We start from the raw sequence: 57,671 nt of genomic DNA, 5'->3' as shown, positions 1-57,671 counted from the left end.
GTATGTTAAATCTTCGCGGATTGCACAGCATCCTTGGTGAGATGTTCCAGAGTCAAACCAAACGTCCATGATGTCCATTTCTTTAGTGAATTCACCGTTTGGACTTCCTGGGTGAGTATATCCTTCTGGTAATAATTCCTTAGTATCTTTGTAGAACCAAACGTTTGATCCCTCTTCTTCGAAGATTTTCGCTACGTGTTCGATTAATTCGATATCAAGGATAGCTTCTCCGTTTTCAGCATAGAATACAGGAATTGGCACACCCCAAACACGTTGACGACTGATTACCCAGTCACCACGGTCACGAATCATGTTATATAATCTTGGTTTACCCCACTCACTGTAGAATTTAGTGTTATCTACAGCTTCTAATAATTCAGAACGGAATGCATCTACAGAACAGAACCATTGTGGTGTAGCTCTGAAGATAATTGGTTTTTTACTTCTCCAGTCATGTGGATATGAGTGAGTAATATCTTCTTGTTTTAATAACGCTCCAGTTTCAGCTAAGTGAGCAATAATGTCTTTATTCGCGTCGAATACGAATTTACCAGCAAATTGTCCAGCTTCTTCTGTAAGAACACCTTGGTTATCAACTGGTGATAATACTCCAAGTTTGTATTGTAATTGACCTACAAGATAGTCATCAACCCCGTGTCCAGGCGCTGTATGTACTAAACCAGTCCCTGAATCAAGTGTTACATAATCAGCTAAGATTAATGTAGATGTTCTATCTAAGAATGGGTGTTGACATAGTAAGTACTCTAAATCTTTACCTACTAATACTTCACCAGTTTCATAGTTTTCCCAACCGAATTTTTCAGCTAAGAACGCTACTCTTTCTTTAGCAACTAAGTAGCTTTCACCATTGTATTTAACAACTTGGTATTCAAAGTCTGGGTGAACAGCGATACCTAAGTTCGCAGGTAATGTCCAAGGAGTAGTTGTCCAGATAACAAACTTAGTTCCTTTTTCAACTGCACCATTTTCACTAACTAGGTCAAATGCAACATAGATAGATGGTGAAGTGTGATCGTGATACTCGATTTCAGCCTCAGCTAGCGCAGATTCTGAAGATGGTGACCAGTAAATAGGTTTTAATCCTTTGTAGATATATCCTTTGTCTACCATTTTACCGAATACACGGATTTGTTCAGCTTCAAATTTTGGATCAAGAGTTAAGTATGGGTTATCCCAATCTCCTAGTACTCCAAGTTTTTTGAAGTCAGCACGTTGTTTATCAACTTGTTTTAAAGCATAATCTTTACATTTGTTTCTGAATTTGTTAGCTGGCATAGATTTTCTATCAACACCATTGTTTACTAACACTTGCTCGATTGGAAGACCGTGAGTATCCCAACCTGGAACGTATGGTGAAACAAAACCATTCATGTTTTTATATTTAACGATAAAGTCTTTTAAGATTTTGTTTAATGCGTGTCCAATGTGGATGTTACCATTCGCATATGGAGGTCCATCGTGAAGTACATATGAAGGTTTCCCAGCATTTTTTTCTAAAATTTTATTGTATAAGTCCATTTCTTCCCAGCGTTGTAGGAACCCCGGTTCTTTATTTGGAAGATTTCCACGCATTGGAAACTTCGTATTTGGCATTAATAATGTATCTTTTAATTCTACCATTTTATCTCCTTTCAAAATAAAAAACTCTCAGTAAAAGTTATAGAGGGCGAAATGTATCCACGGTACCACCTCTTTTAACTCCTACCAAGAGCACTTGTTTGTTCTATATTAAAATTATTACACAATAAAGTGATAACTCCTATGCTTCTATAAAACTTTTCACCAACCAGTTTCTCTCTAAAACTCCACATAGATGTCTTGTCTTTATTTACGATATGTTTATTATATTACATTAAGAATAAAGTTTCAAGCATTTTATGTGAATTTAACATAAAATTTTCTGAAAACATTTTTAAATTTATAAAAAGACTTTAGTAAAACAATATGTGAATGAGACATGAATAATCTTCTCGTCCTTCTATAGAGTTTTTCCAAAGTCTTAATATATTTTTTATCCTCTAAAATAATTTTTTATAGCTTCAGAGCCATATTGTAAGATTTGTTTTTGTGTTAGTGAGGCAGTCACATTAACATTTCCACCTGAGACTTCCACATTGTCGATCATAACCGGAACATCTAGTGATTTAATCTTAATTATGTTACCACTCACCCCAACGCCAGTCCCTGTTAGTGCTTCTTTTAAATATTTTTCCAAAGCAAAATCAGGTATAGGCACTTTACCGATTTTAGCATCTTCTAGAACTAAGTCCACAGTATTATTTGCACCTACTACTTTAACATTAGTATTTATCATAGTATCCCAAAGTCCTAGTTTAACCGGTAACTTCGCTTCAATATGATTTCCAACTAATTTATAACTTCCGTTTAATAATTCTGAATCTTTTTCAACTGCTTTTTTAAAGATTGATAAAAATGTACCATTATCAATTTTTAGTGACGTAGACACTTTTGAATTAGCATAACTAATGTTAGAAAGGAAGTCTCCATTCAAATCTTCTAATGTAGTTGAGGCTTGAACATTTGCTAGTTTTTCTGAATTTTTAATGTTATTATCTGGTGTTAATGCGTATGTTATACCACCACCAAAAAGAGCTAATACTATTAATAACGATAGTAATTTTCTTAAAGCTTTCATTTGAATCTCCTTTGTTATAACTTTCCTTATAATATAATTATACACTATACAGAAAAAAGTTAAAACAAAGTTAAACCTCCTATAGTGAATTACTCTTAAACTCTGTAGTTTTTTCATATACAAACAATATATTTTACGTTATAATAATTAGTAACCTTTTTAGGTTGCGAATACATAAAGGAGATGATGTATATGAAAGAAAATATTACTATTAAAAAGTTCACCATGAACGTTCTAAACGGTATCGCCTTAGGAACTGTACTTTGTTTAGTACCTGGTGCGTTACTTGGTGAACTACTTAAATATATAGGAAAGCTATATCCATCACTTGCGTTTTTATCATTATCAATAACTATTTCCAATGCCATGATAGGATTAGCTTCAGGAATAATAATCGGATTATTCTTTAAATTCACACCCGTACAGAGTGTTTCAATCGGATTAGCTACATTATTTGCTGGTGGATCAATAATACCAACACCAGATAAGACAGGACTTATGCTAAAAGGTTCTGGAGATATCGTAACGATGATTTTCACAGCTGCACTGGCTACAGCTTTTATACTTCTAATCGGAGATAAAGCTAAAAACTATGCAGTAATTATACTACCACCACTTACATTAGTAATTATCGGAGGTATCGGTAGATTCACACTTCCATTTTTCTCAGGTGTTACGAAATTACTTGGGGATGGAATTAAACATTTACTTACTTTACAACCGATTATCCTAACTATTCTAATCGCGATGATTTTCGCTTGTCTAGTAGTCTCTCCTATTACATCAGTTGGAGTTGCTCTTGCGATTAATATAGAAGGTATTGCCTCAGGTGCTGCAAATCTTGGAATTTGTGCATGTGGATTTACACTTGCAATTGCAGGTTGGGCTGTTAACTCTAAAGGAGTTTGCTTCGCACACTTTATCGGTTCACCGAAAATTTCTATGGCAAATATTTTTGCAAAGCCAAAAATCATGCTACCAGTTCTTTGTAGCGCAGCTGTCTCTGGAGTTTTCGCTACCATATTAAATATCCAAGGAACACCAATGAGTGCTGGATTTGGATTCAGTGGTTTAGTTGGACCATTAGCTCACCTTTCGACTACTGACGGAAGTACTTTAGAAATATTAAAAGCAGCTATCGTCTTCGTAGTAATTCCTGTAGTTTCTGGTTTCTTCTTTGTAAAATTATTCACGAAAATTGTACCAATTATTAAACCAGAAGATTACAAACTTAACTTATAATATACACAGATGTGACTCGACAAAATTGATTTCTTAAAATCACGATGTTCGAGTCATTTTTTTATAATATGTAATTCATTAAAGCCTTGCATAAATTAGTCGCATAACTTATAATTATAAAGTATTAATTTTTAAGCTATAAAATATTATCGACATGTTAAAGGAGTAGCTATGCTAGATCTTATTCGAAATAGAAAATTCAATGTTTATAAAACTTTAAATATTGTGAATCCCTTAATCCCTATTGCTACTGATGAAATGTTCTTACGCACAGTATCTAATAGTGATGATTGTATATTACATTTATATACATTACCAAACTCTGCAATAATCGGTGCACCGGATACACGCGTACCATACTTTGAACAAGCATTATTTGCATTTTATAGAAATAATATAATTCCAGCAGTAAGAAATATCGGGGGGCTTGGTATTATTTCAGACAAAGGAATTCTAAACTTATCAATCGTTATGAATAAACCAAAAGATAACTTTTCTATTAATGAAGGTTATGAGCTTATGACATCATTTATAAAAGCAATTTTCCCAGAAGGTGCTAACAAAATCGAAGCGATAGAAATAGCAAATTCATACTGTCCAGGGGATTACGACCTAAGCATAAATGGAAAGAAATTTGCAGGGATCGCTCAAAGAAAAATTAAAGAAGCGGTAGTAGTTTCAATTTACATAAGTATCTTCGGTGATCAACAAAAACGTGCAAACATTATGAAAGATTTCTATGAGATTGGAATTGACGATCAAGAAGTAAGATACAAATATCCAAAAGTTGATCCAGAATGTATGGAAACACTAGAAAATTTACTAAATAAAAAATTCACTCTTGAAGATGTTTTTGAAAGAGTGGAAAAAGTACTTTATGGTTTAGACTGTGACTTAGAAAAAGGTGAATACACAGAAGCAATGGTAGAAGAATACAACGAAATCTTCGAACAAGCAAAAGAAAGAAACGAAAGTTACTTAGAAGGAAAATAAAATAAAAAAGTGGAATATACTCATAGCATAATTTTTATAGATTATGTTGGAGGTATTCCACTTTTTATTATTCCTTAATTTAAATCAATTTATCCTTATTTTTTAAACTCTCTATCATAAAGACACCGACATCTATAATATGAAGGTTAGTTATTTTCTCAAGTTCTTGTTTGATATAAGGAAAATGAGTACATCCAAGAACAACAGCTTCTACATTCGTTAATTCAAAATAATTAAACAATGTCTTGAAGTTGAAATCTTCCAATATCTGTTCAGGTTTATTACCCTCTTCAATAGCTTTAACAAGCTCCAACATCGATAATCCAAGTACACGTAGACGCGGATTCGAGACATAAAGATTGTTCTCAACACCTGTAAGACCATGAGAGTTTGCAGCCATAACAGCTAGATACTTATACTCAAAACCAAGATTTCTATACATCTGCATAGGAGTAATAATAGAAATATTCATTTTTTCTGCCAATCTATCGAAATCGACAACCGAACTAAGTGAGTTACAGTATACAAAAATTGCATAACAATCTTTCTCCTTTAGTTCATCAATAATTTTTACAATAATATTTTCACGTTCTTCGTCTTCTAATGCTTGAAACGTAGTTTGCTCTACTGGATTATTAGAAATTGGCACTAAAACTACATCATCATAACCATATAAATTTAGTAGCTCCGCACCTAATTTCGAATCAATTGGTGTTCCAGCCATAACCGCTATTTTCATTAAAATTCCTCCTACAACTTAACCATTTTTCTCAAAATCACACTTAACTATAAACTTCTCTTCGATGTTTAAAATTAATAGCGATTATAATAAGTCTATCATCTTCTATTCTTGTTATTAACCGATAATCCCCTATTCTATATCTCCAATAACCTTTTTTATTGCCTACTAGAGCTTTTCCCATACCGCGTGGATCATCCGTATTACTCAAATTTTTTTCAATCCAACTAAATAAAATCTTTAAAGTTTGTTTATCTAATTTCTTTAAATCCTTTTTTATCGCTTCATCAAAAACAATTTTGTACATTATAAATCAAACTCTTTCTTTAAATCATCAAACTCTATTAGAGTTACTTCACCTTTCTCCTCACGACTTTCGAAATCTTTTATAAGTTGAAGATCATACTCATCCTCAATCTTCTCAAGTGCAAGTTGCTTAATAGTAGTAGATAGTTTACCACCGTATAAGCCAGAAATAGAATTAAAAATCTGTTCTTCCTCTTTATTTAGTCTTAATGTTAAAGTAGTCATTCTTTCCACCCTCTTAATGTGTTACTTTTGTAATACAATTATACACCTAAAACTTACAGTAATCAACAATAATCACTTATAATTTAATACAAAAAAAGACCCCAGGATTTCTCCTGAGGTCTATAGTTATTTGAGAGTGACTCAAAACTTACGATTTAAGATAAATCGAATTCATCAAATCATTCTCTGTATGGGGCTAAATAAATATATTATTTTATATCTATTTTCAATTGATCATCTACATAGTCTAGGTGAATTTCCATTCCATCTTCGATACCGTGACGGATTAATTCAACTGAAAGTTTGTTTTCGATTTGACTTTGGATGAATCGTTTAAGTGGACGAGCACCAAATTTCATATCGAATCCTGCAGTTGCAACCCAGCTAGAAATATTATCAGTATAAGTTAAAGTAATATTTCTATTAGCTATACGCGCAACAAGTTCGTTAAGAAGTTTATTAGCGATTCCTTTAATATTATCTTGTGTTAATGGTTTGAAAATAATTATATCATCCATACGGTTAAGAATTTCTGGTTTGAAGTATCCGTAAAGTTGGTTAGTAACATTTTTACGAGTTTCTTCAGTAATCACACCGTCTTTAACTTCTTCTAATAGTTCTAATGAACCGATGTTAGAAGTCATGATAATAATTGTATTTTTGAAGTCAACTACTACACCTTTAGAGTCTGTAAGTGTACCTTCATCTAATAATTGTAATAAGATGTTGAATACATCAGGGTGTGCTTTTTCGATTTCATCCATTAAGATAATGCTATATGGATTACGTCTTACACTCTCAGTAAGTTGACCACCTTCTTCATATCCGATGTATCCTGGAGGGGCTCCGATTAAACGGCTAACTGAGTGTTTTTCCATGTATTCACTCATGTCAATACGCACGATGTTACGTTCATCATCGAACAAGTTAAGAGCTAGTGCTTTAGCAAGCTCAGTTTTACCTACCCCAGTAGGACCTAAGAATAGGAAGCTACCAATCGGTCTGTTAGGATCTGCGATACCAGCACGAGAACGTAAGATTGCGTTAGTTACACTCTCTACAGCTTCATCTTGACCTATTACTTTTTCATGAATAGTATCAGCTAGATGTAATAATTTTTCTTTTTCAGTTTCTACTAGACGAGTTACTGGAATACCAGTCATTTGACTTACGATAAATCCAATCTCATCTTCAGTAACTTCTTGTTTTAGAAGTTTATATTCTTCGTGTTTAGATTTTTCTTCTAATTCTTCTAACTCTTGAGTTAATTTTGGTAAAGTAGAATATTGTAGCTCAGATGCTTTTTCTAAATCATAGCTATTTTGAGCTTGTTCTAATTCTAATTTAACTCTGTCGATTTTTTCACGTAGATTTTTAACAGCTGATAATTTTTCTTTTTCACTATCAACTTGTAATTGAAGTTTATTTTGTTCTTCTTTTAGATTAGCCAACTCTTCTTTTAAGTTTTCTAAACGTCTTTTAGACACATCATCATCTTCACCACTTAAGGCTTTTTCTTCTATCTCAAGTTGCATAACTTTACGATTAATTGTATCTAATTCAGCTGGGTTAGAAGAGTTCTCAGTTTTAATAGTTGCACAAGCTTGGTCGATTAAATCGATAGCTTTGTCCGGTAAGAATCTATCAGTAATATATCTATTAGATAATTCCGCAGCTTCTACAATCGCACGGTCAGAGATTTTCACACCGTGATAAACTTCGAATCTTTCTTTAAGACCACGTAAAATTGAAATTGTATCTTCTACAGTAGGCTCATTAACAAGAACTTTTTGGAAACGACGTTCTAATGCAGAGTCTTTTTCGATATATTGGCGATATTCATTAAGAGTTGTAGCACCGATACAGTGTAGTTCACCACGAGCAAGCATTGGTTTTAAGATGTTACCAGCATCCATTGCTCCATCTGTTTTACCAGCACCAACAAGCATATGAATTTCATCGATGAATAGAATGATTTTTCCATCTTTTTCTTTAACTTCTTTTAATACAGCTTTTAGTCGTTCTTCGAACTCACCACGATATTTAGCTCCTGCGACTAAACTAGTAAGGTCAAGTTCGAATACAGTTTTGTCTTTAAGACTTTCAGGTACATCACCGCGTACAATACGTTGAGCCAGTGCCTCAACAATCGCAGTTTTACCTACCCCAGGTTCCCCTATCAACACTGGATTATTTTTTGTTTTTCTTGATAAAATTCTAATTACATTTCTTATTTCTTCATCACGTCCTATTACAGGATCAATTTTACCACTGCGTGCAGCTTCTACAAGATCACGACCATATTTCTCTAAAACTTCGTAGTTGTTTTCTGGATTTTCGTTCATAACTTTTTTACCTCCTCTGATATTATCGATAACAGCTACTAAATCTTTTAATGTAGTCACCTTATCGATATATTTTTTTACTATACTATTTTTTAAATAACTCGCAAGAACAATATGTTCACACGAAATAAATTTATCTTCATATTTCTCTTTATATTTATTAGCTTCTATTAATAAAGCATTCAAATCATTGCTTAAATAACTAGCGTAGTTGATATTATCTCCTTCTACACTATTTACCTTCGCAATCTCATTATCTAACTCATGAGTTAAATTCACCTTATCAACATTTACTCTTCCTAATATATCACTATATAAATTACTACCAGTAAGAGCCGCTTTTAAGAACATCTCACTCGTAATACTTTGACTTTTTTTCTCAGTTGCAAATTCGGAAGATTTCGCTAAGATTTCTTTCACACTATTTGTAAAACTATTAATATCCATTGTAAATCTCCTTTGATTAAATTATTAGATCAAAAGGTACTTTTATTCGTTAACCAGTATCTCTATTATAATAAAGATACTGATCTCATAAGATACACCTAAATATTTAACAAACTAAAAGGTTTTATGGAATATATTTAACTTTTATCTTTTTGACCTTCTTTGACCTTAAATAAATTATAACATGTTTGACCTTTTTTGACAATAGTTTTTTTGAAAAAAATAAAAATACACTTTTTATTTGATAACAGTAGATATTTTAGTATATAATTTTATATGAATGTGACTTAAATAAATTATAAAATTAAATAATATAGTAACTCTCTAAAAATAAGTTATTTGGAAATATAATAAATATAAAAAAGAATATCGGAGGATTTAAAAATGGGAACTCAATTAACGAATAATCAAATATTACTAAAAGAATGTATTAATCAAGAATTTAATGAAAGCAATGGATACAAAGATGTCAATAATTACTTTGAACATTTTGCAGCTTCACAAGTACTAAAAGATTTCAATCTTAGTGATGAAGAGATTGATAATGGTAATACTGGTGGAGGAAATGATGGCGGTTGTGATAATTTATACGTTTTCTTAAATAGTGAATTAGTTACTATCGATCAAATAGAAGGACTGAATGCTACGAAAGGATCATACTTAGATTTTTTTATTTTACAGTCTAAAAATACAACCTCCTTTAATGAACAAACTATAACAAATTGGAAGAATGTATCAAATAATCTTCTAAATATGTCAAATAAATTGAATAATTATTCAAAAAGATATAATGAATTAACCATTGAAGTGTTTGGTCTTTTTAGGGACGCAATAGCTAAATTAATTAGAAGTCAAGTAAAAATAAGATTTTACTATTATTATATTACATTAGGAACACAGGTTCATCAAAACGTTGAGATGCAAGCAAATGAATTAAAGGAATTAGTCAAGCGTTATTATCCATCATCAGAAGTCCACGTGTTATTTATTAATGCAGATCAATTAATGGATATGTATAATACAGATAGCGAAATAAGAGTAAATTTAGAATTGTTAGACCAACCAATATCACGAAGTGAAAATGAATACATTAGTCTAGTTAAACTAGGAACATATTTTAAATTTATTACAGATGATAATCTATTTTTACGAAAATCATTTTTCGAATCGAATGTTAGAGATTATCAAGGACATAATAGTGTAAATTCAAGTATTGCTGATACTTTAGAAGGAAAAGGAAAAGAAGATTTTTGGTGGTTAAATAACGGGGTAACAATTCTTTCTACAGATATTAAATTAATTACAAATAAGTCATTACAAGTTGTTAATCCTCAAATAGTTAACGGATTGCAAACATCAAGAGAAATATACAACTATTTTTCTGAAAGATCACAGAAGTGTGATAAAGATACTAGAACCATTTTAGTAAGAGTAATAAAACCTGAAAGTGAAGAATCTAGAGATAATATAATTTTTTCTACAAATAATCAAACAAGTATACCTAAGTCATCTTTAAGAGTAACGGATACAATACATTTACAGATTGAAATGTATTTTAAAAATAGAGGCCTATATTACGACAGAAGAAAGAATTACTATAAAAATCAAAAGAAAAAAGCAGTAGATATAATCAGCGTCTCTTTTCTTGCTCAATGCTTAATTTCTCTAATTTTAAGAAAACCTGACTTCGCAAGAGCAAGACCTTCAACTTTATTGACAGACGAGGGCACATATAAAGACTTGTACGAAAAAAACTTGGACTTAGAAGTGTATTATAAGGCAGCACGAATAGGGAGATATGTACAGAATACTTTAAAAAAGTGTACACATATGAAAAATACAGAAGTTAATGATATACTATTTTATGTTATATATGCAGTTGTTGCTGATGAGTTAAAAAAGAAAGAACTAAGTTTTCTTGATTTAAAAGAATTTGATTTAAATAAAATTACAGAAAATATAATAATTCAAGTTGCAAACAAAATATATAATAAGTATAAAGCTCTCGGAGGAAATAGTAGCATTGCCAAAAGTAAAATATTTATTGAAGATATATATTCATTATTTAATTTAAATTAATTTACTTTAATCCGAAACACAATACTTCCTACTGTTTGTTAAGTGAGCAAGATAATAAAACTCTATAGATTTTTTATACTAATCAAAATATACTCGTTTATAAAAGCTCAATTCCATTTAAATCACTAAAATTTTTTGAAATTTCAAGGTATTATTTGTCATGAAGAAATGCTTCACATTGACAAATAATACCTTGAAATCTACTTACAGAAATAGAATTATAGCTATACTTAATCCTTAACTCTATATATAATACCTTCAAATTCTTATAATTCTCCCCCATTTTTTGTGATAACCCCTTTAATTTAATAATGGCCAAAATTAATCTTTTATAGAATATTAATTTTACACTTCACAAAATTTTAGTTCTATAAAAAATATAGTTTGCAATAAATAACAGCTATATTTATTTTTGTTTAAAATGAAAATTCCTTTATAACATTATCTCTGATTTATATTTTTTCACTTTAATACACCACATATATATTATTAAAATATACATGTGGTGATTACTTTATTTATTATTCCTTCTCACTCACAAAACCATTTTTCTCTAATAGTTCTTTCGTTACTTTTTCTATTCCTGAAGGTTGTGCATAGAAGTCAGCGAATTTTTTAGTCCATGTTTTTGTCTCACGTCCTTCAGCAAAGTCTACCATTGTTTGACGGTATTCTTTTAATACTTCTACATTTGATTTAGGGAATTCATTATATCCTACATTAGCTGCTTCTGGTAATCTAGGTTTAACTTTTTCTGTTGATAACTCTTCATCTATAACTCCAATACTTAAACCACATACAAATAAAGCAGTCTCAGGAATATTCAATAATTCTGAAATACTATCGCCAAAATATCTTAAACCACCACAATACACGATTCCATATCCTAAAGACTCAGCAGCTAAAGCGGCATTTTGCATCGCTATACCAACATCTAAAGTACCGATAAGTAAAGGCTCGTATTGATTAGAAATATCAAACTCTCCACCTTCAATATCAAATGATAATTTAATATTAGTATAATCTAAGCAATACAGTAAAAGCGCCACAGAATTTTCGATATGAACCGCATTACCAGGTGATTTTTCACGGATTAAATCAGCAATTTGTTGTTTAGTTTCACCTGTTGTTACGATAATACTATAGTGTTGACCATTCATCCAGCTAGATCCTTGTTTAGAACTAGCGATGATTTGCTCAAGATGTTCTTTAGGTAGTTCTTTTCCTTTTACAAAACTACGAGTCGTACGATGATCTAGCATCGTTCTAATTACTTCATTCATATGTTACCTCCGAAATTTTCTAGTAATAGTAACTTAATTATAACGTGAAAAAGAATAGAATGAAAGGAAATAGGTTGATAAGATACAAGATTTTTAATCTTTTATTAGATACACTATATCCATTCCATCTTTAATATTCTCTATCTCACCTGTTCTCTTATAACCCAACTTCTCATATAAATAAATATTACCTTGTTCTTGTAATATTGTATCTAATTGCCAATGATGTGAACCATATATTTTTTCCACTTCTCTCATAGCAAGTTGAGCAAGTCCTTGATTTCTATATGTAGGCATAATCCAAATAGGAGCTATACGTTTCCTACTTCCATCTTTTCTATCCATTACTCTAACCGCTCCAACTTTTTCATTATTTCTAACAATAAAATAGTAACTAGTCCAAGGTTGTTTATATTTATTCAAAATATTCTCATAACTTTCTGTCGCTGGGCTCATATCATAATCCTGATATTTTTCTAATAAACTCTCAAATGCCTTTACTTGCATTTCCCATATTTCTATCATATCGGATTCTGTTGCTTTTACTAATGTAATACTCATTTATTATTCCCTCAATTCTCTATTCACCAACTATAACACTATTCGAAACTTGAACAAAAAAATACATTTTTTTTAGATAATTATAATCCTCTTTTTTCCCATTCTTTTATAATTCTCTCTACCTCTTCTTCAGTCCAACCATCAACAAATCTTGTTGCTCGTAATTCCTTATCTGAAAGATTTTCAATATCAGTTGGTTTATATTTATCTCCAAAAATTATCTCACTAAGTTTTTTACCTTTATTTTTCTCTTTTTCTGTCATAACACTGACCTTCTTATTCATAAATTTTTAAACTAATATATTTATATGTTGGAATTTTACTGCTATACTCAAGTTACACTTTAATCTACTCAAAACTCAAAGTAATTCTAACACAAATTTTCAATACACCATACAAATGCTTTAGCTACACGTAAATCTGAATCGCTAAAATGACCACCTTTATTCCACTCTAATATTGTATTTATCTTATCATTTTTTAATAGTTCTTCCAGTTTTCTAATATTATCTCCTACTTTTGACATTACTTTGTTTTTCGTTTTCTCTTCAGTATAACCTAAACTTAGATAAATAGTGTTACTTAATGGCGTATTATTATTCATAAATTCTTCCCATCCATTAAACCAAACAGACGGAGAAGCTGCAGCAATACCAGAAAATATATCTGACTTATATGCGCTCCAAAGACTGAATAAACCTGCCAAAGAATACCCACCTAGTATAAATTTAATATCATTATCTAGATTATATTTTTCTTTAACCGTTGGTATTAATCTACTTTCAATAAATTCTAAAGTTTCTGTAGCACCTGAACCAAAAGATTTATTTCTAAATGCTGGAGGTGCTTCCCAAGGAGAAAGTTCACTATTCCAATCCTCTATTTTAAAAGCAATAAGCGAGAATTGTTTGTCTGTATTTTTTTGAATTTCTACTACTTCATTATCCAATACTTCAATATCATGTTCATCAACAGGTTGAATCAATAAGTATTTTGTAGTATCAGTTATATATCCAATACACATCTTATTATCTATTACAAAATTCTCTTTTCTTTGTTTCATTAATTTCTCCTATAATGTTTATTATTTTATATTCTCATATATAACCAACAATAAAATAATATATTCTTCTCTTAAGACATATTTTCCAATATAATCTCTTTAACAATTTTCAAATGTGCTTCAATTTTCTTAACATCCGTTTTTATATAATCAATTAACTCTTTACTAGATACATGTTTTTTTATAAGTGCATAATCATAAAAATCTCGTTTATCATATGTCTTCCATTTCTTTCTTGAAGATGATTTTTGTAAAATTGGATTATCCTCTAGATTAAAATGATATAAACAAGTCTTCTCTTTTATACTATCGCATATACTTTCTAAATCACCTAATTTAGCTTTATCTTCAAGAGAAAAATTAACCTTATGCCTATACTGATTCCATTGTATCTGAATATCAAAAGATGACGTAGTACCTTCGATAGGAAGATCAATCCCAAAATGGTGGCCTCCCCTTATTCTACCAGAGTATGTTTTATACCCTAAATCAGAAATCTTATTCTGTAAATTCGCATAGTGAATCTTCTCAATAACCGACCTCAATCTCATACCATCAAGTACCTTATTGCTAGATTCTTCTAAAAAGTATGATTCACCATAACTTATCTTTTCAATAAATTTTTCTACATTTTTCATATAATCAATATAATCTATTAAGAATAATCTAAAAGTCTCATCTACTTTTTCAAGTAAATCATTATAATAATCAATTAGCTCACGATAACTTCTTCTAAACCAACTTTTAGGAAGCTCAAATCCAGGTTCAACTAAACTAAGAAGTATCCCTTTAGCATTAGAATCTTTTTCAGAATAACGAATTAATTGATTCTCATCAGGTAAAGACTTAACCTTATTTTCTATAAAAATTACATGAGTCTTTCTATCCTCATCAATAACCTCGATAGTTAAATCAATCGAGTTTTTTTCTCTGTATACCTTCAAGTCTATATATTTTTTATTAATATCAATAACATCATTAAAAAACTTATGATTAATAAATTCAGACTTCTCCAAAACAACAGCAAATAGATTGCTGTGATATAATTCTAAATTACTTAGTGAAAGTTGATAATTTAGTGTATTTTCTATTTTATTCCTAAGAGTTAATAACTCATTATAATTTCCCATTTAACAATTCCTTTACTTTGATAATTAATATAATCTACTTGTTCTCATTATATCATACATATAATAAATAATTTATAAATTTTTAAATTGCATATCTTAGCAACATCTTTTAAATAAAAAAATCTAAGATTGATATTCTACTATCATCTCAGATTTTACTTATTATGTGATTTATTACAAAAGAATAAGTACTGATACATATATAATTATACCAATTCTATTCACTTTAAGAAATTTATTTTACTTTCCTCTTAAATTTCCTATATAATAATAACCCTTTGTCTTGACCATATTGTTTAACAAACTCCCTATACTTTTTATGAAGTTCCTCTCCACTTAGTTTAACTTTTTGGTTTATGTCCCCTGCTACTATTTCAATCTTATCTACTTTTTTATTATTTTTCACTTCAATCTTTATAGGTATACGTTCTATATTAATACTTCTTTCATTCCAAAATTTAATCGCATAATCAAATCCAGAATCTTTACTAATTATAACAAAATTATCATTCGGGTATCTTTTTATTACACTACCTAAATATGTTGACAATTGAAAATCAAGAGCGTTTTTTCCTCTCGAATCTATTTTATAAAAATAGTACTTATTCTTCTTATCCTTCAATATCATTTTTACCAATTCTAATGACATTTTTCCATTATTATGAGAATAAAAAATATTAATGTTCAACGGCTTAGGTAACTCTTTTATGAATTCGAAAAAATTCCCCTGTACATTCTCATAGTCAACAAAAACAAAATATCTCTTTTTTCTAAATTTAATTCTTATCATTATTTTTTTCCCCTATAAATTATTCATATACTCCTCGATAGTACCTATATACTTCATTGTACAGCTAATTTTTTACTAATTCAATGCATAATAATAGTAAATAACCCGTTTCTAGAAAATCTCTCAATCTGGCATACTAAATACAAAACAATCCCCCTTTATTTGACTATCATCAAATAAAGAGGGATATTATTTACTTTTCATATTTTATTTCACAGCAAATTCTTGACTACCTAATTCGATACCACCAATACCTTTATAAGCTGTAAGTTTTACAGGTGTAGTTAAGTCAGTTAGTCTATAAGCTATAGCACCAGAAAGTGTACCATCTTTTTTAATTTTTGACATTTGATCTTTTACTAAGTTTTTATCTGGATGCATTGCTACTTCTAATTTATTCACTTTATTTTTATCATTATCTTGAATTGCTCCTTCGGGGAATGAAGCAAACCAAGCAGACATTGGATTAATTATATCTTTCCCACTTTTGCCAGTAGTATCTATATATTGCTTTCTTTGATACCATTAAACTTTTCCTTTAAACTCTGAAACTTTTTATTTTGGATATAGAAAAAGACGGTATTGCTACCGTCCTAAATTTATATGATATAGCAAAATGAATATATAACTGACTTTAATTTATCGTCATTGCCAACTATCTACCCACTCTTTTACTTCATTTTCTGAAAAGTTTGTTCCAAATCTTTTAATAGGATTTCATATCACATTAGACTTACAAACAGAATGCACTCTCTTTTCAACTCCATTTGGTTCACTACTGTGTGATGTACAAACTGGAATGAGTATTTTGCCTGTAAAGTCATATGATTCAAGGAAAGTACAAATAATACGCGACGCATCTGACCACCAAAGCGGAGTAGCAACAACGATTGTATCATACTGGCTGATATCTAGTTTTTCCCCTTCAATTTCAGGTCTTGCATTATCATCATTTTGTTCTTATATTACCCTACTATTACTGTTGTTGTAATTCAAATCCTCATTAGTATACGGAATCTTCGGAGTAATTTCAAATAAATCTCCATCAACTTCTGTAGCAACTTTTTTCCATATTCTTTGTTGTTCCAGTCGCACTGAAATATGCTACTAATTTCATAGTTTCCGCTCTATTTTCTGGACTTATTACAGACTGATAATTGAGATAAGTTTAGGATTAGTAATAATTAATTAACTATTTCTGTCCTAGTTTTTCCCTGTTGGCTTGAACTTTTCCACCATATATAGGGAAAGATCCAAATTCACCATAGTTTTCAATTCTTTCCATATTTTTTAGTGTATTCATATCTTCATCACTAATCACAAAGTCTATTGCCATATTTTCTTTTTGATGATCTGGATTAGCAGTTTTTGGTAATACAATCATACCAAGTTGCCAATCATAACGAATACAAAGTTGAGGAATGCTTACACCATATTTTTTTGCAATTTTAGCTATTTTTTCGTTTTGAAGTGCAAGACCATGGGCAATAGGAGAGTATGCTTCTATTTCAATGCCTACTGATTTGCAGTAATCAATAAGTTCAAATGGTGTATTTGTGATGTGTGAAAGGATTTGATTTACCATTGGTTTAACTTCACAACTAGCCAAGATATTTTCAATGTCCACTTTAAGAAAATTAGATAGTCCGATGGCTTTTACCTTGCCCGCTTTATAAGCGTCCTCAAGAGCTTTCCATACTTGTATATTTTCTTCAAAGTATCTATTTTCAGATTGATTTACTTCAACCCAAGGCTGTGGGCTGTGAATAATCATCATGTCAATATAATCAAGCCCCATTACACTTAAACTCTCATCAATAGATTCCATTGCTGATTCATAAGATTTATTCTTTGCAGCAATTTTTGATGTTACAAATAGTTCTTCCCGAGGTACTCCACAATTTCTGACAGCAGCACCAACACCAGCTTCGTTTTTATATGCTTGCGCAGTATCAATATGACGGTAACCCATAGCAATTGCAGATTTAACTGCGGCTTCTGTTTCTTCTTCTGGAATCATCCATACACCAAGGCCAAGTTTTGGAACTTCCACACCGTTTTCTAATTTAATCGCTTCATTTGTAATCATATATTTAATCCTCCATTTATTTTAAGTTCAGCACACTATATTGTTCCTCAGATAGTGGTTCTAACCATTCATTTAATCCATTTTCTCCCGAAACTTCAATTGCAAGATGAGAAAACCAGCTATCCGGCGCTGCACCATGCCAGTACTTAACACCAGCAGGAATATTAATACAGTCTCCAGGATTCATTTCTATAATATCCTTACCCCATTCTTGGTAGTATCCTCTTCCTGCTGTTTGTACTATTTTTTTCTGTCAATTTTTTCTTCTTTACTTTCCTTTAAAGATTCAGCTATTTTGTTTAGCATAGAAGCAACCTGTTTTTCATTAGCATCAAGCATGTCATAAACTTTGGCTTCTATTTCATATAATTCGGAAAGGACATCTTCAGCATATGCCTTTCCTAGATTTGTCAGGACTATATTCATTTCACGCTTTTTTCCTTTAATTGGAATCAAGTCAATATATCCATTTTTTTCTATTTCTTTTACTACAGTATTAACCGTAGTTCGTGGTAGCTCCCAGTCCTTACAAATTTCAATTTGAGTGTGAGCATTTCCGTCATTTAAGACATACAGCACCCATAACAAGGTAGTAGAGATGCTACTTTGTTTTGCAAAATCATCATAAAATGAATCTACATGGTACATAGCTTTTCCAAAATTATAAAAAAATTGCTTTGAATTCATCTATCCTCCTTCTAATATCCTAATTCGTATTTTATTATAATACGAAACAGGATTTTAATCAATACTTTTTTTACAAAATAAATACATCACCAATTTTAGTGGGGAGGATAATAAATTCAAAAAAAATTCGGACTGACATAATATCAATCCGAATAAAATTTATTTTATTTAACTGTAAATTCTTGACTACCTAGTTCAGCTCCACCTACACCTTTGTAAGCAGTTAGTTTTACCGGTGTAGTTAGATCTGTAAGTTCATAAGCTACAGCACCAGAAACTGTTCCATCTTTTTTAATAGTTGCTGATTGATCACGTACTAATGTTTTATCTGGATGCATAGCAACTTGAAGTTTATTAACTTTGTTCTTATCATTATCCTGAATCGCTCCTTCAGGGAATGCTGCAAACCATGCACTCATTGGATTAATTATATCTTTCCCACTTTTGTTAGTAGTATCATACCAAAAGGCTATGACTGGAGAATCTCCGTATTCATTACCTTCAGCTCCTACTGGTATAACTTTATATTTAGTGATTTTTAAATCAATATCTTCCATTGATACTTTTCCATCTTTAAATGTATACTGACCATCTCTGCTAGAAGAATTCACTTTATCTTTATCAGTTTCATTTTTTACTGGATTTTCTTTCTTCTCTTCCTTCATTGTTGAACATCCACTTATTAATAAGCTGGATGCCATTAATGCTGTTAATAATTTTTTTGATTTCATAATATTACACTCCTCTACTTTTCAAAAATATCATTAATTTTTATATATTTTATTTCCCCTTCTAATTCTTCTACACAGAAGCACAAATCTTCACAACTTTTAAGCTTACTTTTATTTTCATGATAAAATTCCGCTACCCATTTAAGATCCACTTTATATATTTCAATAAATTCTGCTGGCATAATTTTAATTTTTTTATTCTTATCTATATCTAAATCCGTAGACCATATAGAATATTCTTCTACGACTTTATAACATTTATTAAATAAATATCGCTTTCTTCTTACTACTTTATTTACTTCAATGAATACTGGTAATTTTCCATTATTATAACAACTAATAACTATTATTTTATTCCCACCTATAATTTCCACACCATTTTCAAGAATAATTCTTTTTAATTCAACTATTTTTGTACAACTTCCATATTTTTTTGTTATCTTTTCTGTAATATCGTACAGTAAAAAATGAAGCAACAAGTATTCCTAAGAATGATATTACATTTCCTATCCAATCTGCTAAAGTTCCTGGCTCTAAATTCATCACTTTCACACCACCCAAACAACTATTATTTTAAATTACTCTTATATACCTTATTACAGTTTCTTTATCCCACTCTGCGGTATCAATACTTACATCCGCATCTCTACACAACTCTAACAAAAAAACATATAAATTTTCATCTGTACGTTCATTTATTAGTTTTCTATATGCACTTAAAACACTTTTATTATCACTAAACATTATTGGAACTTGTCCCAACAAAAAATTTATTTCCCATTCAGTAGATTGTTCTTTCCTATCACTCCCTAATTGATATCTATATCCATATACTTTTCTCACAAATTCTCGTTTCGTTTCTTTTTTTAAACCTTTTCTTTGTACTTTATTTGTAATTAAAATAGTTATAATACTCGTTATTATTCCAGTAACTAAAACTTTTAAAACATCATAAAACATATTTAATTCTCCTTTCTTTTATAATTATACTTTTTATACAAATTATATGATTCTTCAAATTCTCCCATTATCTCTTTAACTTTATCTTCTGTATTAGCTAATCTCATTTTTTTTGAAAATTCATTATCAAAATAAATATATTTCTTATGTACTACACCACATGTCATTAATAATTTTCTTCTTTTAAATTTATTTATGTATTTTATATCAATTTCATTTTCCCAGACAAAATTGTCTTGTATCTTACAACATATTTTTTCATAATCATTTAAAATTATAAAAATATAATATAGAGGGCAACATAGAATTGAATATATAAATGGAATTAAAAATTTAAACCCAGTTTCCTGTGTCAATAGAAGATTAAAACTTCTGTATAATTCTCTTAAGATATAGACAAGAAATATCAAGTTTAACAATGAAAGAATTTTCTTTAATACATTTTCCGTAGCTTTATATTCTAATTTAGTTTGTGAAACTAAAAATAGAAAATTAATCGGTAAAAAAATCCCAATTAAAAATAATTCTAAATAATAGCTTAACGTTAATTCACTTAAAATAAATTCTACTAATGCAGACATTGTAATATTAGTTAATATTAATTTCTTAAAAGAAAATATTTTATTTTTATCGAAAACACTTATTGTAGAAGTAACACAAGAAAACACAACCCAAAATACTATGTCTTTTATATAAATATTATTCCAATACCTACTATATGAAAGTATTATCGTTAGAAAAAGATTATATAAAAGTATTGATATCCACAGTATATTCAGCTTCTTATTAAAGAAACTTTTAAATACATCAGTAAAATTAACTTTCAATATAAAAATAGTAAAACCTAGATAAATAATAATCCAAGTTACAATTGCCCATTCTCTAGATGAAAGTATATCCATCCAATCACCTCTACTATATATTTTTAATTATCATCTATTCTACAATTATACCATTGTATATTACAAATACTCAATGTTATGGCAGAAAATGACCTATTAAAAATTGATTACAAACTGTGTTTTAATGAATTATTTGACCTCTTGTATTTTTAAATACATTAAAACCGCCGGTAATAAATTACTGACGGTTTAAAACGATTGTTTAAGTACATAGAATATTTATTTAATAATAATATAAATAAATAAGTTTTTTATTATAAATTCAACAAGTTTATATCAAACTTTGTTTTCTTTAAATATTTACTATATATAACTTCAGCAGGAAGTAGTCTTACTTGAATTTTTTCTAACCCTAGCGTTGTTAACATCTCCATACTTACACTACCAAATTCTTCAACTTCTGAATTTTCCGTTGGCAGCAAGAAACAATTTCGTATATTATTCTTTTCAAATCCATGTTCTTCTAAAAATTTCTTATATGCTAACTGATATAAATATTGTTTAGTTACTGATTCTATGCCTGGTTGCCCTATTATAGATTTTCCATTTATTTTAATTGTATAATATTTTGCATCAAAAATAATAAATTTATGTTCTTGATTATTGTCTTTATATATACTTATTAAATCTGGTATAAGTGTATCCGATTCAAACTCTCCATGTCTATTATTCCAATTTGGTTTTTCAATTATAGAAATTAACTTGTGATTTCCATTATATTCTCGTTTTAATTTTAAAGGTAATCTCAATTCACTTAGTTTTTTGTTCAGCATATTATTAAACACTTCTGAGCAAACATTTTCCCAAATAACATGGAAACTATTTGTACCATATAAGCTAAAATCACTATTAGTTCCTAAGTCAGATTCACAAGATATATACGCATACATTGTTTTCAATAATAATTGTTTTCTTGTATTAAATTGAACATTTAATTCTTTTAATATTTTGTTTAAAATATAATCTTTATCACCTAAATCATCAATTTTCTTTTCTACAAGATTTAATTCTTCAAACTCAAATAATTCTAATAGACCTGTTTTTTTCAATTGTTTAGAACATTGTGTTAAAATTACCTCATGAAGTATTTTAAAATAGTCATTATCATCATCGATTTTCTTTCTTGTTATTAATTCAGGATAAAATGGTTTATTATTACTAATCAAAGTAAACGTCTCATTAATAGTTTTATCCCAATTTATTTCACCATTTCCATTCACTTCGAATATATTTTGCGTTGTTGTATAGATTCCATATTCATTATAATCATTATATAAATATAGAATTGTCGCAAGAAGATTATACGATGTATTTTCTAAACTCTCATTATGGAATTTTATAAATTGTTCCTTTTTATTTTGTTTTTCTATCACTTTTAAAATTTGTTTTAATTGTAATATAGGTGTATCACTTTTAAATATATATTTCGGATAAATTTTCAAAACTATTCCAGATACTATCATAATACCAACAAAAGTAAAAATATAGTAATATACATTTTCACTATCTGAATCAATGTCTGATATTTCATCATCAACGTCTACAATATCGCTTAATTCTTTTTTATCTTTGGATTTAGATACAATTTTCAACACACCATAACTTCTTAGAAGTTTTAAGAAATCTTTAGTTTTCCTCTCATTAACATTAAACAATTTACTTAACTCTGAAAGAAGATATCTTTTTTGTTCTTTTATGTATACAGACTTCATTAAATTTTCAGACATAATTAGTCCTCATCTTTAAAATTAGTTTCTGCTACTTTTTCATATCCAAAATTCCCATTATTTTCTTGATATTTCATATTTTCAACCTCATCTATTACAATAGGTTTGTTTGGAAATTTTTCTTGAACTCTTTCTGAGAATATAAATATACCTTTTTCATCAAACTCCTTACAGATTTCAGAATATATATTATTAGTATCACAACCGCTAAAAATCATAGAACGCTTATGTTTTGCTGCATCATCAAATAAATACATTATTATCTTATTTTTAAAAACTTTTACAAATTCCTCATTATTTTCTAGATAATTTTTAGTTACAAAATATGGTCCTAATAGTTTATCTTCATTTACTTTACATTCTTCTAATAATTCAATATTAATAGCTTTTCTTAATTCATTCCACTCAACTCGTCTCTCATATATTCCTTTACCTAAACATACTTCTTTCCCATAAAACAAAAAATAACCATCTTTACTTTGACCAGGAAAGATGATTATTCTTTATAAATAAATTTATCTGGATCACCGTTATAAAATCGATAGCCTCAGTTTTATATTAATATTTAATGTTTTATTTTTCAATGATTCAATCACTGTTTTTTTCTATCTTCTTAAAACTATTCAATACTTTAAGTATTAAAGTAGAAATTTTAATATTATCACAAAGAAAAGAATTATTTCTACTTTAATTCTAAAATAGCTACTATCTCATCTCCATCTTTTTCATCAGTTTCTACAAAACCAACTGATTTATAGAGCTCGCGTGCTACATTATTATCACTTTCATAAGATAACCAGCAATATTTTGCTGTTCCACAAGGAAATGTATTAATAAATTCTAAAGCTAAATTCATGGCTTTTTTACCAAATCCTTGCCCTTGGAATTTCTTATCTACCATAAGTCGCCATATATTATAATTCCCTTTAGCTATTTTTGGAGCACCTTCATCATCTAAATTCACATCAAAACCTATCATTAGAAAACCAATAGGTGTATCATCTTTATAAATACCAAATGTAAATACATCATTATTATCAGTAATTGCTATATACGCTTCTATGATACTACTATTATTTGTAGCTACAAAACTTTTCTGATTATCAAAAACCTCTAATTTCAGAATCTCCCCTATATTATTTCTATTAATCTTTTTCAATTTAAGCATAATCTATTCCCCATTGATTTTTTGATTTTAAATATGAAGTTTGTTTTTATGATTATATAATAATATCTTAATTTTAATATCCTATTTTTTATATTCCCACCAAACTTCCTACTTAATAAACTTCGTTATTTTACCTTCTTTTTTGTATGTCTCCACTGCTTTTTGTAATAATTCTAAGTTAATAAAGATTCTCTTGATACTATTATACTGAGTATTATTATACCATACTTTATATAAATTTTTCTGATACTATATATATTTCTTTTAAATTTAATTGTTATTTCTATTTTCTTAATCTTTTTATTTAATATCCCTTGTAAAATAAACTATTCTACGATAAAATAAACTTAAAAACATGAGATATTTATATAAGTAAATCCAAAATCGTTTTAACTATTTAATATAATACTTACGAATTGTTCTTTTTAAATTAATAAAATTTGACAGGTTTGAAATATAAAATTATAGGGAGGAAAATTATGGAATTACAATTAACTGATTCTGAAGCAGAAAAGCTTTTAAATATGTTAAAAATCATAATAGAAAATCATAAAAATACTATTAAAGAGAATGAAAATACTCAAGGTGATATATTAATAGGTTCATCATCTAAAGAGAAATTCATTTTATCATATAAGTATTCTTTAAGAAGTAAGGTTTTTAATTTGCGTGAAACCAATTACAATCATACTTTAGTAAGAATAAATTTAAACTCCAATTTCCACAAAAATGCCGATGGTAGTAAGGTATACGGGAATAGGATAAATATCTTCTCCGAACAAGAGTTTTATGACAAAAACGATGGACAAACTCACTGTAAAACATATCCACTACCTTTTAAAAATATAGAAAATACCGATGATTTTTTGAGAACATTAGATAATTTACTAATTTTTTCTAATATAGATAAAAATAATAATCTATCTATACATATACAAGGAAATCTTATATAATAAAAAAAGGAGGTATCCCCTGCTATGAATGGCCAACAACTTAAAGAAGAATATGTAAATTACGTAAGAGAAAATACACACTTTAATTTATTAGCAGGTGAAAGTTACGAGGTAGTAACACCATACACTAATACATATGGTGATGGAATTTCTTTTACTATAAAATATGAAGGTTCTCATTACATAGTGACAGACGATGGCTTTACTATTTGGGAACTACAATTAAATGGAATAAATTTAACCAATAAAACTAAAAGGCAACAACTACTAAACTCCATACTTAATTATAATGGATTTGAATTGTCAGGAAATGAAATTATAAAAAAAGCTAAACGTACCACATTAGGTCAAACTATTCATGATATGACCCAAGTTTTACTTAATATCTATGATTTATCTGCATTACATCCTCAAAATATCCAATCGCACTTTTTAGAAGATGTAAAAATGTATTTTGATAAAAGTACAGAGTATAATGTTTTTCCTGACTTATCAATAACTGGACGTTCTAAATTAGAACATAAATTTAACTATTTAATGATGTCAAAAGGGAAATATAAATTAGTTCAAGTACATAATAAAATTAACAAAGAAAAGATGGATTTCATTCTTGCTAGTTGGCTAGATACCACAGAAAATCGAGCTAAAACATACTCTCGTCAAGAAGATTTATATATAATTATTAGTCCAGAAGGCTATAAAGATTTAAAAGAAGAATATAAAGCTGCCTTCAAGCAATATGATATAAATATCATAAATTTTGAAAACAAAAGAAAATTAGTATCTAAACTAGGTGCTTAAACGTTAGAGTTTATAGTGTTTAATCAAAATAAAAATGTTTATATTTACAAGATAAATAATAAAATGAGGTACTATTATTATATCCATATTAATTTTTAGATACTAACTTAAAAATAAAATCGTCCACATAATTAATTAAAATTTTAGTGGGCGACTTTTTGATTTATATAATATTAACAAATACAGATAACTTATAAAATTAATTAAAGGGGCGTACCCAAAAATCCTAAATTTTAACAAAGTATATATGATAACTCATAGACGTAGAGGTCTATTGACATCTATATTCGCTTTTTAAAAGCTTTTTAGAGATCTAATAAACTCTTCTGATTATCAAAAACCTCTAATTTCAGGATTTCCCCTATATTGTTTCTATTAATTTTTTTCAATTCAAGCATAATTTATTCCCCATTGATTTTTATATTATAAAGTTTTTTTATGATTATTAAATAATTTCATAATATTTATTTCTCATTTCTTAATATCTCTACCGAACTCCCTACTTAATAAACTTCGTTATTTTTCCTTCTTTTTTGTATGTTTCTACTGCTTTTGCTACTCTCTCGAAGTCACGTCTTAAGCTATAAGAATAGATATCTCTAAATAGTCTATAACCTAGTTTTTCATTTACTTCAAATGCTAATGTGTACAGTTCATATGTTTCCATCGAGTCGAAGTTTTCGTGGGCTTTTACTACATCTACTAATATATCGTCACAATGTTCGACTAATGCTTTTTCTAGTCTATCATTTAAGAATTTTGATTTATCTAGAGTATATTTATACATTTCTCTTGATGTAGTTGAGAAGTCTGCTACTAAACTTTCTTTATCTAGTTTATCGTATAGTTCATATCCTAACTGTTCATTTACATCTTTTGCAATTTCTACTAATCTTTCATCTGATACAGGTTCTAAACTATATGCTGCGTTATTAACTTCAGATAATGCATTGTAGTTTTCTTCTATCGCTTTTTTTAATAATTCTAATTTCATAAAGGTCCTCTCAATCCTAATTTCCTTACATTCTTCTATATAATATCTTAAATAATTTATTTTATCAAAACATATATTTCTTATAGATTAATAAAAACTTCTTTTATCGACTTAAAATATTTTTAGATGACATTTGACATCTATCTTTTTTTAAAAATCCAATATAAATTATTTACTCCTCTCATCATGGAAAAAATAATGTTTAAAATCATAAAAATTTCCAAAAAAAGTCCTACAAAAGATATTGACTTGCTATAAAATAGGCCTCGTATGTATTGATTGAATAGTAATATTAATAACAGAATCAACTCATTTAAAAGTGCGTACGTAAATAAGGTGTGTAGCAAATCAAATAGAGTTACTTTTTTTCCGTATAAAACTTTCTCTGTCTCTTTTTCTCTTAAAGACTTTATATTTTTATTTTCAGTTGTTAAAAATAATGTCACAAGTATCCCAGTAAAACCTATTAATACTGAAGTAATATTTAATAATTGTTCAGTAAAAATCTTCAGTGTACTTACTACATCTTTATATATATAATACGATACTGAAGCAACAATAGAAATTATTATTGGAAATATAATTTCCATATTTTTTTCCTTCTTATTAGAAACTGATAAGTAGTCAATTATAATCCTTATCCATTCAATATTCATATTATTTCAGACACTTTCTCAAAATAAGAAGTCGAATCCACTATGCCTTTTTCATCCAGTTCTACATATATTTGTTCAAACTTACTTTGATTTAATGAATCCAAAAGTACATTAATATTATCAGAATCTCGTCCTCTAACTCTTATTCTCTTTGTTACTTGACCATTTGTTCCAATCTTATTAAAAATGTTCTTAATATTCTCAATAGCAAGTGTTTTTTTCCTCTCAGCTTTCACTGTAACAATGACTTCCTCCTGAGTGTTTTCAGTAGGCTCAATTAAATTCATGTATTCAGAACCAATAATTTCATTTTTTACATATAATTGAATATTTTGAATCGTTTTTAATGAGTTTAAATTATTCAGAAAATCTTGTTTTAATTCTTTGACAACTTTAATTTTATCTAGCTGTATTTTTTCATCTCTAATAAATTTATTAACATACCTTACAAAAGCAGCAGAAGATACTCCACTTTTTCTATATTCAATAATTAAAGTTGATTCTTTAACATTAATAACAACATGAGTTTTTTCACATTCTCCTTCATCAAGATTCTTATCAGATACTCTTTCAACTCCATCTAATCTTGATATATAATTAGGAGAATGGTTGTATTTACCAGATTTAAAAATCAAATAAAAAAGGTCGTTTTTCCTGTTTACACTATCCAGTCTCCAAAATTTGTTCGATTTAGCATCATCAAATATAAAATTTTTATCAAAAGATTCAATCAAACGGATTAGATTATCTGTATCTTCATATTCACTCTCCTTATTATAAAAATAAATTCCGTAAAATTCAATTTTTCTTAAACTTAAACTCAAATTTTTTCTCCTCTCTAAAATAATTTTTTTGTATAAAAATCTAACTTAAACTTTACATCTTAATTTTTCATAATTTTTCTAAGATTATTACATTTTTTACTTAACACCCTCCATTCTTATACGATATTTATCTTCATTTTAACTAAATTAACTACCGTTTTGATATTATTTTACCATAACTATTCGTCAATTAGTAGTATACTTTAAATTTTAGTAAATCATACTCTTCTTCTATCGCTTTTTGTAATAATTCTAATTCCATAAAGATCCTCTCAATCCTAATTTTCTTTCATTCTATTATAACATATTTACTAGTAATTCTTATATCTCTTTACAACTTTTCTTCATTCTTGTATATATCCTTGAATTTAACTTTTTCGTATAAAGTTCTCTTGAAAAATTAACCATTCTACGATAAAATTAATGTATTAACTAAGGAGAGTTTTAAAAATGAGTGAATCGAAAATTGTTTTAACCATTGATGATGAATTAAAAAATGATGCTGAAGATTTATTCTTTAATCTTGGATTAAATCTGGAAACTGCTATTAGCATGTTCCTTACAAAAGCTGTTAATGAAGGTGGAATACCTTTTGAAGTGAAACAAACAAAATATGTTGAAAGTCCTGATTTTATCTCTAGTCACTTCACTATTAAATCAGCTGTATATGAGATTAATGAATACATAAAAGATAGATTCAATGAAGAACCTTCATTTTATTTAGCATGTGAAAATAGAGGTCTTACAGATGATGAAGCTAGTAAATTATTCATTCTATTTTCTAATAATACTGAAGAGATTGATCAAGAAGAGTTCACAGAAAAAAATATTGATAACCTAGTAGAATTGTCTACAATCGCCTTCCCAGCATTAAGACGACTATCTGATGAACAACTGCGCGATATCGTGAATGCATATATCACAAACTACTATTTAATTAGATAGAATAACTAAATAACCAGCTTCAGGAGTACCTTAATAGATTTGAATTTAAGGTGCTCTTTTTTTATTTATTGGAAGTAGGCTTCCAACTTTCTCTATTTTACCTATAATTGGAAGTAGACTTCCAACTTTCTTTTTTCCTTATTCCTTTTCTTCAGATTTTTATTTTTACAATCACTTTATTTTCTGATAAACTATATTTGTAAATAAATAAAATACTTACATTTATGTAAATAAGAGGAGATTAAAATGGGAAAATTTAATAAAAAAGTTGTTTCAGTAGCTTCAATTGCCGCAACATTACCTGCATTAATAGGTAGCTATGCAGGGTATCAGAAATTACGTTATAAACGTAGTGCAAAAGCTGGTTTAATCGAGTTATACCTTGGTAATAAATATAAGAAACTAAGAGATATCGATGAAACTAAGAGACTAGAAAAACAAAAAGAAGACAAAAACGAAGAAACTGTAAATGTATATGAATTTGATACTAAATCTAAATTCTATACTAGAATTGTTTCTGATAGACAGGTTTGGCATTTAAATAGTGTAAATGACTCTAATTCTACTATTTTCTATATTCATGGTGGTTCTTACGTTCATGAATTCGTAGATATTCAATGGGCGATGGCTGATAAAATTGCTCAAGAAGCTGATGCTGAGGTTATTATTCCTGATTACGGATTAGCTCCATTCTATACTTATAAAGATAGCTATGAACTACTAACAAAATTATATACAGACTACGTTACTGAGAATCCAGATAAAGATGTCTATATTATGGGAGATAGTGCTGGTGGTGGCTTAGCTCTAGGATTAGTTCAAGATTTTGTTCAAAATAATATTAAACTACCTAAAGGTCTTATTCTTCTAAGTCCATGGGTTGATTTAACAATGTCAAACCCTGATATTCAAAAATATATCAAAAAAGATCCTCTACTACATGTAGATACTCTACTAGCTGATGCTAAATCTTGGGCTGGTGATGCTGACTTATCAGATTGGAAAGTTTCTCCATTATATGGTGAGATGAAAAATCTACCAGAAGTATTGTTATTCTCAGGAACTCGTGAATTATTATATCCTGACATAGCATTATTATCTGAAAAACTTCGTGAAGCAAATGTTAAGACTGAATTCGAAATCGGTAAAAACTTAAACCACGTATACCCTGCCTTCCCAATACCAGAAGCAACAAAGGCTATTTCAAAAATAGTAGAGTTTGTGAAGAGTAAATAATTAATATTAAATATAAAAAAGATGTACTCAAAATTTTGATAAAAAAAATCTATTTTTGGGTACGTCTTTATTTAGTAATATAATTTACTACGCACGTATCAAAGTCCACTTTTATTCCTCATTATCCACTTTTTCAACCATGAAAGTCCAGTTATACTCCCCATTGTCCACTATTTTCATCTGTGAATGTCCAGTTTCATTCCTCAATGTCCACTTTTTAATAACGAATGTCCAGTTTCATAAATTAATATAAAAACTCAAAACAAAGATTTCCCCTTGTTTCGAGTTCGTATATTTTTATCATTTTGTGAGTTCTATAAATTTAGCTCTATTCTAAATTTATATTTTCCTTTTCCATACCCTTCTACTTTTTCAATAAGTTCGTGTACTAGCATCTCTTTTATTATTTCTGATGCTCTTGATTTTTTTAGTTTTGTAACTTCCATCACTTCTTTTCTTCCAAATACAGAATCAAAATTGAATTTATCATAAAGGTTCTTAATATATTCCTTATTTTTATCAGAGAAGTTTTCTAGTTTATCGTTATAATTATATGTTGAAATCTCTCTATCTTCTTTTATCCAATTGATATGTAATTCTCTATTTTTTAATGGTGTACTTTCATCTAGTAGTAAATTTCTTAAAAATAACTCTACAAATTCAAATGTTGAATAGATTTCTTTCTTTAAATTTCTGTAGTTTGCTCTAACTAATGAATTTCTAAAATACCAAGAGTTAGCAGCGAATATATCATTTGTTACATCAAAACCTAATGTTCTTAGATATTTGATAAAAAATACAGCTGTTGTTCTTGTATTCCCTTCTTCAAAAACATGGATTTGCCATAGTCTTGAGATGAATTCTGATAAGTGTTCTATTATTTCATTCGTTGATAAACCATTATACTTGAATTTTTTCTCTTGCTCAAAGTTATACTCTAGAGTTCTAACTAATTCACTTGCACTTCCGTATATTACTGTTTCTCCGTCTAAGACCCATTCTTTTTTTGTAATATTATAAGTTCTGATTGTCCCTGCATGTTTATATATTCCTTCAAATAACTTCCTATGAATAGCTAAATATTCCGTTGGGGAAAAGGTAAAAGCTTCTTCGGATAAGATTCTAGCTATTCGAACAGACACTTTATCAGCTTCTTCTACACGACTTTCTTTATTTAGTTCTGGATTTTCTTCATAATATGAATGAAGCAGTATGTCGGCTTCTTCTAGTGTTATTTCACCTTCTATGTTTCTCAATGCTGTATTAATTAAATATTGAGATGGAGTTAAACCATCAACTTCCTGCAAACCTATTGCTGTCTGCCATGCATAACCTTTTTCTCTCTTAGAAGGTTCTGATTGTATTAAATATTCTTTAAACGGATCTTCAGTCATTTCATTTTCCTCCCATAAGTTATTTTTCAATAATTACACATTAACAGATTTGATTTTAACATTATATAGTAAATGTATATTGTTTAACTCAAAAAATTATATTTCTTGTTTTATTTCCGTAATATTTATTATATATAACAATTATATTCTTTGCAATACATAAGAGACTTTTCTACGTTTTAAACACTAAAAAACTCGAAACAAAGATTTCTCCTTGCTTCGAGTTCGTTTATTATTTTCGTTATTATCGTTTTGCGATTTCTTCTAATAACATTTTGTTGATCATTTGTGGGTTGGCTTGTCCTTTTGAGGCTTTCATGATTTGACCTACTAAGAAACCAATCGCACGGTCACGACCATTTTTGTAGTCTTCGATAGATTTTGGATTGTTATCTAATGCTTCGTTTACCCAAGCTAATAATTGTCCACTATCTGATACTTGTACAAGACCTTTTTCTTTAACGATTTGTGCAGCATCTCCACCGTGTTCGATAAGTTCTGCAAATACTTTTTTAGCGATTTTACTTGAGATTGTTCCGTCAGTGATTAATTTAATCATTCCTGCTAAACCTTCTGCAGTTAATGCTGTGTCTTTAAGTTCTTGTTGAACTTTGTTTAAGTATGCATTTACATCTACCATTAAGTAGTTAGATGCTAATTTTGGATCTGCTCCTAAAGCTACAGTTTCTTCGAACATGTCTGACATTTCTTTAGTTAATGTAAGAACGTGTGCATCGTATGCTGGTAAACCAAGTTCTTCTTGGTATCTTCTTTGACGAGCATCTGGAAGTTCTGGAATAGTTTTTCTTACTTCTTCCATCCATTCATCAGAGATGATCATAGGTACGATATCTGGCTCTGGGAAGTAACGGTAATCGTCTGAACCTTCTTTAACACGCATAAGTTTAGTTGTTCCTGTTGTTTCATCGAAACGACGAGTTTCTTGATTGATTACTCCACCTGAAAGAATAACTTGTTCTTGACGTTTTTCTTCGTACTCTAAACCTTTTTTAACGAAAGTGAATGAGTTTAAGTTTTTTAGCTCAGTTTTTGTACCGAATTCATCTTGACCGTAAGGACGGATAGATATGTTCGCGTCACAACGCATTGATCCTTCTTCCATCTTAACGTCAGATACTTCGATATATTGAATGATTGAACGTAATTTTTCTAAGTAAGCATATGCTTCTTCTGGAGTTCTGATATCTGGCTCAGATACGATCTCAATAAGTGGTGTACCTTGACGGTTAAGGTCAACTAGTGAGTAACCATTTTTGTGAGTTAATTTACCAGCATCTTCTTCAAGGTGAGCACGTGTAATACCGATACGTTTAGTTTCTCCGTTTACTTCGATATCAATCCATCCGTTTTCCCCGATAGGTTGATCAAATTGTGAGATTTGGTATGCTTTCGGATTATCTGGATAGAAGTAGTTTTTTCTATCGAATTTTGACTCGCGAGCTACTGTCATGTTAAGCGCCATTGCTGCTTTCATTCCCCATTCTACCGCTCTTTTGTTTACTACTGGAAGTACCCCTGGGTATCCTAAGTCGATAACGTTTGTGTTAGTGTTTGGTTCTGCACCAAAGTGAGCTGGAGATGGTGAGAATATTTTTGAATCTGTTTTTAATTCTACATGGACTTCTAGTCCAATTACTGTTTCAAAATGCATCTTGTTTCTCCTATTATAATTCTATTTTTTTATCGTGTAAGTTGTAGTGTTGTTCGAAGTTATACGCTACATCGTATAGTGTAGATTCTGCGAATGGTTTAGCAATAATTTGCATACCGATTGGACGGTTACCTTTGAATCCACATGGAATACTGATACCTGGTAATCCAGCCATGTTTACTGGGATTGTTAAGATATCGTTAGCGTAGATTTTAATTGGATCTCCTACTTCTTCTCCAATGTTGAATGCTACTGTTGGAGCAGTCGGTCCAATGATTACATCGTATTCTTCGAATACTCTATCAAAGTCTTGTTTAATTAATGTACGTACTTGTTGTGCTTTTTTGTAGTATGCATCGTAGTATCCTGAAGATAATACGTATGTTCCTAACATAATACGGCGTTTAACCTCAGCCCCAAATCCTTCTCCACGTGTTTTTTTGTAGATTTCTTCAAGGTTTGTTGCGTTTGGACTTCTGTATCCATAACGAATACCATCGAAACGAGAAAGGTTTGAACTTGCTTCTGCAGAAGCGATAATGTAGTAAGTTGAAATAGCGTAGTCTGTATTTGGAAGACTTACTTCTTCTACAATAGCTCCTTGGCTTTCTAAGTATTTAACACCTTCAAGTACTGCTTGTTTAACTTCTTCGTCAATTCCTGCACCGAAGTATTCTTTAGGAAGAGCGATTTTCTTACCTTTGATGTCTCCAGTAATGATTTTGCTGAATTCTGGTACTTCCACAGGTGCACTAGTCATGTCGTTAGCATCTAATCCAGAGATGATTTCTAATACACGAGCGTTATCTTTAACTGTACGAGTCATTGGTCCGATTTGGTCTAATGATGAAGCGAATGCTACTAATCCAAAACGAGATACACGTCCATAAGTTGGTTTTAATCCAACTACACCACAGTAAGAAGCTGGTTGACGTACAGAACCACCTGTGTCACTTCCTAGAGTGAAGCTAACTTGTCCTGCTGCTACCGCTGTAGCTGAACCACCACTTGAACCTCCTGGTACTGCATCTAAGTCGTGAGGGTTACGAGTAAGTTTATAGTAAGATGTTTCTGTAGAACCACCCATTGCAAACTCGTCCATGTTTAATTTCCCTAAAAGAATTGGGTTTTCTTTGTTAAGTTTGTTCATTACTGTTGCATCGTAAATTGGATTAAATCCTTCTAAGATTTTTGATGCACAAGTTGTTTGAATGTCTTTTGTAACAATGTTATCTTTGATTCCCATTGGGATACCGAATAATTTACCTTCAACGCGACCTTCTTCTTGAGCACAGTCTAAAGCTTCAGCTTGTTTTAATGCTACTTCTTCAGTTACTGTAATGAATGAACCTACTTTATCATCAGTAGCTTTAATTCTGTCTAGTGATTCTTTTACTAAATCACTTGGTTTAATTTCTTTATTTTTAAGTTTAAGTTCTAAACTTTCAATTGATTCATGTAATAAACTCATTAAATTATCTCCTTATTTTATTCAATAATAGTAGGTACTTTGAATTGTCCTGCTTCAGTTTCTTTAGAGTTTTTAAGAACTTCTTCTCTATCCATTCCATCATGAGCTACGTCTTCTCTAAATACATTAACTAAGTCTAGAACGTGATAAGTTGGTTTTACATTTTCTGTTGGTGCGCTGTTGATTGTATTGAATAAATCTACAACTTTTTCTAATTTTTCGATGTACCCATCTACTTCACTTTCTTGGATTTCTAATCTAGAAAGATGAGCGATGTGAGCTACTTGTTCTTTCGTAATTGTTGTCATAAGTGCCTCCATATTTTTATCAATTTTAACTTCTAATATTAGCAAACCTCGTATAATTTGAAATAAAAAAACGCCCCATATAGTCATTTAACTACATGGGACGATTACTAGTTTCGTGGTGCCACCCGAATTCATATCAGTTTCCTGATACCTTTCAATTCATATTCGGTTTTATAAAGAGTGTTGCTTATTTCAATCATTATTATTTAATCTTTCAGCCTCTGGATTAAACTCTCTTCTAAAAAAACATGAAATAAAAGTCTCTTTACTAATATTTTATATTACGGTTTACTTAGTCTATATTATACTAAACGACCGTTATTGTCAAGGATTTTGTAAAAAATGTTAGAGTGAGTGAAAAATCATTAATTTCTATAATTGTTTTTTTCAAATTGCTCTATGCTGGATATATATTTACTTTTTTATATTAGTTGGGCAAACTCGACAAAATCGACTTTTGAATCACTCGCTCTTTAAAATGCTACTTTGTTCTTCTAGGTTTTAAGGCTGATAAACCATGTGTCTTAAGTATAATTATTTTCTAACAAGCTACTTTTAATTAGTTTGGCTTCTTATTCTCCTAAAAATTCTATTAACTCTTTTGAAAATTCATCTGCGTATTGGAATAATGATCCGTGTGCTGCGTTTGGATAAATTATTAATTTACTATTTTCTATTTTTTGATGCATATTATATGAGTTAACTGTAGGAACCATTAAGTCTTTATCACCATTTGCGATTAGTGTAGGTTGGGTAATAAATTTTAAGTCATCAAATCCTACAGTACTCCAACGTTTGATTGCTTTTAATTGTCTTAAAAAGCCTGGTACTTTCATATCGTCATCTGCATTTTCTTTGCTACGACTTGCTAATCTTTCTAGTACTTTATTCGCTTCAATTTTTCCTTTTTCATCGTGGTTATAGAAGATAAATCTCTTAGGATCTACCCTATTTAATCCTGCTTTTAGCATGAATTTGAAAGTAGTACTAGTTACAGATCCGATTCCTTCGCCGTCTCTCGGTCCTGTTCCTACTAGGATTAATTTTTCTACTAAGTCATTATTTAATCTTGTTACTTCTTGAGCTATCATTCCACCCATTGACAATCCAAGTAGGTTTATTTTGTTATAACCTAATGCTTTAATAATGTCGATAGCTTGTTGTGCCATCCCTGGAATTGTTGTAGCTACTTTTCCTTCACTTCCTCCAACTCCTGGTAAATCTAATAAGATAATATGATGTTTTTCTGCTACTAGGTCAATAAATTTCGGATCCCAATTATCCATTGTCGCCGCTAAGTGTACTAACATCACTAATGGTCTTTCTGATTTACCTTTATTAATTTCTCTATATGCTATTTTTAATCCATTAACATTAATGTATTCATTTCTTTTATTTATATATAACATAATTGTCTCCTAACTTTATTGTGTTTGTTGATATTTTGAGATAATTTGAGCGACTTAAAAAATTGATTACTAAGAAATCATAATTTTCTAGCCGCTCCCTTCTCTAGTTATTTCTATATTTTTATATTATTATATTATTTAAAACTTAAAACTGTTTTACCTCTTGAACGTCCATTCGCTACTTTATCTAATGCTTTATTTACATCTTTAAAGTCAAATACCGTGTCTACTGATGGTTTAATTTCTAATTTTGTGAAAATGTCAGCTACTTCTTGAAGTTGTTTACCATTTGATTCTACGAAAATGAAGTCATATGATACTCCATATTTATTTGCCATTTTATCGAATTTTCTACCAGCTAATCCTAAGACAAATTGTTTCCACCAAGCTAAGTTCATACGTTTAGCGAAATTTCCATTTGGCATAGCTCTTAGCGACACTAATTTACCACCTGACTTCATAATAGTCATTTGTTTTTCTGTTTCTGCTCCACCTAAAGTATCAAGCACATAATCAACATCTTTTAATACTTTAGTGTAATCTGTTGTTTTATAGTCGATGAATTGATCAACACCTAATTTTTCAACACGTTCTTTATTTTCTAAACTACCATTAGTGATTACTGTTAATCCTTTTGCTTTGGCGACAGGAATAGCCATACCACCTACTCCACCTGTTCCACCTGAGACGAAGATTGTTTTTCCTGATTCTGCTCCCATAAGTTCTAAAGCTTGCATAATTGTTAATGCTGTTAATGGAACGGCTGCAGCTTCTTCATCAGTTAGATAATCTGGTACTTTAGCTATTGCATCTTGATTAATAGCTACATATTCAGCAAAAGCCCCGATTTTATCTAATGGTAATCTAGAGAATACTCTATCTCCAATCTCAAAATTAGCTACATTACTTCCTTTTTGTTCAATAATCCCCACTACCTCATTACCTGCAACTTGTGGAAGTGTATAAGGTACGATAATCTTTACTTCACCACGTGAAATCATATTATCTAGTGGATTTACTCCAGCTGCTGTAACTTTTACCAACACTTCATTTTCATTTATTGTAGGTACTGCTACTTCTCTAATTTCAAGTTCTATATTATTTTTATTATATTTTGTGTGTACTGCTGCTTTCATTGTTTATTTTTCTCCTATTATGTATAATTCTTTAATTAATTTTTCTAATGTTTTACCTTCAAGTTTTTTATAAAAAGCTTCTTGTGCTTCATTAAATACTGGCTGTAATAAGTTTTCGATATTTAAACCAACTGGGCATTCTTTATTAGCACCTTCATGGATATTTACTAAGTATTTATCAGGATAAATGATTTGATAAATTTCTGATAATGTAATGTCTTTAGGCTCTTTTGCCAATGTTATTCCAGTTTTTCCTTGTTGACTTTCTATTAGTTCACCTTTTTTCAACACTACAAGAATCTTTCTTATGTGACTACTATTTGTGTTAACACTTTTAGCTAGTATCTCCGAAGAAACTACTTTATCTGTTTCTGAAATATATATTAGTATGTGTAATGCTACTGAAAATTTTGTATCCATATTTTTCTCCTTTAACTGTCTTTTCTAAAATTATCCTAATTCAATTTTTCAACTTGTTCTCGTATCTGATACAAGTATAAGTTTAACATCGAATTTTTTATATGTCAACTACTCTTTCAATTTTTTTAAGAAATATTTAAAATAGCTACTTTATATCTCAACAATAGAGATGAACCACTACGCCCTTACCATAAATATTTTCTAATTTCATGTCTCGCTACAATTTTTAGAATATTTTACTGGATAATTATTTCCTCGTGTATTCTACACTCGAAATATTGACGACTACCCCACCTTATCAGTTGCTTAAATATTGAAAATAGTATAATATGTGTAGGTATGTAGATTACTAGAATACTCTAGTTAATATGTAAAATTAAAATATTTGTGAGGTATAAAATGGAAAATTGGGTTGAAATTACAATTCATACTACTAATGAAGCTAGTGAAATAGTTGAGTCTATTCTTCTTGATTATGGTTCAACTGGGGTTGCTATCGAAGATCCTACTACTCTTGAGGAGAACTTACATGATGATTTCGGTACTATCGTTGAGCTTAGTCCTGCTGATTATCCTGAAGTCGGAGTTATCGTTAAAGGATACATCAATGAGCTAAATTTTGATGAAGAAACTTTCAAACGTTTTGAAGCTGAGCTTCTTGCTTTAGGTGAAAATATCAATATTGGAGATTTCTTCAAAATTGAAACTACTATTATTCAAGATAGTGACTGGGAAAATTCTTGGAAAGATTATTTCGATATTCTTAATATCGGTGAAAAATTCGTTATTGTACCTACATGGCGCGAACATGAAAATACTGAAGATAAATATATTATAAACATCGATCCAGGTATGGCTTTTGGTACTGGTGGACATGAGACTACTTCTCTATGTATTAAAAACCTTGAGAAATATGTTCAAAGAACTGACAATGTTATCGATGTTGGTTGCGGTAGTGGTATTTTAAGTATCGCGGCTAGTTATTTAACTGACGGTAATATAAAAGCTGTTGACTTAGATAAGCTTGCTGTTGATGTTTCTTACGAGAACTTCGCATTAAATAATCTTGAGAAAAGAATCGAAGTTGATCAAGCTAGTCTTCTTACAAAAGAAACTAAAAAATATAACATTATCGTATCGAACATTCTTGCTCACATTATCGAGCTTATGATTGATGATGCGTATAACTTATTAGAAGATGGTGGTTACTATATCACTTCTGGTATTATCGAAGAGAAGAAAGATGAACTTCTTGAAAAAATGTTAGAACGTGGTTTCAAACTTGTTGAAGAAACTTCTGATAACGGATGGTATTCATTCGTAGTTACAAAATAAAATAATATAAAACTCTTGATTCCTTATAGTCATAAGGGGTTAAGAGTTTTTATTTTTCTTTAAAATTATCAAGTTTTATTTTATAATATTTATGAAAGATAATTTTAGGAGAGTTTTATGAATAACAATAATAATCAAAATAATCGTAATTCAGATAATCAACATTATTCAAATTACGAAAATACTAACAATCAACAAAATCTCAATCAGCAATATTCTAATAATAGTTCGCAAAACTATAATCAACAGTATCAAAACTACAATAATGCTGGAAATCAAGGATATTACAATCAAAATTATAATAATCAAGGATATTATCAAAATAATACTCAAGGATATAATATAAATAATATTCCACCTAAGAAAAAACGTTCAAAATTAATACCAATAATTGCAAGTGTTCTTGGTATTATCTTTCTATCTGGTGGTGGATTCTATTTTTACAATTCTAATAGTAAAATTTCTAAAGATGATGAATTGTATTCACCTATAATAAAAAAATATAAAGAAGCAATGGATACTGGTGAAACGAAGTTTGATTACGAACTTAATAACTATGCTATTGAACGTTATAATTCTTCAGGTAAAAATAAAGATTATCTAAAATTTACGTACTTTGATATGGATAAAGATGGTCAAGACGAAATGTTAATTTTCGAAAATAGTAATTTAGTGAGTCCTATAGCTATCTACAATATTGATAAACAGAATAAGCTTAACGTACTATACAAAACTAATTCAAGGAGTAGTCAACCTGTAGCGACTTTTTATAAAGATAAGACTATGGTTGTTAATGAGAATGAAAATTTTACTGATAGAATTACTACATATAAAATCAAAGATAATGAAATCAGATATGAAATAACTCATGATATTGACTTTGGAAAATATAGTAATCTTAATGGGAAATATAAAGATATAGTTACTAAAGAGGATTTCACTTCTAAAGAAGAGTTCTTTAACAAGTATCCCCTATCTAATGATAAAATAGACTTATCAAAAATTGAGCTTAAGTCACTTTATAATTATAATAATAAAGTGAACACACAAAATGAAGAGAAAAAAGATAGTGAAAAAGCCACTGAAACACCTGAATATAACAACTTACAGCTTGCTTTAATAGGACGTGCTATTATAGCTGGTGGCACTGATCCTCAAGTAGGAACATTAAAATATGATACTAAATTCTCTATACGTGGTGATGACGATACTATTACTTCTGATTTCGGTAGTAAAGCAACTGTTGTTATTGTAGATAGAAAATCTGACAGTATCGAAATTAAAATACCAGATTATTCTTCAACTAATCACAAACTAAAAGTTATAAAAACTTTAACCTATAAAGAAATCCAAGAAACATTCAAAAAAGACGATATGGATAAAATTAACAGGATAATAGAAGAATATAAAAAAACTAGAAACTACGAAGAACATAAATATAGAGTATAACACTCCTTCCCTAGCTCCAACATTCTGGAGTTAGGGATTTTCATAACTTTTTGAAAAAATATGTAATTTAGTCTATAATATAAGCAAAGTATATATAATGTAAAATAAATAGAGGAGAAAATTTATGAATAAAAAATATAGTCAAGGGAAAAATCAAAATTACCCTAGTCAGAATTATAATAACTATAATCAAGATGATTTAACTAACCAGCAGAATTACAGCAATCAAAATTATGAAAAATATGAGAGTCAGCAAGGATTAAATCAACAATATCAAAACTACAATAATTATAATGAACAGCAAAATTACAATGGTAATTTTGAAAATCAACAATATACTGGACAGCCATATCAAAATTATAATAATCAACAGTACTATAATCAAGAAAATCAGAATTATGCTAATGCGAATCAGCAAGTATATAACCAACAATATCAAAATTATAATAACCCTAATCAGCAATATCAAAACTATGAAAATTTAAATCAACAGGGTTTAAATCAAAAATATCAAAATTATAATAATTCTAGTGAACAAGAATTTAATCAGCAATACCAGAATTATAGAGATGCAAATCAGCAAGGTACTAATCCTCATATTCAAAACTACGAAAATACGAATCAACAAGGGTTTAATCATCAGTATCAAAACTACAATAATATAAATCAACAAGGGTTTAACCAACAGCAACCAAACTTCAATAATACGAACCAAAACCCTAACATGAACTCTAATACTCAAGGTGCTGAAATTAGTAATTTTGAACCAAATAAGAAAAAACAATCAAAACTTATTCCAATAATCTCAACTGTTCTTGGTCTGGTACTAATTAGTGGTGGTGGCTTGTATTATTATTCAAATTATACGAATAAATCTATCTCTAGCATATTCTCTTTCAGTAAAAACAAATCTGATAAAGAAGCTTACGCTCAGGTTCTTGAAAAATATAAAGAAGCGATGGATAAAGGTTATTCAGATAATGATTCTGAAGTAAATAAATATGCTATTAAAAATTATAATGATAATGGAAAAGATAAGAATTTCCTACAATTTAATTATTATGATATCGATGGAAATGGTACAAACGAATTATTTATTACTGAAGAAAATAAACCTAATAGTCCTGTTGCAGTTTATTCATATGACTCTAACAATATTAGGGTACTTTATCAAGCTCAATCTGATAGTGATATTCCACGTGCTGTATTCTATAAAAACCAAACTATTTGGATTCACACTCAAGAAAAAGATACTGACAGATATGTCGTTTATAAATTAAATGATAAAAAAGACAAGTATGATAAGATTCATGATGTAAACCTATCTGACAAAGAAAAGAAAGATGGGAAGTTCAAAGATACCGTGTCGAATACTCAGTACGGTTCTAAAGAAGAATTTTTAAAAAATCGTCCACAGTCAAACGAAAAACTAGAAATACCTAGATCAGTGCGTAAAACTGTTTATACATACAATGAAGTTAAACAGGAAAATTCAGAAGATAGAAGAGACGACAACAATAAAAAGCCAGAATTTACTAATTCACAACTAGCATTAATCGGTCGTGCATATGTTAATCAGTCTACTGATCCTAAAGTCGAAACTTTAAAACCTGATACTTTCTTTAGCATGCAAGAACAAAACGGTGCTTATATTACAGACTTTGGAACTTTAGGTAGTAGTATATTAGTAAGAAAAGTAGATGATGGTATTGAAATAAAAATTATAGATTATGATAAACCTGTTGGTCAACGTGATTTTAAATTATTTAAAAAAGTAACCTACAAAGAAATCCAAGAAAAATTCAAAAAAGAAGATATGGATAGAATTAATAAAACTATAGAAGAGTATAAAAATACTGACAAGTATAAAAAAGGTATATACAAAATTAATGATTAATATCTTCTCTTAATTTTATTATTTCTCTAAAAAACCTTCAAAACAATTAAAGTTTTGAAGGTTTTTCTCTTTATTACAAATTATAAATTATTATATGATTTTGATGATACGTTATTATAATAATTTTTCTAATCTACTTTCAGATACGACTGTAAATACTGACACAGGTCTTCCTGATGTATAGTATTCAGCATCTTCACTAAGTATGTTTATATTAACTAAGTGATTTAAATATTTTCTAATAGTTATTCTAGAAATATCTAACTTATCTGCAATTTGTTGAGTAGTAAATCCACTATTATGCTGTTTTATAGCCTCTAGTACTTTTTTCAATGTGATTCTTGATAGTCCTTTAGGTAAATTATCTTCATCTTCTTCTATTCTACCAGAATTTAAATATTCATCGATTAAATCTTGATTAATTTTTTCTTTTGATAATAATTTCACATAGTCTTGTACTTTATCAATTGCTTGTGCAAATCTTTCATAAGTAAATGGTTTTACTAAGTAATCTACTACTCCATTAGATAATGCAGCTTCTACAGTTTGAACGTCATTTGCTGCTGTTATCATAATAATTGGATATCCTTTTAATTCTGGTAAGTACTCAATTCCTTGTCCATCAATTAAATAGTTATCTAAAACTATTAAGTCAACATCATTGTTTGCTAAATATTCTCTCGCATCTTCTATTGATGTAACATGATTTAAATCATCTGTTAATTCTTTCTTTTTAAAATACTCCTTGTGTATCATCGCTACCATTGGATCGTCTTCTATTATTAGTACTCTCACTTATTATTCCTCCTCGATTGGTATCTCTATTGTAAATTTTGTTTTGCCTACTTCGCTTTCCACGTCTATTAAACCATTATATTTTTTCACAATAGTGTCAACGGCATTTAATCCGTATCCTCTGTTTTCCCCTTTAGTTGAATATCCTCTTTCAAATACATTCTCCAGTATATCCTTACTAATTCCACAGCCATTATCATACACATTACATAATAGTATATTTTCATCTGTATTTAGGTATAAGTAAACAACAATTTTCCCATCTTCTTTTTCCCCTATAGATTCCATTGAGTTGTCTATAAGTACTCCTAAAATTATTAAAAGTTCATTAAATAGTTCATCTAAACCTTCTTGATTTAGAATCATTGAATCTGAATCAATTAATAACGATATATTTTTTTGTTTAGCTTCTCTTACTTTTGCTAGTAAAAAACCTGCTATTGCTGGTACTTTAATACTCTCAGATATGTATCCAATTTTATCATGATAGTCATCTTTTAGATAAGTGATAAATTTTTGAACCTCATCATAAGACTTCATCTCAATTAAACCATGTAGTACATGCAATTTATTCATAAAGTGATGACTCTGTTCTCGAAGGCTATCGTTATATTTTTCTGTACCGCTTAATTCTGTGATTAATTTTTTCATTTCACTTTGGTCACGTAGTGTAACTACAGCACCATATAACTTACCATTTTGATAGATTACATTTCTATTAACTAGAACTTCGATGTAATTTAGAACTATCACTTCATCTCTACTTTGAAGATTTTCTTCGATTATACTCTTGAAGAAAATTTCATACATCTGATCAGGAATTTTCTTACCTTTTTTAACTTTAGAATACCCTGCTTTATCCAATATTTGATTAGCACTACTATTCTTAACGATAACTTTCTTATCTATATTTATTGCTATAATTCCTTCGGAAACATGATCGGATATAAGATTTTTCTCTATATAATTGTATGCTATTTCTTCTGGTTCATAGTTTAACAATATACGCTTAAGTCGTCTATTATACACTACTGCTAACGTAATTGCAACTGCTATACCTATCAATAATCCAAATAATATTTTTTCTTGTGAATGTAGTATTTGTTTTTTTACTGTTTCTTTAGTATATCCTACACACACAACACCAATATTTTCACCATTTTCATCTTTTATTGCTGTGAAAAATCTAAGTCCGTCTCCCAGAACACCACTTTGCTTACTATAGTGATCTCCAGATTGGAATGTCGAACTAATATCTTCTATATTAGAAAATTTTTCACCAACAAATTCATTTATTGGATGACTGTATCTTGTAAAAGTATCATCCGTGATAACTACAAAGTCGGTTCCTGTTTCTTCCAATACTCTATTAGCATATTCTTGAATTCCCTTGGTTCTCCTGTGATGTTTTACATCGTCTATGACACCTTTATCATTAGCTACCACCTTTGCAGTTGAATATATTTTTTGACGAATAATCTCATCTTCTCGGTTTTTTATATATTCCGTAACAAAAAATGAAGTTACTAATAATGAAACTACTACAAGACCTGTCATTATCACCATTAACCTAGTTAATGATTTATGTTTTTTCCTCACTCCTTTATCACCCCTTATCATTTATAAAAATTATCTTTTACATCTGTTTATTATAATTCAAAAATATATGTATTTCAAGTGGTGTCCTCTTTTGTCAACTTTATATATACTTTAAAATATCAAGATTATGTAAATATATTTTCATAATGTAAATTTACATTTTAAATCGTTATCAATTAAAATATTTTCGGAAGTATTTGCATAATTATTGAACACTATGTTTTTATATATATTCTATAAAATAGTATTTTATTTTCAAATAAAAAAATTTTAATTTAATTTATTTTATTTTTACTTGAATAATCATGTAGTATGTGCTAGTATTTTAGTAATGCAATTATGCAGTTATTAGTATATTTTATATTTTAGGAGGTTCTCAATGGAGAGGGATGCAAAAAAAATATTTTGGTACACCCTAGCCTTCATGGCATTCTCAACTGTATGGGCGTTCGGGAATGTCGTTAATGGATACTCTGAATTCGGTGGATTAAAATCTATAGTTTCTTGGGTTTTAATTTTCGTAATTTACTTTATTCCGTATTCATTAATCGTTGGTGAGCTAGGATCTACTTTTAAAGATGCCGGTGGTGGTGTAAGTTCTTGGATTAGTTCTACACATGGTAAACTACTTGCTTATTATACTGGATGGACAATGTGGGTAGTTCACATGCCTTATATTTCTCAAAAACCATCTCGTATTATCGCAGCGTTTAGTTGGACTGTATTTCGTGATAACCGTATTAGTAAAATGGATATCACATACTTACAAATCGCTTCTTTAGTTATCTTCTTAGTTGCTTTATTCTTAGCAACTCGTGGAGTAAACTTAATTAAGAAAATGGCGATGTTAGCCGGATCTTCAATGTTTATTATGTCATTATTATTTGTAGTTATGGCTATTACAGCACCATCTATTACTGGTGCTAAAACATTTAACATCGATTGGTCATTAGATACATTTATGCCAACATTTGATGTTAAGTATATTACATCTATTGCTATTTTAGTTTTTGCGGTAGGAGGTTGTGAGAAGATTTCACCTTATGTTAATAAGATGAAAAATCCTTCTAAAGACTTTCCTCGTGGAATGATTGCTCTAGTAGTTATGGTTTGTACTACTGCAATTCTTGGGACTTTTGCTCTAGCATTAATGTTCGATACAAATAATATTCCTAAAGACTTACTTACAAATGGAACTTACTATGCTTTCCAAACTTTAGGTAATTACTACGGTGTCGGTAACTTATTCTTAGTTATCTATGCAATCGTTGATTTAATCGGACAAGTTTCTGTTGTTATTATTTCTATCGATGCTCCACTACGTATGTTATTAAGTAGTGCTGACGAGAAATACATTCCTAAGAAATTATTAGTTAAGAACGAAAACGATGTATACGTTAACGGATTAAAACTTGTTGGGGTTATCGTTTCTATCTTACTAATTATCCCAATGTTTGGAATTAAGGAAGTTAATGATTTATTCAGATGGTTAGTTAAACTTAACGCTGTTACAATGCCATTACGTTATCTATGGGTATTCGCAGCATATATATTCTTGAAAAAATCTGCTGAGAAATTCCAATCTGAATACAAATTTGTTAAAAATAAATTTGTAGGTATGGGACTTGGAGCTTGGTGTTTCTTCTTAACTGCTTTTGCTTGTATCTCTGGTATGTACACTCCAGAAAGTACTTTCCAAACAGTTATGAACATTGTAACTCCAATCATTCTACTTTCATTAGGATTAATCATGCCTTACTTAGCTAAAAAATATAATAATAAATAATTATTTTAAGTTACATTAAAATTAATAAGATTCACCACTGAGTTTAACGGCTCAGTGGTTTTTATTTACATGTTTTTAGATAATAACTTAGGATAAAAAGTTTTCTACTAGAATTTTATCTTATATTATTTCTATCATATTACTCCCCTTTTCTTGATTTTCTTTAAAAAACTTTTTATAATATTAATTATAAGATATTAAGGAGAAATGTTTATGACTAAAGATAATAATACTTCCCCAAATAATAAGTTTAATCAAAATAGCGATTATCCAAATAATTATTATAATGGTGAACAAAATACCGAAGAATTTTATCAAAATAATAATCAATATTATAATAATTATGAGGGATATACTGATTATAATACACAGAATAATGATATAAATAATTATAACAATGAAAATTACTATAATTATGACCAAGACTATAATACTAACCAGAATTATAATAACTATAACAATGAATTAAACAATAATAATTATAGTCAAGATGAGCAATATGGAAGTTATGATAATACATATTATAACAACTATAATCAAGGTCAAAATTACAACTTTAATAACCAAAATTACAATCAAAACTACTATAACTATTCTCAAAACAATCAAAATTTTGGTTATGGTGAAAACAACTACAATCAAAATTTTGAGAACTATACTCAAGATTATTCGCAAAATAACTATAATAACGAAAACTATAATCCTCAGACTCTTCAAAATAATTATAATGAACAAAGTTTTGAGAATGATAAGACGTTTGTCTCTCAGTCATATAATCAAAGTAATTATGAGAAACAAAATCTTAATAATTCACACCTAAATAGCAATCAAGAGTTTGAGCAAAACACATACTTTAATAACCAGAATAATGAACAAGAATTCATTAATGATAAGAACATCGTTACTGAACAATATATAAATAACAATTTAGATAATAATAACGTTCAATCTGAACAGTATAATGGCCAGAATAATGATAAAGGAATTTTTGAAACAGTTCCTCCAGTACCGCCTATTAAAAATAATAAATCAGAAGATAATCTTCCTTCTAAGAAAGAAAAGAAATCTAAGAAAAAATTAATAGCAGCTATATCTACTTTACTTGGAATTGTATTATTAGCTGGTGGCGGTTACTATTATTATTCTAAAAAAGCAAAAACTAAAGTTGTTGATGAAAATGAAGTTTATGGATCAATTATTCAAAAATATAAAGCGGCTATTAATAATCCAGATAGTGCTGATAAATCTATTAATACTGAAGCTTTAAAATCTGCTCTAAAAGAGAAGAAAAATGATGATTACATAAAATATGTATTTTACGATATTGATAATAATGGAAGAAAAGAGCTTTTAATTTCTAGAAATGATAAACCTAATAACCCTATCGATATCTACACATTCGATAAGAACAATAAGGTAATTAGATTATTTAATCCTGAAACAATCGATAGAGCTATACTAGATAAACTTGGAGTTGATGGTTCTAATAACAACTCTGGTTCTGCAGTGTTCAAAGATAAAACAATTAGAATTAGAAAATTCGATAAAGATTCAGGAGAATACAATTTCTTAAAATTCTCTAACGATGGAAATAAACTTGAAAAGACTAATGTAATTACGTTCACTGGTTTAGATGTTGATAATAGTAAGTATAAAGACATAACAACTGGAAAAGAATATGATTCTAGAAATTCATTTAATAGTACTTTCCCTCTTCCAGAAATACTGAAATTCGATAATGAAAATTGGAAGTCAGTTAAAAACTTCGGAGAAAAAACTGAAGGTGACAAAAATAACAACAAAAATAAAGCTGATAACAATGAAAATAAAAAACCAGATAATTATGAAAAAGCATATGCCGGTGTTTTAAAAAATTATCAAGATGCCATTAACAAAGGAAAATCTGATAAACAAGATATAAATCCTGTAGCTATTTCTAACTATACGGTTTTTGGAGAAAAACAAGTTGGGAAAAACTTTTTAAACTATGGTTTCTTCGACATTAATGGTGATGGGAAAGATGAACTGTTACTATTTACAGAAGCTAGTAAAGATAAACCAAATGAATATAGTCCAATGGATGTCTATACTCTTGACAAGAATAATAAAGTGGTTCGCATTACACCTGAATTTGTAAATGGCGAAAGAACTACACTATCAATTACTAAAGATAAAGCTTTCCATGTTTATGGTTCAGGTGGTGCAAAAGTTCATGGTTATACATTTTATAAGCTAAATAAAGATGGAACTGCTCTTGAAAAAACTGATGATTTCAGTTTTGATGCTAATGTTAATCCTAAAGAATATGAACGCCACTATCCTGTGGATAAGATTGAAAATATTCCAGTAGATCAATTTAAAGAAAAAGTTATTAATAAAAATAATTATATTAAATTTGATTTTTCTAAACGCAAGAGTATCTTTGACTTTAAAGAATAAAATTAAATAAAATTAGAACTGTGGATTTTAATTAAATTCACAGTTCTATTTTATAAAAAAAGAGGTTTTAATTAACCTCTCTTTCTTATTATAATAATTATTATTCTAAACCTTCTACAAAGCTATAAGCACTTTGTGCTGCTATAGCTCCATCAGATGCTGCTGTGATTACTTGACGGATTTCTTTTTCACGTACATCTCCAGCTGCAAAAATACCAGGTACTGATGTTTCTAATTTTTCATTAGTTGGGATATATCCAGCTTCATTAGTAATTCCTAAATCTCTGAAATCTTGAGTTTGTGGTAACATACCAACATAGATGAATACTCCATCAGCTTTAATAGAACTTTCTTCACCAGTTTTTACATTTCTTATTTCAATTGAAGAAACTTTTCTTTCACCTTTAATTTCGTAGGCAACACTATCCCAAACGAATTCGATATTTTCTTTAGCGAATGCTCTATCTTGTAGAATTTTTTGTGCGCGTAGTTCATCACGTCTGTGAACGATAGTTACTTTAGCAGCTAGGTTAGATAAGTATAAAGCTTCTTCTACAGCTGAATCTCCTCCACCGATAACTACTACTTCTTTATTTCTAAAGAATGCACCATCACAAACTGCACAATAACTTACACCTTTTCCTGAAAATTGTTCTTCCCCAGGAACATCAAGGTTTTTATGTTCTGATCCTGTTGCAATTATGATTGATTTCGCTACGTATTCTTTTTCACCTGCAACTACATATTTAAGTCCGTCTCTAACTCCAACTTCTGTTATGTTTCCAAAACCAAATTCTGTACCGAATTTTTTAGAGTGTTCAAACATTTTTTCTGATAGTTCAGGTCCTGTAATCATTTCATATCCAGTATAGTTCTCAATTTCTTCAGTTGATAACATTTGACCTCCTGGATATTTTCTTTCTAGCATCAATACTGACATATTCGCACGTGATGCATAGATTGAAGCAGTCATCCCTGCAGGTCCTGCTCCTACAATAATTAGGTCATAAATTTTTTCTGACATATTTTCCACCTTCTTTATTATGATTCTCTATACAAAATCTTCTTATCTTTATATTTTGTATTAAGCACTATTAAGTATATCAAACTTCCTATCACAAATACTAATGAAAGGACTTGAGAAACTCTCAAGCTTCCTAGATATAGTGAATCTGTTCTCATTCCTTCAACGATGAATCTCTCTACTCCATATAAGATTAAGTATGCAGCAAAGACTTCACTTTGTGCTAGTTTATTTCTTATTAATAGAAGTATTACAAGTGCAATAAAACACCATAAACTTTCATATAGGAATGTTGGTTGACGGTAAGCTCCATCAATATACATATTTTCTATAATAAAGTTTGGAATAAATCTATCTTGCAGATATTGTTGACTAACTGCTTCACCGTATGCTTCATGGTTGAAAAAGTTCCCCCAACGCCCTAGCATTTGTCCCACTAGTAAACTTGGCGCTATTATATCTAATAGCTTGATAATTTTTATCCCTCTTCTTCTTGCAAAAAAGTATAACACTACAAATCCACCAATTAAACCACCGTATATTGCTATTCCACCATCCCAAATGGCTATCATACTAGCAAAATCGCCTTTGTAAAATTCCCATCTGAATATTACGTAGTACGCACGAGCAAAGATAAACGCTATAGGTAAAGCTATTAGCAATAGATCTAACATTGTATCTTTTTTTAACCCTCTTTTTGTAGCTTCTTTATCAGCAAGGTAGTATGCAAAAAATACAGTAGTCGCTATAATAATTCCGTACCAATATACTGGTTTTGTAAATAAGTGAAAGGCGATTGGATCTAAGTAACCTAATATCATATTATTCCACCCCATTATTCATATTATTTCTTTTTATTTCTTCTGCTAATCGTGATGTAAAATCTTTAGCTGTGTTAATTCCCATTCGATTTAATCTATAGTTCATAGCAGCAGATTCTATAATGATTGCAACATTTCGTCCAGGTCTTACTGGAATTGTTTTCTTCTCAATTTTTGAATTTAGAATTTCTTTACTTTCATCACCTAAACCAATTCTATCGTATTGTTTTTGATCATTCCATGTTTCTAAGTGAATATTTAACTGTAATCTCTTATCACTACGTACTGCCCCTGTACCAAATAATGTCATTACATTAATAATTCCTAATCCACGAATCTCTAATAAATGCTTGATTAAAGTAGATTCGCAACTTCCGATTAAGAATCCTTTTTCTATTTCTCTAATATCTACTCTATCATCAGCTACTAAACGGTGCCCACGTTTTATAAGTTCTAACGCTATTTCACTCTTACCAATTCCACTTTCTCCTGTTAATAGGACTCCAATACCGTAAACTTCAATAAATACTCCATGAACTGAAGTTGTAGGTGCAAATACTCTTCTAAGGTGATTGGAAATATTCCCCATCAATTTCGTAGTATCTTGTCTACATCTTAATACTGGTGTATCGTATTTATTAGCTGCATCTATTAATTCCTCTGGAACTTCTAATTCTCTAGATATTATAATACATGGAGTTACACGCGTACATAACATGCGCATTCTTGATTTTTTCTCAACATCCGGAATTAATTTAAAGAATGATAATTCGCTTGTCCCAAGAATTTGAATTCAAACTGGTGAATAGTGAGAAAAATACCCTGCAAGTTGTAATGCTGGACGAGATAACTCGTCTGTTGTGATTTCTCTATCTAATCCTTTTTCACCACTTATTACTTCTAGATTCAATTTTTCAGCAAGCTCTCTTGTTGTAATTTTTGGCATAATTTTTTTCCTTTTTTATTTCTTTTTAAATGTTTTTATTATTATCGTTCTTTGTTCAGTTTTAAATATAAAATTAAAAATTTTAATCGCAATTACTAAACCTATTGCTGTCCAAAACGATACTATCTCAAAATGTGGTGCCAATATATAAGAAACTGAATAAACTAATATAGTCCTTACTAATAATGAAAATAGTCCTAAACTAAATATTGTTATTATTACAGTAACTATCAATAGTGGTCTAACTAATGTGAATAATATTGTAATCAGTAAAGCTCCAAGGAAACCATATATTGGATGATCAATTTTTAGCTTTCCTTGTGTTAAACCTGCAAATGCTATTACAACTAACGTGTTTACAATAATCTTCTTCAAAAAGGGCAAATATATTGCTTTAAATGTATCCATATATTTCCTTTCGATTGCTATTTTATATAAATTAGAAAAGGAGTGACTCAAAAATCGTGATTTCGGAGAAATCGATTTTGTCGAGTCACCCCCGCATAGTTTATTAGATCTCTAAAAGTTTTTATAATAGAAATTTAGATATTAATAAACCACTACGACTATGCGTTTTTATATAAACTTTTAAAGTTGAGAACTTTTGGATTAGTCTCTTTTTAAAGTTTATTTTTTAAAAATTATTTTGAAAACTCTTCAGTAATTTGAGGAACTACTTGTTTTTTACGTGATACAACACCTTCAAGTGTCATAAAGTCATTTTCTAGAGTTTTTCCAAATGCCGCTGCAACTTTATCTTGTTTTTCACCTAATACTAGTACTTCTGAATCTGAAGTTAAGATATTAGTGATTACAAATACATATGCTGCTAATCCTTTTGAAGATAATTCTGCTTTGATTGCCGCTTCTAATTCTTCTTTTCTGTCGGCTACTTCGTTAGCATCAACTGTGTTAATTTGTGCAACTACAAGTTTATCTGCTCCTAAAACGAATTCTTTAGCATCAAGAGAAATTAGAGTTTCTGCTGTTTTATCAGTTGTTGATGCACCAGCTTTAAGCATAGCAAGACCATACTCTTGTGCATCTACTTCTGCAATTTTTGCTAATTCTTCAGCTGCAACTTTATCTTGTAAAGTACATGTTGGAGATTTGAATAATAATGAATCAGAGATAATAGCTGATAACATTAATCCTGCCATTTGTTTGTCGATGTTAACATTTTGCTCTTCATAGATTTTTTTTAAGATTGTAGCTGTACATCCTAATGGCTCAGCACGGTAATATAATGGTGCAGCTGTTTCAAAGTTTGCGATACGGTGGTGATCGATTACTTCACGAACAACAGCTTTTTCGATTCCATTAGCTGATTGTTGAAATTCATTGTGGTCAACTAAGATAACGTGTTGTCCTTCTGCTACTTCCTCTACTAAACGTGGTAAACGTACGTTAAAGTATTCTAAAGCGTATTTTGTTTCATCGTTAATTTCACCAAGTCTTACAGCTTCAGTATCCATTCCTTGTAATCTTTTTAAATTGTTATAAACGATACTTGAACAAATTGTATCAGTATCTGGATTTTTGTGTCCGAAAATTAAAATGTTTGTCATTTTCTAACTCCTTGTTTTTATTTATACTTACTTATATTTTACCTTTTTTTAGTAATTATTTCAAACTTATTTTGAAAATTACAAGCTTTTTTTCGCTAAACTTAAATCTACATGGCAATATCCTGTAGGGTTCTTCTCAAGGTATTTTTGATGATATTCTTCTGCGTCGATATAGTTATTTACCGCTTCTACTTCTACAGCAATTTTCTTGGTATAATTTTTTTGAAGTTCTTCTATAAAGTTAACTACTTCTTCTCTTGTTTCTTCGTCTACATAGTAAATTCCTGTTCTATATTGACGTCCTCTATCTCCACCTTGTTTATTGATGCTTACTGGATCAATAATTCTGAAATAGTGACGTAATACATCATTTAATGGTAGTACTGAATTATCATATTTTAAATAAATAACCTCAGCATGGTCTGTTGTTTTAATTTGTTGATAAGTAGTTTCTGCTGTTTGTCCATTGCTGTAACCAACTTTTGTAGTAATTACTCCATCAAGTTGTGCAAAGTAACCTTCAACCCCCCAGAAACATCCTCCTGCTAGATAAATTTCTTTTTCCATAGTATGACCTCTCAATCTTTAATCAATCTTCTTAATTAAGTATCTACAATTATACTATAAAACACTTTCTTTTTATATAATTCTGCCTATATTTCAACTGAACTGTAAGAAAATCAAAATAATTTAATACAAAATTCTGCAAAACAAAAAACAAGCACAATTTTTTGCGCTTGCTTTTAAATATGATCTACTTAATATTGTAAAGATCTTATAAGCTAAATTCAGTTTCAATATTATCTTCTATTCTGTCGTATGAGTTTCTTCAAATACTCTATGTTCTACTTTATAATTATGGAAAATCGCATTAATTTCCGCACCGATAATTAATATATATCCTGTAATATATAGCCAAAGTATGAATGCCATAAAGGCTCCGATTGTTCCATAAGTTTTTATATAACTTGAAAAATGATCAATATAGTACCCAAATAATCTACTGACTATTGTCCATGATAATGTTGCAAACAACGCTCCTGGTAGTATACTAATAGCTTTTAGTTTCAAGTTAGGCCCCATAGTATATAGGAACACGAAGACGAAGAATATAAAAAGTAATGGTAATGTATAATTTATTACAGACCATAAGTTATAGAATCCTTGATCCAGATTAAATTTATGGAATAAGATGTATGTAAGTTGTTTTCCAAATACGATTAAAGCCAATGCAAGAAACATACCTACTAAGAACAATGCTGTTAAGATTACGCTTATTATTTTAGTAACAATCCATATTCTTCCATCACGTACTCTAAATGCATTATTAAATGCTATAATTATTCCATAAATACCACTAGATGCTGACCAAAGTGTGAAAACAATCCCCACTGTGATAATCGTGTTATTCTTATTATTTAAGACTTCTGAAATCATATCAAAAAGATAATTACCAAGGTCCCCTGGTGCATAGTTTTGAATCTTCTCTAATAAAAATTGTTGATCAATTTTAAAATATGGCGTCAAGGCCAAGGCTACAATTAGCATTGGGAATAAAGATAAGATAAAATAATAACTTAAATTTGCAGAAAGTAATGATATTTCATCATACATAAGACGATAATACATTTCTTTTACAAATTTCTTAATAGTTAATTTACCTTTCGGATTATCTTCATAAAATGAATAATTTTTTTCTGGTATAAACATAACTATAATATATATTTAGCTACTGTTTTAGCTGCTTTATAGTACATCGGTAATGAAGAAACAGAGAATAAGTTTAAACTCCCAACAGGAAACTTAGATTTTTCTGATACAATATATCCTTGTTCTTCTAAATACTTTTTAGCTTCTTCTACTTTTTCACGTTCTTCTGAACTAAGATTTTCTTTTTTATGAAATACAGTAGCTGCTGCAAGTGCTCCAGCACCTACTAGACCCAATAATAATTTCTTACCCATTTATATCTCCTTTAAATTTAGTTTCAATTTTTGTCAATATAGTACTATTTTAAACTATTTGATAAAACAAAGCAACAATTAATATATCTTTTAAGACATCAATACGAATTTCTTTTTTTATTTATAAGTTATTTTCCAAATAATTTAGTCCATCCTAAAATCCAATTTGGAAAATAGAATGGACCTAACTATTATTTAGATTTATTATTTTCTTTTAGTTGCTGTGTTATTTGTTTATCGTAATAGTCATTTAAGCTTTTTATTGTATACATTTTATTAATGTAAATCCCCATAATACTAAATATAACCGTTATTACTAACAAAGTTACAAGTAAGGATGCTACTATCGCATTTGCTTTTTTATGTTCTTTTATTATATTCATCGTACTAACTTCCTTCCTCATTGTTAGTAATTGGTTTTATTTTTTCTATTTCTGCATTATCCTTAGGATGTTTTTCTGTATCTTTCTTTGCCTTCTCTTCTTTTTCTTTCTTCTCTTTCTCTTCTTGGGCTTTTTCTTTATCTGTTTTTTCATCTTTTATCTTTAGAAACATATCTCGTTCATGATTATTTTTATCTACGATTAGTATATGTATAGTTTCATCCTCAACAGATAATGTATATCCCTTGATATGTTTTAGTAGAAGAATATATCCAGCAAAGTCATTAGAATTTTTAAACTTGTCCATGTAGATTTGATTATCATTGAAATTTATCCTTACATCTTCTGAATCATCTTTACTTTTCATTATAATATAATGTTTTTCTTGAGTGACTTTTGCACTATTATTGTATGTCTGTAGTATTTTTCTGTGGGCCAAGGCATATTCATAATTTGAATAGTCTAAAAATCTTTTCGAGGTGTTTATTGTAGTCTGTAATATTAGCATAAGTAGTAAGGTTAGGATTACTAATAAGAATAAAGATACTGTCAATTCCAGCAAGGTGAATCCCTGTTTAAATTTAGCTATAACTGATCTTTTCACCAGTCTCTTCATCCTCAATTCTTGCTGAATTCCCACTCACACTTATATAATAATTCTTTCTCTTTGTAGTGAAATTTTTATCCTTATAATGACTACAAATTTCTTCATACAATATCTCTCTCATCTCTAATTCTTTTTCAGTTTTGTAAAGATTAGAATATTGCCTTACCATATTCGGTATTAAAAATACAAATAGCAATGAACAAATAAATAAAGATCCTATCAGTTCTATAAAAGTAAATCCTTTTTTATTATATTTCATCTAGTGTCACATATCCTGTATCTAAATGAACTATTATTCGATATAAACTATTATCAAACTTTACATCGACGGTGTTCGCTTTAGATATTAGATTTCCTCTCCAATACTCGAATTTCACTGAAGCTGCACCAAGTTTTGCTTTACCATTTTTACGTATTTTCTTCCAATACTTCTGACCATCATATAAAACTGCGTACTCATCATCACTTGAAAAGAAGGTGATATAAGATCTATCCTTACCTAAGCTCTTAGTTTGAATAGTATAAATTTCTGACACTAGCTCATTAACAGCTAATCTCTCCTGATATTTCTCATAAGTATTTATAGAGATTCTTGATAAGATTATCACAATAATACTAACTATCATTAACACGGCTATCATCTCTACCAAAGAGAATCCATTTCTATTTTTGAAGTGTTGCTTTACCATTTGCTA

The 57,671-nt window shown here is 29.3% G+C and carries 59 protein-coding genes and 2 pseudogenes (2 of these 61 only partly in view); 12 read left to right on the top strand and 49 right to left on the bottom strand.

Annotated features, from left to right (window positions below; translation table 11 throughout):
* Positions 1–1,641, bottom strand: partial view of an isoleucine--tRNA ligase gene (ileS, locus tag GEMHA0001_RS07520; RefSeq protein WP_003145026.1) — the 5' portion only. 1,092 nt of this gene lie to the left of the window's left edge; only the first 1,641 of its 2,733 coding nucleotides appear in the window; its start codon is at positions 1,639–1,641; its stop codon lies off the left edge, out of view.
* Between the two features lie 391 nt (positions 1,642–2,032).
* Positions 2,033–2,677 (bottom strand): hypothetical protein, encoded by a 645-nt coding sequence (locus GEMHA0001_RS07515; protein WP_003145587.1) that lies wholly within the window; start codon positions 2,675–2,677, stop codon positions 2,033–2,035.
* A gap of 192 nt (positions 2,678–2,869) precedes the next feature.
* Between GEMHA0001_RS07515 and GEMHA0001_RS07510 the strand changes: the two genes are divergently transcribed.
* Entirely contained in the window at positions 2,870–3,919 is a 1,050-nt protein-coding gene (locus GEMHA0001_RS07510; RefSeq protein WP_003144914.1) for a PTS sugar transporter subunit IIC, read from the top strand.
* Positions 3,920–4,090: 171 nt separating this feature from the next.
* Positions 4,091–4,912, top strand: coding sequence for a lipoate--protein ligase family protein (locus GEMHA0001_RS07505; RefSeq protein WP_003145294.1), 822 nt, complete (start codon positions 4,091–4,093; stop codon positions 4,910–4,912).
* A gap of 79 nt (positions 4,913–4,991) precedes the next feature.
* Here GEMHA0001_RS07505 and GEMHA0001_RS07500 read toward each other — a convergent pair whose 3' ends face one another.
* The 4 genes from GEMHA0001_RS07500 to clpB form a co-directional block, all read right to left on the bottom strand.
* Positions 4,992–5,651, bottom strand: coding sequence for an aspartate/glutamate racemase family protein (locus GEMHA0001_RS07500; RefSeq protein WP_003145163.1), 660 nt, complete (start codon positions 5,649–5,651; stop codon positions 4,992–4,994).
* 43 nt (positions 5,652–5,694) lie between these two features.
* Complete coding sequence (locus tag GEMHA0001_RS07495; RefSeq protein ID WP_003145533.1) at positions 5,695–5,958, bottom strand: type II toxin-antitoxin system RelE family toxin; 264 nt, start codon at positions 5,956–5,958, stop codon at positions 5,695–5,697.
* Positions 5,958–6,182: a type II toxin-antitoxin system RelB family antitoxin gene (gene relB, locus GEMHA0001_RS07490; RefSeq protein ID WP_003144945.1), complete on the bottom strand. Its 225-nt coding sequence runs from the start codon at positions 6,180–6,182 to the stop codon at positions 5,958–5,960. The genes GEMHA0001_RS07495 and relB overlap by 1 nt, the downstream gene beginning before the upstream one ends.
* A 209-nt stretch (positions 6,183–6,391) precedes the next feature.
* Entirely contained in the window at positions 6,392–8,974 is a 2,583-nt protein-coding gene (gene clpB / locus GEMHA0001_RS07485; protein WP_003145411.1) for an ATP-dependent chaperone ClpB, read from the bottom strand.
* 384 nt (positions 8,975–9,358) lie between these two features.
* Here clpB and GEMHA0001_RS07480 point away from each other — a divergent pair, with 384 nt between their 5' ends.
* Positions 9,359–11,053 (top strand): AIPR family protein, encoded by a 1,695-nt coding sequence (locus tag GEMHA0001_RS07480; RefSeq protein ID WP_003145427.1) that lies wholly within the window; start codon positions 9,359–9,361, stop codon positions 11,051–11,053.
* Positions 11,054–11,574: 521 nt separating this feature from the next.
* Here the strand turns inward: GEMHA0001_RS07480 and GEMHA0001_RS07475 are convergent.
* The 18 genes and pseudogenes from GEMHA0001_RS07475 to GEMHA0001_RS07395 form a co-directional block, all read right to left on the bottom strand.
* Positions 11,575–12,336, bottom strand: a complete 762-nt coding sequence (locus GEMHA0001_RS07475) for a nitroreductase family protein (RefSeq protein ID WP_003144970.1) — start codon at positions 12,334–12,336, stop codon at positions 11,575–11,577.
* A gap of 93 nt (positions 12,337–12,429) precedes the next feature.
* Positions 12,430–12,897 (bottom strand): GNAT family N-acetyltransferase, encoded by a 468-nt coding sequence (locus tag GEMHA0001_RS07470; protein ID WP_003144892.1) that lies wholly within the window; start codon positions 12,895–12,897, stop codon positions 12,430–12,432.
* Positions 12,898–12,977: 80 nt separating this feature from the next.
* The gene (locus GEMHA0001_RS07465) at positions 12,978–13,181 is read right to left on the bottom strand and encodes a hypothetical protein (RefSeq protein WP_162010650.1); all 204 of its coding nucleotides are present in this window, start codon (positions 13,179–13,181) and stop codon (positions 12,978–12,980) included.
* Positions 13,182–13,267: 86 nt separating this feature from the next.
* Positions 13,268–13,960: an alpha/beta hydrolase gene (locus tag GEMHA0001_RS07460; RefSeq protein WP_003145107.1), complete on the bottom strand. Its 693-nt coding sequence runs from the start codon at positions 13,958–13,960 to the stop codon at positions 13,268–13,270.
* A 71-nt stretch (positions 13,961–14,031) separates the two neighbouring features.
* Positions 14,032–15,090: a PD-(D/E)XK nuclease family protein gene (locus tag GEMHA0001_RS07455; protein WP_003145375.1), complete on the bottom strand. Its 1,059-nt coding sequence runs from the start codon at positions 15,088–15,090 to the stop codon at positions 14,032–14,034.
* A gap of 235 nt (positions 15,091–15,325) precedes the next feature.
* On the bottom strand, positions 15,326–15,880 hold the full coding sequence (locus tag GEMHA0001_RS08735) for a PIN domain-containing protein (protein ID WP_003145125.1): 555 nt from the start codon (positions 15,878–15,880) through the stop codon (positions 15,326–15,328).
* Positions 15,881–16,087: 207 nt separating this feature from the next.
* A complete protein-coding gene (locus GEMHA0001_RS07445) occupies positions 16,088–16,384 on the bottom strand; it encodes a DUF5067 domain-containing protein (RefSeq protein WP_224207484.1) in 297 nt (98 codons plus the stop codon).
* Positions 16,385–16,597: 213 nt separating this feature from the next.
* A pseudogene (locus GEMHA0001_RS09280) lies at positions 16,598–16,975 on the bottom strand (flavodoxin).
* Positions 16,976–17,072: 97 nt separating this feature from the next.
* Positions 17,073–17,969, bottom strand: a complete 897-nt coding sequence (locus GEMHA0001_RS07440; RefSeq protein WP_003144948.1) for an aldo/keto reductase — start codon at positions 17,967–17,969, stop codon at positions 17,073–17,075.
* Positions 17,970–17,985: 16 nt separating this feature from the next.
* The gene (locus GEMHA0001_RS08880; protein ID WP_003145255.1) at positions 17,986–18,156 is read right to left on the bottom strand and encodes a cupin domain-containing protein; all 171 of its coding nucleotides are present in this window, start codon (positions 18,154–18,156) and stop codon (positions 17,986–17,988) included.
* 53 nt (positions 18,157–18,209) lie between these two features.
* The gene (locus GEMHA0001_RS07430; RefSeq protein ID WP_003145191.1) at positions 18,210–18,656 is read right to left on the bottom strand and encodes a MarR family winged helix-turn-helix transcriptional regulator; all 447 of its coding nucleotides are present in this window, start codon (positions 18,654–18,656) and stop codon (positions 18,210–18,212) included.
* Between the two features lie 164 nt (positions 18,657–18,820).
* Positions 18,821–19,387 (bottom strand): DUF5067 domain-containing protein, encoded by a 567-nt coding sequence (locus GEMHA0001_RS07425; RefSeq protein ID WP_003145544.1) that lies wholly within the window; start codon positions 19,385–19,387, stop codon positions 18,821–18,823.
* A 14-nt stretch (positions 19,388–19,401) separates the two neighbouring features.
* On the bottom strand, positions 19,402–19,863 hold the full coding sequence (locus GEMHA0001_RS07420; RefSeq protein ID WP_040464463.1) for a hypothetical protein: 462 nt from the start codon (positions 19,861–19,863) through the stop codon (positions 19,402–19,404).
* Between the two features lie 97 nt (positions 19,864–19,960).
* Positions 19,961–20,347: a hypothetical protein gene (locus tag GEMHA0001_RS07415; RefSeq protein ID WP_003145176.1), complete on the bottom strand. Its 387-nt coding sequence runs from the start codon at positions 20,345–20,347 to the stop codon at positions 19,961–19,963.
* Between the two features lie 2 nt (positions 20,348–20,349).
* Positions 20,350–21,249: a hypothetical protein gene (locus GEMHA0001_RS07410; RefSeq protein ID WP_003145464.1), complete on the bottom strand. Its 900-nt coding sequence runs from the start codon at positions 21,247–21,249 to the stop codon at positions 20,350–20,352.
* A gap of 254 nt (positions 21,250–21,503) precedes the next feature.
* The gene (locus GEMHA0001_RS07405) at positions 21,504–22,976 is read right to left on the bottom strand and encodes an LlaJI family restriction endonuclease (protein WP_003144983.1); all 1,473 of its coding nucleotides are present in this window, start codon (positions 22,974–22,976) and stop codon (positions 21,504–21,506) included.
* Positions 22,977–22,978: 2 nt separating this feature from the next.
* Positions 22,979–23,437, bottom strand: a complete 459-nt coding sequence (locus tag GEMHA0001_RS07400; RefSeq protein WP_003144874.1) for a hypothetical protein — start codon at positions 23,435–23,437, stop codon at positions 22,979–22,981.
* A 221-nt stretch (positions 23,438–23,658) separates the two neighbouring features.
* Positions 23,659–24,144 carry a GNAT family N-acetyltransferase gene (locus tag GEMHA0001_RS07395; RefSeq protein WP_003145623.1) on the bottom strand — a complete coding sequence of 162 codons (486 nt, stop codon included), beginning with the start codon at positions 24,142–24,144 and terminating at the stop codon, positions 23,659–23,661.
* 479 nt (positions 24,145–24,623) lie between these two features.
* Here GEMHA0001_RS07395 and GEMHA0001_RS07390 point away from each other — a divergent pair, with 479 nt between their 5' ends.
* Positions 24,624–25,097 (top strand): DUF6978 family protein, encoded by a 474-nt coding sequence (locus tag GEMHA0001_RS07390; protein WP_003145048.1) that lies wholly within the window; start codon positions 24,624–24,626, stop codon positions 25,095–25,097.
* A 24-nt stretch (positions 25,098–25,121) separates the two neighbouring features.
* Positions 25,122–25,898 carry a DUF1828 domain-containing protein gene (locus GEMHA0001_RS07385; protein ID WP_003144961.1) on the top strand — a complete coding sequence of 259 codons (777 nt, stop codon included), beginning with the start codon at positions 25,122–25,124 and terminating at the stop codon, positions 25,896–25,898.
* A 499-nt stretch (positions 25,899–26,397) separates the two neighbouring features.
* Here the strand turns inward: GEMHA0001_RS07385 and GEMHA0001_RS07380 are convergent, their stop codons facing one another.
* From GEMHA0001_RS07380 to GEMHA0001_RS07370, 3 genes are all read right to left on the bottom strand, one after another.
* Positions 26,398–26,892: a hypothetical protein gene (locus GEMHA0001_RS07380; protein ID WP_003145698.1), complete on the bottom strand. Its 495-nt coding sequence runs from the start codon at positions 26,890–26,892 to the stop codon at positions 26,398–26,400.
* 140 nt (positions 26,893–27,032) lie between these two features.
* Entirely contained in the window at positions 27,033–27,482 is a 450-nt protein-coding gene (locus GEMHA0001_RS07375; protein WP_003145618.1) for a hypothetical protein, read from the bottom strand.
* Positions 27,483–27,544: 62 nt separating this feature from the next.
* On the bottom strand, positions 27,545–28,372 hold the full coding sequence (locus tag GEMHA0001_RS07370) for a hypothetical protein (RefSeq protein ID WP_003145496.1): 828 nt from the start codon (positions 28,370–28,372) through the stop codon (positions 27,545–27,547).
* 450 nt (positions 28,373–28,822) lie between these two features.
* Between GEMHA0001_RS07370 and GEMHA0001_RS07365 the strand changes: the two genes are divergently transcribed.
* The gene (locus GEMHA0001_RS07365; protein ID WP_003145437.1) at positions 28,823–29,317 is read left to right on the top strand and encodes a type II toxin-antitoxin system RelB/DinJ family antitoxin; all 495 of its coding nucleotides are present in this window, start codon (positions 28,823–28,825) and stop codon (positions 29,315–29,317) included.
* Between the two features lie 246 nt (positions 29,318–29,563).
* Complete coding sequence (locus GEMHA0001_RS07360; protein ID WP_003145506.1) at positions 29,564–30,553, top strand: alpha/beta hydrolase fold domain-containing protein; 990 nt, start codon at positions 29,564–29,566, stop codon at positions 30,551–30,553.
* 314 nt (positions 30,554–30,867) lie between these two features.
* On the opposite strand, the gene GEMHA0001_RS07355 is transcribed toward GEMHA0001_RS07360, so the two are convergent.
* The 7 genes from GEMHA0001_RS07355 to GEMHA0001_RS07325 form a co-directional block, all read right to left on the bottom strand.
* Complete coding sequence (locus tag GEMHA0001_RS07355) at positions 30,868–31,947, bottom strand: Fic family protein (protein ID WP_003145595.1); 1,080 nt, start codon at positions 31,945–31,947, stop codon at positions 30,868–30,870.
* Between the two features lie 244 nt (positions 31,948–32,191).
* Positions 32,192–33,619: an Asp-tRNA(Asn)/Glu-tRNA(Gln) amidotransferase subunit GatB gene (gatB, locus tag GEMHA0001_RS07350; RefSeq protein ID WP_003145657.1), complete on the bottom strand. Its 1,428-nt coding sequence runs from the start codon at positions 33,617–33,619 to the stop codon at positions 32,192–32,194.
* 13 nt (positions 33,620–33,632) lie between these two features.
* Positions 33,633–35,090, bottom strand: coding sequence for an Asp-tRNA(Asn)/Glu-tRNA(Gln) amidotransferase subunit GatA (gene gatA / locus GEMHA0001_RS07345; RefSeq protein WP_003145055.1), 1,458 nt, complete (start codon positions 35,088–35,090; stop codon positions 33,633–33,635).
* Positions 35,091–35,107: 17 nt separating this feature from the next.
* The gene (gene gatC / locus GEMHA0001_RS07340) at positions 35,108–35,398 is read right to left on the bottom strand and encodes an Asp-tRNA(Asn)/Glu-tRNA(Gln) amidotransferase subunit GatC (protein ID WP_003145468.1); all 291 of its coding nucleotides are present in this window, start codon (positions 35,396–35,398) and stop codon (positions 35,108–35,110) included.
* Between the two features lie 572 nt (positions 35,399–35,970).
* Positions 35,971–36,807 (bottom strand): alpha/beta fold hydrolase, encoded by an 837-nt coding sequence (locus GEMHA0001_RS07335; RefSeq protein ID WP_003144955.1) that lies wholly within the window; start codon positions 36,805–36,807, stop codon positions 35,971–35,973.
* Between the two features lie 134 nt (positions 36,808–36,941).
* Positions 36,942–37,943, bottom strand: coding sequence for an NADP-dependent oxidoreductase (locus GEMHA0001_RS07330; protein ID WP_003144884.1), 1,002 nt, complete (start codon positions 37,941–37,943; stop codon positions 36,942–36,944).
* A gap of 3 nt (positions 37,944–37,946) precedes the next feature.
* Positions 37,947–38,363, bottom strand: a complete 417-nt coding sequence (locus GEMHA0001_RS07325; RefSeq protein WP_003145625.1) for an Rrf2 family transcriptional regulator — start codon at positions 38,361–38,363, stop codon at positions 37,947–37,949.
* A gap of 399 nt (positions 38,364–38,762) precedes the next feature.
* Here GEMHA0001_RS07325 and prmA point away from each other — a divergent pair, with 399 nt between their 5' ends.
* The 3 genes from prmA (at position 38,763) to GEMHA0001_RS08730 (ending at position 43,044) form a co-directional block, all read left to right on the top strand.
* The gene (prmA, locus tag GEMHA0001_RS07320; protein ID WP_003145066.1) at positions 38,763–39,698 is read left to right on the top strand and encodes a 50S ribosomal protein L11 methyltransferase; all 936 of its coding nucleotides are present in this window, start codon (positions 38,763–38,765) and stop codon (positions 39,696–39,698) included.
* A gap of 117 nt (positions 39,699–39,815) precedes the next feature.
* Complete coding sequence (locus GEMHA0001_RS07315; RefSeq protein WP_003145391.1) at positions 39,816–41,147, top strand: hypothetical protein; 1,332 nt, start codon at positions 39,816–39,818, stop codon at positions 41,145–41,147.
* A 124-nt stretch (positions 41,148–41,271) separates the two neighbouring features.
* Positions 41,272–43,044, top strand: a complete 1,773-nt coding sequence (locus GEMHA0001_RS08730; protein WP_003145739.1) for a hypothetical protein — start codon at positions 41,272–41,274, stop codon at positions 43,042–43,044.
* A 114-nt stretch (positions 43,045–43,158) separates the two neighbouring features.
* Here the strand turns inward: GEMHA0001_RS08730 and GEMHA0001_RS07305 are convergent, their stop codons facing one another.
* The gene (locus GEMHA0001_RS07305) at positions 43,159–43,839 is read right to left on the bottom strand and encodes a response regulator (RefSeq protein ID WP_003145616.1); all 681 of its coding nucleotides are present in this window, start codon (positions 43,837–43,839) and stop codon (positions 43,159–43,161) included.
* 3 nt (positions 43,840–43,842) lie between these two features.
* Positions 43,843–45,396, bottom strand: a complete 1,554-nt coding sequence (locus GEMHA0001_RS07300; protein ID WP_248657388.1) for an ATP-binding protein — start codon at positions 45,394–45,396, stop codon at positions 43,843–43,845.
* A 421-nt stretch (positions 45,397–45,817) separates the two neighbouring features.
* On the opposite strand from GEMHA0001_RS07300, the gene GEMHA0001_RS07295 reads away from it, so the two are divergent.
* Together GEMHA0001_RS07295 and GEMHA0001_RS07290 are read left to right on the top strand one after the other, a co-directional pair.
* Positions 45,818–47,224, top strand: a complete 1,407-nt coding sequence (locus GEMHA0001_RS07295; RefSeq protein WP_003144967.1) for an APC family permease — start codon at positions 45,818–45,820, stop codon at positions 47,222–47,224.
* Positions 47,225–47,437: 213 nt separating this feature from the next.
* Positions 47,438–49,663 carry a hypothetical protein gene (locus tag GEMHA0001_RS07290; RefSeq protein ID WP_003145282.1) on the top strand — a complete coding sequence of 742 codons (2,226 nt, stop codon included), beginning with the start codon at positions 47,438–47,440 and terminating at the stop codon, positions 49,661–49,663.
* 100 nt (positions 49,664–49,763) lie between these two features.
* On the opposite strand, the gene trxB is transcribed toward GEMHA0001_RS07290, so the two are convergent.
* The 13 genes and pseudogenes from trxB to comGC form a co-directional block, all read right to left on the bottom strand.
* Positions 49,764–50,687 carry a thioredoxin-disulfide reductase gene (gene trxB, locus GEMHA0001_RS07285; RefSeq protein ID WP_003145546.1) on the bottom strand — a complete coding sequence of 308 codons (924 nt, stop codon included), beginning with the start codon at positions 50,685–50,687 and terminating at the stop codon, positions 49,764–49,766.
* Between the two features lie 17 nt (positions 50,688–50,704).
* Positions 50,705–51,508, bottom strand: a complete 804-nt coding sequence (gene lgt / locus GEMHA0001_RS07280) for a prolipoprotein diacylglyceryl transferase (protein WP_003145001.1) — start codon at positions 51,506–51,508, stop codon at positions 50,705–50,707.
* Position 51,509: 1 nt separating this feature from the next.
* A pseudogene (hprK, locus tag GEMHA0001_RS07275) lies at positions 51,510–52,454 on the bottom strand (HPr(Ser) kinase/phosphatase).
* A gap of 15 nt (positions 52,455–52,469) precedes the next feature.
* Entirely contained in the window at positions 52,470–52,829 is a 360-nt protein-coding gene (locus GEMHA0001_RS07270) for a phage holin family protein (RefSeq protein ID WP_233445900.1), read from the bottom strand.
* Positions 52,830–53,095: 266 nt separating this feature from the next.
* The gene (locus tag GEMHA0001_RS07265) at positions 53,096–54,022 is read right to left on the bottom strand and encodes a manganese-dependent inorganic pyrophosphatase (protein WP_003145126.1); all 927 of its coding nucleotides are present in this window, start codon (positions 54,020–54,022) and stop codon (positions 53,096–53,098) included.
* A 78-nt stretch (positions 54,023–54,100) separates the two neighbouring features.
* Positions 54,101–54,589, bottom strand: a complete 489-nt coding sequence (msrA, locus tag GEMHA0001_RS07260) for a peptide-methionine (S)-S-oxide reductase MsrA (RefSeq protein ID WP_003145646.1) — start codon at positions 54,587–54,589, stop codon at positions 54,101–54,103.
* 240 nt (positions 54,590–54,829) lie between these two features.
* On the bottom strand, positions 54,830–55,732 hold the full coding sequence (locus GEMHA0001_RS07255) for a YihY/virulence factor BrkB family protein (RefSeq protein ID WP_003144862.1): 903 nt from the start codon (positions 55,730–55,732) through the stop codon (positions 54,830–54,832).
* Positions 55,733–55,734: 2 nt separating this feature from the next.
* A complete protein-coding gene (locus GEMHA0001_RS07250) occupies positions 55,735–55,986 on the bottom strand; it encodes a hypothetical protein (RefSeq protein WP_003145459.1) in 252 nt (83 codons plus the stop codon).
* Positions 55,987–56,177: 191 nt separating this feature from the next.
* The gene (locus tag GEMHA0001_RS07245) at positions 56,178–56,390 is read right to left on the bottom strand and encodes a hypothetical protein (RefSeq protein WP_233445899.1); all 213 of its coding nucleotides are present in this window, start codon (positions 56,388–56,390) and stop codon (positions 56,178–56,180) included.
* Complete coding sequence (locus GEMHA0001_RS07240; protein ID WP_050767700.1) at positions 56,374–56,973, bottom strand: prepilin-type N-terminal cleavage/methylation domain-containing protein; 600 nt, start codon at positions 56,971–56,973, stop codon at positions 56,374–56,376. The genes GEMHA0001_RS07245 and GEMHA0001_RS07240 overlap by 17 nt, the downstream gene beginning before the upstream one ends.
* Entirely contained in the window at positions 56,951–57,235 is a 285-nt protein-coding gene (locus GEMHA0001_RS07235; RefSeq protein WP_003145638.1) for a type II secretion system protein, read from the bottom strand. The genes GEMHA0001_RS07240 and GEMHA0001_RS07235 overlap by 23 nt, the downstream gene beginning before the upstream one ends.
* Complete coding sequence (locus GEMHA0001_RS07230; RefSeq protein ID WP_040464460.1) at positions 57,225–57,665, bottom strand: prepilin-type N-terminal cleavage/methylation domain-containing protein; 441 nt, start codon at positions 57,663–57,665, stop codon at positions 57,225–57,227. The genes GEMHA0001_RS07235 and GEMHA0001_RS07230 overlap by 11 nt, the downstream gene beginning before the upstream one ends.
* A protein-coding gene (gene comGC, locus GEMHA0001_RS07225; protein WP_003144973.1) for a competence type IV pilus major pilin ComGC crosses the window boundary here: on the bottom strand, positions 57,640–57,671 show its final stretch. It continues 301 nt past the right edge of the window; the window shows 32 of its 333 coding nt (coding positions 302–333); its start codon lies off the right edge, out of view; its stop codon occupies positions 57,640–57,642. Before comGC ends, GEMHA0001_RS07230 begins: the two co-directional genes overlap by 26 nt.

Source organism: Gemella haemolysans ATCC 10379 (assembly GCF_000173915.1).
GTDB lineage: Bacteria > Bacillota > Bacilli > Staphylococcales > Gemellaceae > Gemella > Gemella haemolysans.
Note: the sequence above shows the minus strand (reverse complement) of the source record. Positions and strands in the feature narration are given on the sequence as shown.

Bases quoted from the DNA above. Each gene is read 5' to 3' on its own strand.
- GEMHA0001_RS07475 (WP_003144970.1), bottom strand. From the start codon at position 12,336: ATGAATGAAGTAATTAGAACGATGCTAGATCATCGTACGACTCGTAGT.
- GEMHA0001_RS07465 (WP_162010650.1), bottom strand. From the start codon at position 13,181: ATGAATAAGAAGGTCAGTGTTATGACAGAAAAAGAGAAAAATAAAGGT.
- GEMHA0001_RS07480 (WP_003145427.1), top strand. From the start codon at position 9,359: ATGGGAACTCAATTAACGAATAATCAAATATTACTAAAAGAATGTATT.
- GEMHA0001_RS07390 (WP_003145048.1), top strand. From the start codon at position 24,624: ATGGAATTACAATTAACTGATTCTGAAGCAGAAAAGCTTTTAAATATG.
- GEMHA0001_RS07385 (WP_003144961.1), top strand. From the start codon at position 25,122: ATGAATGGCCAACAACTTAAAGAAGAATATGTAAATTACGTAAGAGAA.
- GEMHA0001_RS07505 (WP_003145294.1), top strand. From the start codon at position 4,091: ATGCTAGATCTTATTCGAAATAGAAAATTCAATGTTTATAAAACTTTA.
- GEMHA0001_RS07495 (WP_003145533.1), bottom strand. From the start codon at position 5,958: ATGTACAAAATTGTTTTTGATGAAGCGATAAAAAAGGATTTAAAGAAA.
- GEMHA0001_RS08735 (WP_003145125.1), bottom strand. From the start codon at position 15,880: ATGATAAGAATTAAATTTAGAAAAAAGAGATATTTTGTTTTTGTTGAC.
- GEMHA0001_RS07500 (WP_003145163.1), bottom strand. From the start codon at position 5,651: ATGAAAATAGCGGTTATGGCTGGAACACCAATTGATTCGAAATTAGGT.
- GEMHA0001_RS07410 (WP_003145464.1), bottom strand. From the start codon at position 21,249: ATGGATATACTTTCATCTAGAGAATGGGCAATTGTAACTTGGATTATT.
- GEMHA0001_RS07510 (WP_003144914.1), top strand. From the start codon at position 2,870: ATGAAAGAAAATATTACTATTAAAAAGTTCACCATGAACGTTCTAAAC.
- gatC (WP_003145468.1), bottom strand. From the start codon at position 35,398: ATGACAACAATTACGAAAGAACAAGTAGCTCACATCGCTCATCTTTCT.
- GEMHA0001_RS07245 (WP_233445899.1), bottom strand. From the start codon at position 56,390: ATGAGGAAGGAAGTTAGTACGATGAATATAATAAAAGAACATAAAAAA.
- GEMHA0001_RS07295 (WP_003144967.1), top strand. From the start codon at position 45,818: ATGGAGAGGGATGCAAAAAAAATATTTTGGTACACCCTAGCCTTCATG.
- GEMHA0001_RS07300 (WP_248657388.1), bottom strand. From the start codon at position 45,396: ATGACAGGTCTTGTAGTAGTTTCATTATTAGTAACTTCATTTTTTGTT.
- GEMHA0001_RS07380 (WP_003145698.1), bottom strand. From the start codon at position 26,892: ATGAAATTAGAATTATTAAAAAAAGCGATAGAAGAAAACTACAATGCA.
- GEMHA0001_RS07355 (WP_003145595.1), bottom strand. From the start codon at position 31,947: ATGACTGAAGATCCGTTTAAAGAATATTTAATACAATCAGAACCTTCT.
- GEMHA0001_RS07360 (WP_003145506.1), top strand. From the start codon at position 29,564: ATGGGAAAATTTAATAAAAAAGTTGTTTCAGTAGCTTCAATTGCCGCA.
- GEMHA0001_RS08880 (WP_003145255.1), bottom strand. From the start codon at position 18,156: ATGAATCCTGGAGACTGTATTAATATTCCTGCTGGTGTTAAGTACTGG.
- GEMHA0001_RS07460 (WP_003145107.1), bottom strand. From the start codon at position 13,960: ATGAAACAAAGAAAAGAGAATTTTGTAATAGATAATAAGATGTGTATT.
- GEMHA0001_RS07325 (WP_003145625.1), bottom strand. From the start codon at position 38,363: ATGGATACAAAATTTTCAGTAGCATTACACATACTAATATATATTTCA.
- GEMHA0001_RS07515 (WP_003145587.1), bottom strand. From the start codon at position 2,677: ATGAAAGCTTTAAGAAAATTACTATCGTTATTAATAGTATTAGCTCTT.
- GEMHA0001_RS07395 (WP_003145623.1), bottom strand. From the start codon at position 24,144: ATGCTTAAATTGAAAAAGATTAATAGAAATAATATAGGGGAGATTCTG.
- trxB (WP_003145546.1), bottom strand. From the start codon at position 50,687: ATGTCAGAAAAAATTTATGACCTAATTATTGTAGGAGCAGGACCTGCA.
- GEMHA0001_RS08730 (WP_003145739.1), top strand. From the start codon at position 41,272: ATGAATAAAAAATATAGTCAAGGGAAAAATCAAAATTACCCTAGTCAG.
- GEMHA0001_RS07255 (WP_003144862.1), bottom strand. From the start codon at position 55,732: ATGTTTATACCAGAAAAAAATTATTCATTTTATGAAGATAATCCGAAA.
- GEMHA0001_RS07470 (WP_003144892.1), bottom strand. From the start codon at position 12,897: ATGAGTATTACATTAGTAAAAGCAACAGAATCCGATATGATAGAAATA.
- GEMHA0001_RS07250 (WP_003145459.1), bottom strand. From the start codon at position 55,986: ATGGGTAAGAAATTATTATTGGGTCTAGTAGGTGCTGGAGCACTTGCA.
- GEMHA0001_RS07455 (WP_003145375.1), bottom strand. From the start codon at position 15,090: ATGGGAAATTATAATGAGTTATTAACTCTTAGGAATAAAATAGAAAAT.
- GEMHA0001_RS07375 (WP_003145618.1), bottom strand. From the start codon at position 27,482: ATGGAAATTATATTTCCAATAATAATTTCTATTGTTGCTTCAGTATCG.
- gatA (WP_003145055.1), bottom strand. From the start codon at position 35,090: ATGAGTTTATTACATGAATCAATTGAAAGTTTAGAACTTAAACTTAAA.
- GEMHA0001_RS07440 (WP_003144948.1), bottom strand. From the start codon at position 17,969: ATGATTACAAATGAAGCGATTAAATTAGAAAACGGTGTGGAAGTTCCA.
- gatB (WP_003145657.1), bottom strand. From the start codon at position 33,619: ATGCATTTTGAAACAGTAATTGGACTAGAAGTCCATGTAGAATTAAAA.
- GEMHA0001_RS07425 (WP_003145544.1), bottom strand. From the start codon at position 19,387: ATGAAATCAAAAAAATTATTAACAGCATTAATGGCATCCAGCTTATTA.
- GEMHA0001_RS07330 (WP_003144884.1), bottom strand. From the start codon at position 37,943: ATGAAAGCAGCAGTACACACAAAATATAATAAAAATAATATAGAACTT.
- prmA (WP_003145066.1), top strand. From the start codon at position 38,763: ATGGAAAATTGGGTTGAAATTACAATTCATACTACTAATGAAGCTAGT.
- GEMHA0001_RS07365 (WP_003145437.1), top strand. From the start codon at position 28,823: ATGAGTGAATCGAAAATTGTTTTAACCATTGATGATGAATTAAAAAAT.
- GEMHA0001_RS07405 (WP_003144983.1), bottom strand. From the start codon at position 22,976: ATGTCTGAAAATTTAATGAAGTCTGTATACATAAAAGAACAAAAAAGA.
- GEMHA0001_RS07430 (WP_003145191.1), bottom strand. From the start codon at position 18,656: ATGAATTCAAAGCAATTTTTTTATAATTTTGGAAAAGCTATGTACCAT.
- GEMHA0001_RS07415 (WP_003145176.1), bottom strand. From the start codon at position 20,347: ATGTTTTATGATGTTTTAAAAGTTTTAGTTACTGGAATAATAACGAGT.
- relB (WP_003144945.1), bottom strand. From the start codon at position 6,182: ATGACTACTTTAACATTAAGACTAAATAAAGAGGAAGAACAGATTTTT.
- GEMHA0001_RS07265 (WP_003145126.1), bottom strand. From the start codon at position 54,022: ATGACAAACATTTTAATTTTCGGACACAAAAATCCAGATACTGATACA.
- clpB (WP_003145411.1), bottom strand. From the start codon at position 8,974: ATGGATATTAATAGTTTTACAAATAGTGTGAAAGAAATCTTAGCGAAA.
- GEMHA0001_RS07235 (WP_003145638.1), bottom strand. From the start codon at position 57,235: ATGAAATATAATAAAAAAGGATTTACTTTTATAGAACTGATAGGATCT.
- GEMHA0001_RS07335 (WP_003144955.1), bottom strand. From the start codon at position 36,807: ATGTTATATATAAATAAAAGAAATGAATACATTAATGTTAATGGATTA.
- GEMHA0001_RS07230 (WP_040464460.1), bottom strand. From the start codon at position 57,665: ATGGTAAAGCAACACTTCAAAAATAGAAATGGATTCTCTTTGGTAGAG.
- GEMHA0001_RS07290 (WP_003145282.1), top strand. From the start codon at position 47,438: ATGACTAAAGATAATAATACTTCCCCAAATAATAAGTTTAATCAAAAT.
- lgt (WP_003145001.1), bottom strand. From the start codon at position 51,508: ATGATATTAGGTTACTTAGATCCAATCGCCTTTCACTTATTTACAAAA.
- msrA (WP_003145646.1), bottom strand. From the start codon at position 54,589: ATGGAAAAAGAAATTTATCTAGCAGGAGGATGTTTCTGGGGGGTTGAA.
- GEMHA0001_RS07315 (WP_003145391.1), top strand. From the start codon at position 39,816: ATGAATAACAATAATAATCAAAATAATCGTAATTCAGATAATCAACAT.